Below are 54,428 nucleotides of genomic sequence, written 5' to 3' on the forward strand. Positions count from 1 at the left end.
CTGCTGTCGCGCGCCCAGGTCTACGTGCTCGAACCGCTGTCCGACGACGAGCTGCGCCAGCTGCTGGAGCGGGCCCGGAGCGCCGGGGGGCTCGCGCACCTGGAATTCGACGAGACCGCCGTCGCCACCCTGGTGGGCTACGCCGACGGCGACGCGCGCCGCTTCCTGAACCTGCTGGAGCAATGCGCCACCGCCGCGGGCGCGGCCGGCGCGACGCGCATCGACGCCGATTTCATCCGCACCGCGCTGACCCTCAACGGCCGCCGCTTCGACAAGGGCGGGGACAACTTCTACGACCAGATCTCGGCGCTGCACAAGTCGGTGCGCGGCTCGCATCCGGACGCCGCGCTGTACTGGCTGACGCGCATGCTGGACGGCGGCGCCGATCCGCGCTACCTGGCGCGGCGCATCGTACGCATGGCCTGGGAGGACATCGGCCTGGCCGACCCCAGGGCCATCCAGATCGCCAACGACGCGGCCGCCACCTACGAGCGCCTGGGCTCGCCGGAAGGCGAGCTGGCTCTGGGCCAGGCCGTGATCTACCTGGCGGTCGCCGCCAAGAGCAACGCCGGCTACATGGCCTACAACCAGGCGCGCGCCTTCGTGAAGCAGGACCGCAGCCGCGAGGTGCCGGTGCACCTGCGCAACGCCCCGACCAAGCTGATGAAGGAACTGGGCTACGGCCACGCCTACCGCTACGCCCACGACGAACCCGACGCCTACGCGGCCGGGGAGACCTACCTGCCCGAGGGCATGCCCGAACCGGGCTGGTACCGGCCGGCGCCCCGGGGGCTGGAGCTGAAGATCGGCGAGAAGCTGGCGCAGCTGCGCGCCTGGGACGAGCAGGCGCGCGCAAGAACGCCCGGCGGCAAGCCCTAGATCCGATGGCTCTCCAGCGTCGCGGGGTGGAACAGTTCCTCCGCGTCCACCAGCCGGCTGGAGATGCCCTGAGCGTGGTGATGCCGCAGGAAATGGTCCAGCACGTGCCGGTTCTCGTGCGCTCCGTAGGTCCAGAAATCCGTGCCCATCTGCGACTGCGCCAGCCTGAGCTGCTCCTCGACGAAGGGCAGCGTCACCTTGGTGGCGGACGTGTCCGCCAGCGCCTCCAGGGCCAGCGCCTTGGATTCGTTGAATGCCTTTTGCAGCGCCACCGGCAGCCAGGGGTGCGCCTCGGCCAGCGTGCGGCGCACGCCCAGCAGGTGCATGATGGGGAAGATCTTCGTGCGGCGGTAGTAGTCCAGGGCCGCCTCGGTGGGGTCCTCGAACAGCCAGCGCAGGCGGGGATTGGCGGCCGTGAAGCAGCGCGGTGCCCGCGGGCCGATGTAGGCGTCGATCTCGCCGCTGTCCAGCATCCGGTCCAGGGTCCGGTCGGCGGGGATGTCTTCCATGGACACGCCGGCCGGCAGGTCCGTTTTCAGCTTTTCCACCCGCCCGGGCTCTTCCAGGCCGCCGCGCAGCCAGTGGATGTCCTGGGGCCGCACGCCGAAGTCGTCCTGCAGGAAGGCGCGGGTCCAGACGTTGGCCGTGAGCTGCCATTCCGGCGTCCCCACGCGCTTGCCGGCAAGGTCGGCCGGAACCCGGATGCCGCTGTCCTTGCGCACGATGATGGAGGCATGGCGGAAGGCGCGCGACAGGAACACGGGAACGCCCACATACGGGCTGTCGCCCCGCGCCACGCGCAACGAGAAACTGCTCAGGGACAGTTCGCAGACGTCGAAGGATTCGTGCCGCATCGCGCGGAAGAAGATTTCCTCCGGCGAGAGTTTCATGATGACGGGATCCACTCCGTCGATGGGAACGCGGCCGTCGATGATGGCGCGATTGCGGTCGTAGTCTCCGATGGCGAAGGAGAGTTTCAGCTTGGGCATGACAGGGGGCTCCTGGCGGGTTTATTGGCGGGGCGGGATCTGGATCAGGGTGTCGAACTGCTGCGGCGTGAGCGGTTCGCTGATGGTCTTGAAGGCGATGCCGTCCTTGTTCAGCAGGTCCAGGCCGGCCATCTTGTCCGGATCGATGAGGCTCTTGGGGAAGAATTCGTCGCGCACCTTGCGCGCGGTGGCGACGTCGGTCTTGTTGAACGCGGCGTAGGCCTTGAGCGCGTCGTCGCTGGCATACATCCAGTCGATGGTTTCGCGGTAGGCGGCCATGAAGCGCTTGAGCTGGTCCTGCTTGTGTTCGAGCAGGTTCACGTTGCCGATCAGGGTCCGGATGGATTCGTGCCGGATCTCGTCCAGGTCGTTGGCCTTGGCGACGATGCGGATCTTGCCCTGCGCCAGCGCGTCGAAGCCGAAGGGCGGCGAGGACCAGCCCACGTCGACCTGTTTGGTCATGACCTGGGTGAAGGTCGCCGAGGGGTTCCCGGTGGCGACGAGTTTCGATTTGAGGCCGTAGGCCTTGGCGAAGCCCAGCGCCACGCTGTTGGTCGAGGAACCGTTGGTGGAGTAGGCGATGGTGGTCTGCGGCGTCGCGTCCTTGATGCTGTGCAGCGGGGAATCGGCCCGCACGTACCAGAAGTCCGCGGCGCCCGTGGCCTGGGCGCCGATGATGCGGATCGGCGCGCCCTTCTGGAAGGCCGAGAAGACGCCGATGGTGCCGGCGGCCACGCCGATGTCCACGCTGTTGGAAATCACGGCCTGGAGGGTTTCCCCGCCGCCCTGGGTGTAGAGGATTTCCAGCTCCAGTCCGTGCTTCTTGAAGATGCCGGCATCCTGGCCGAGCTGGGACACGATGGTGTCCCAGTTGCCGCGCTGGCCGACGGCGAGTTTCAGCGTGTCGTCGGCCTGCGCGGGCGCTGCGCAGACGCAGGCCGAGGCGAGGGCGAGGATGCCCAGCAAGGTGCGCGATGTTTTCATGGTCTGTCTCCTGAGTTGTTGTCGCGGGGGTCAACGGTGGTTCGGATCCGCCCAATGGCTGAGCGCCGTGTTGGCGGCCACGGCCAGTCCGAAGATGGCGATGAGCAGGGCGTACATGGCCTGCATGTCGAAATGCTGGTAGTTCTGGATCACCAGGTAGCCCAGGCCCTGGTTGGACAATTTGGTTTCCGCGAGCAGCACGCCGATGACGGCGACGCCGAATCCCATGCGCAGACCGTTGATGACCGGGCCGCGCATGGCGGGCAGGTAGATCTTCAGGGTCTTCTGCAGCGGCGTGGCGCGCAGGCTGGTGCCGACGCACTTCAGGATGAAGGGGATCTCGCGCATGCCGGCGGCCACGGCCAGGGCGACCGGGAAGAAGCACGAGAGGGCGCCCAGCGCGACCTTCGACCCCGGTCCCACGCCGAACCACAGGATCATCAGCGGAAAGAAAATGATCTTGGGCGTGGGGCCGAGATAGTACAGATAGCGCTCGAAGGCGCGCTCCAGGATGCGGCTGCCTCCCAGCACCATGCCGCACACCAGGCCCGTGAGCGACCCGATCGCCGAAGCGGCCAGGATTTCGGCCACCGTGATCCAGAGATTCCGGTAGAAATCGGGGTCCAGCAGGAGACGCGCCATGCCGCGTGCGATGTCGGGCAGCCCCAGGACCACGTCCTGATAGAACAGCCCCGACATGGCCATGGCCTGCCAGATCAGCAGCAGAATGGCGGCGATGAGGATGCGCAGCATCAGGACGCGCCGGGGGGATGCCTGCCGATGGCTCAGCGCTTGCCGGGACGTAGCCATTTTTCCAGTGCCTCCAGAATCAGGAACACGACGATGCTGACCAGAACGACGAAGCCGATGGCCGCGTAGGTGCCGGGCAGGTCGTAGCGTTCCGCCAGTTCATTGATGAGCGGCCCGAGGCCGCCGAAGTTGATGAGGAATTCCACGCCCACCACGTTGATGAGCGCGAAGATGAAACCGATGCGCAGGCCCGAGAAGATGCCGGGCAGGGCGGCGGGGAACATGATTTTCCAGAACAGCGACCAGGCGTTCATGCGCAGGCTCTTGCCGACGTCGATGAGCGCGGGCCGCACCGACTGCAGGCTGTCGGTGGTCATGAGGATCACGGGCGGCAAGCCCGAGAGCACGCTGATCACGATGATGGTGGAGGCGCTGCGCCCGAACATCACCAGGAAGAGCGGATAGGCCAGCACGATGGGGGCGGCCGCCACGGCCGCGATCCAGGAGCCGATCGCCGCACGCAGCAGATGCGCCCGGTGCAGCAGCGCGCCCAGCGGCACGCCGATGCAGGCGACCAGGACGGCCGCCGTCCCGGCTTCGCTGCCGGTGACGAGGAACCGGTGCAGGACGTTCTCCTCGGCGACGATGCGTCCGAAGGCGAGCAGCACGGCCGAGGGCTGCGGCACTAGGAAGGGGTTGAGGAGGGCGGACCGCACGAGCAGCTCCACGATGGCCAGCAGGAGGACGAGCACGGCCAGGCCGCCCAGCTCCGGGCCGAACCGCAGCCGCGTGGCATCAGGACGAGGCATGGTCGGCTCCACGTGCGCTGACGCCTTCGGTTTCCCGCATGCCGCGCCCGGCCTCTTCGCGCAGGTCGGCCCAGATCCGGGCGACGTAGTGGCCGAAGGCGTCGCTGCTCAGCATCTCCGACGTCCTGGGGCGCGGCAGGTCGATGGGCAGGATGCGCTTGTTGCGGCCGGGGCGGTAGCTCATGATCATCACGCGGTCCGAGAGCTGGACGGCTTCGGCGATGTTGTGCGTGATGAGCAGCACGGTCTGGTCCAGCGTGGCCTGGATCTGCGAGACCTTGTCGCCCAGCAGCAGGCGGGTCTGCTCGTCCAGCGCGGCAAAGGGTTCGTCCATCAGCAGGAGCTTGGGCTCGAAGACCAGCGTGCGGGCGATGGAGACCCGCTGCCGCATGCCGCCGGAGAGCTGGGCCGGGTAGCTGCGCTCGAAGCCCGACAGGCCCACCAGATCGATGAAATGCCGCGCCTTTTCCAGGCGTTCGGACCTGGCGACGCCCTGCAGTTCCAGCGGGAAGGCCACGTTGTCGATCACGGTGCGCCACGGAAAGGTGGAGTCCTCCTGGAAGACCATGCCGATGGCGGGGTGCGGGCCGCGGATGGTCTCGTCTTCGATGCGGATGGCGCCGGCGCTTGCCGGAAGCAGGCCGCCGATCATGCTGAACAGCGTGGATTTACCGCATCCCGAGGGCCCGATGATGGAGACGAATTCCCCATGGCTCACCGACAGGGAAATGTCGCTGACCGCGTCCACCCGCCCGTCGGCGGTGTCGAAATGCCGGCTCACGCCGTCCACCGTGAGGATGGGGGGCGCCGTCCGCGCGCGCGCCGCTTCGTCCGCTTGTCTGCTGGCAGTGTTCATGGCTTCAGTCCGCCCCTTGTTCGGTCAGTGCGTTCGTCATGGCGGGCGTGTAGCCCGAGGCGATGCGGGCGTCGATGACGGCCACGCGCCCCTGGTCGAAGTCCCGCAGGGCGCCGGCGCAGGCCTGCGCGAGATCCCGCGGGGTCGCCACCGGGCCGTACGCCGCCGCCCCCTGCGCGCGGGCCAGGCCCGCGATGTCCACGTCGGGGTCGGCGATGCGCTGGCCTATCCACTTGTTGTCCACGGCGCGCCCCCGCATCCGGGCCACGCGCTCCTGGTGCACTTCGTCGTTGAAGAACGACTGGTTGTTGGCCACCACGCAGATCAGCGGGATGCGGTAGTGCACGGCCGTCCACAGCGCCGTCGCCCCCATCAGGAAATCGCCGTCCCCGCAGATCCCGAGCGGGACGCGGGACGAGCCCCGGAGGGCCAGCGCCGCGCCCACGGTCAGCCCGGGGCCGGCGCCCACGCCGCCGCCGCCGTCCGAGCCCAGGAAGTCCAGGGGATGGTGGAAGGGCCACAGGGCGCCATCCCATCCCAGGGGCAGGTGGGTCAGCGAGACCTCGCGGCCGGCGAGGCACTCGCGCAGCCCGTGGGCCAGTTCCGCCATGGACAGCAGGGGGGCTTGTCCGGCGGCCGCCGGGGCCGCCGGGGCCGCCGGGGCCGAGACCGGCGCGTGCGCTTCGCCGGGCCGGGGGGCCAGGCCCAGGGCCTCGTTCAGGTCCGCCACCAGCAGCTCGGGTTCGGCGCGGATGCAGAGGTCCACCGCGGGCAGGGCCTGGTAGTCCATGCTCCAGCCGCGGTGCAGCGCGGCGTCGACGGAAACCTGGACGATGCGCGCGGCGGGCCGGCCGTCCGCGCAGGCCTCGCGCAGCAAGCCGGCCAGATCCACCCAGTCCAGGCTGATGATCAGGTCGGCCTGTTCCAGGGCGCCGAGGGCCGCCGCATCCGCATAGATGCCCGGCGCCCCCGCGTGCAGCGGGTGATCCGTCGGGAATGCGGCGCCGACCTTCAGGTCGGTGAGCACGCGGGCCCCGATGCCTTCGGCCAGGCGCAGGCGCTGCGCCCAGGCCTGCGCGCAGCGCGAGACGCGTCCCATCAGCAGCACGGGCCGCTGCGCCCGGCGGATGAGCGCCGCGAGTGCGGCAATCTGGCGGGCGCTGGCGCCGACGCGGGCTTCGGGCAGGAAATCGGCGGGATTCGCCGGCGGCAAGGGCTCCCGCAGGGCCTGCTCCTGCACGTCCACGTCCAGGTTGACGTACACGGGGGCCTGGGGCGCCGATTCGCTCAGCCATTTGGCCCGGAACAGGGACTCGCGCGCCGCGGCGGGGGAGGCCGGCTGGTCGTCCCATTTGGTGAAATTGCGCACCAGCGCGCCCTGGTCCCGCGCCGTGTGGATCCATTCGATCCAGGGCCGGCGTCGGGCGGCGTCCAGATGGCCGGTCGCGCCCAGCAGCAGCAGCGGCATGCGGTCGCACCAGGCATTGAAGACGGCCATCGTGGCATGCATCAATCCGACGTTGGCGTGCACTGCGGCCGCCATGGCCTTGCCGGTGACTTTGGCATAGCCGTGGGCCAATGCCACGGCGTGTTCTTCGTGCAGACAGAGCAGCATCTGCGGCGTGCGGTTGCCCAGGTGGTTGACCAGGCTGTCGTGCAGGCCCCGGAAGCTCGCGCCCGGATTCAGGGCGATGTAGGGGATGTCCAGGGCCGCCAGGGTTTGCGCGATGGCGTCGCTGCCGAACATGGGCGAAGCGGCGGCTGGCAGGGGCGGGCGTTCCCGGGGGTTCAGGGCTTCGGGGACGGACGGGGCGCGGGGCGTGGGATCGGCGGTCATGTATCGGCGGATGTCGTCGTGAAGGGGGAGTGGATGGGGTCCGGCGGAGCGCTTCAGTAGCGCACGTGGACGTTCTTGGTCTGCGTGAAGGCGAGCAGTTCGTCGAAGCATTCCTCGCGCCCGTTGCCGGATTGCTTGAAACCGCCATAGGGCGCTCCCAGGAAATGGCGGCCGACCTCGTTGATCCAGACGTAGCCCGCCTGCACGCGGGACGAGAATTCCAGCGCCGTCGCCAGGTCGCGGGTCCAGAGCGAGCAGGTCAGGCCGTAGTCCGGCGCGTTGACGGCCGCCAGCATCGCGCCGGCGTCCGTCCAGCGAAAGAGCGACAGCACTGGCCCGAAGATCTCCTCGCGGGCGATGCGCATGGACGGCTGGACGCCGGTGAACAGGGTCGGTTCGATGAAGAAGCCCTGGGCGAGTCCGGGGTCCGCGGGAACCGTTCCGCCGTAGCTCAGCGTGGCGCCCTCGTCCCGGCCGATCCGGATGTAATCCAGGATGCGCCGGTGCTGCTCGGCGCTGACGATGGCCCCCATCGTGGTGTCGGGGTCCTGGGGCAGCCCGGGCTGGAAGGCGGCCAGCCGCTCGCGGACCATGTCCGCGATCCGGTCGTGGATCGATTCGTGCAGGAAGACCCGGCTGGTGGAGCCGCAGGATTGCCCGCACCAGGCGAAGTTCATGCCCTGGACGATGGCATCGGCCAGCGCCGGCAGGTCCGCGTCCGCGAACCCGATCAAGGCGTTCTTGCCGCCCAGCTCCAGCAGCACCGGCTTGAGCGTGTCGGCGGCCGTCCGCATCACCGCGCGGCCGGCCTCGACGCTGCCGATGAGGCCGATCTTGGCGACGGCGGGATGCCGCACCAGCGCCTGGCCGGCCTCCTTGCCCCGGCCGGTCACCACGTTGAAGACCCCGGGGGGAAACAGATCGCCCACCAGCTCCGCCAGCCTCAGCGTGGACAGCGGCGCCTGTTCGGGCGGCTTGATGACCACGGTATTGCCGGCGGCGAGCGGGGCCGCCATCTTGGCCGCGGAGAACATGAAGGGATGGTTGAAGGCGCCGATGCGGCCGACGACGCCCAGGGGCTCGCGCAGCGTGTAGTTGAGGCGCCCGTGACCCATGGGAATGGTTTCTCCCTTGGCTTCGGTGACCAGCCCGGCGAAGAATTCGAGCTGCGTCGCGGCATTTTCCACGTCGCCCTTCATGGGCGTGATGGCATTGCCGCAATCCAGGGCGTCGATGAGCGCGAGATCGCCGCCGTGCTGCCGGATCCTGGCGGCCGCCTGGCGCAGGCGCGCGGCGCGGTCCGAGGGATGCGTGTCGCGCCAGGCCGGAAAGGCGCAGTGCGCCGCCTGGACGGCCGCATCGACGTCGGCGTCGGACGCGTCGGCGCAGATTCCCAGAGAGCTTCCGTTCGTGGGGCTGAAGCACTCCCAGTGCGCGCCGCCGTGGGCGGGATGCCACGCGCCGCCGTAGAACAGTTCGCGGTGCGCGGGCAGCGCCGGATGCGTGGGAGAGGCCGGGGCGGGCGATGTCTTCATTTCCATGGAACCGTCCTTGGGGGGCTTAAAGATTGATTTATGTTAAGAACAGGCATGGCGGGCGTCCAGAACGGCTTTTCTTGCCCTGCTCAAAGAATTTTGTATGGCTCGTGCTATAGTGGCCTCACGCCTTCCTCGGGCCGGCCGTGGCCCTGTGTCCATGTTCTGACATGCTTCGTTCAGGAGGCCGTCATCAACCTGCGCCAGCTTCGCTATTTCACCCGCATCGTGGAGGCCGGCAGCATCACGCGGGCAGCCCGCCAGCTGTACGTGGCGCAGCCGGCCGTGGGCTCGCAGATGCGCCTGCTGGAAGAGGAACTCGGCGTCACGCTGCTGGAACGCCATTCCCGGGGCGTCCGCACCACCCCGGCAGGGGATCTCCTGTACCGGAAGGCGCTGTCCATCCTGCAGGATCTCGAATCCGCCCGCCGGGACGTGATGGCGCTGGCGGACGTGAAGCCCGAAAGCCTGGTGTTCGGCGTCACGCCCAGCATTGCGAACGTGCTCGGCAGCAGCCTGCTGGTGCATGCCCGGGAAACGCTGCCCTCGGTGCACCTGAGCCTGGTGGAGCAGATGAGCTATGCCCTGGCCGGCGCCGTGGAGCGGGGGGACGTCGATCTGGCGCTGGCCTACGACGTCAGCGATTTTCCCGAACTGCGCAGCATCGAGCTGCTTCAGGAGGAACTGGTGTTCGTTGCCTCCCCGCGGACGTCCTCCTGGATGTTCGGCGCCGGCGCGGTATCGATCACCCTGAAGGAAGCCGTCTCCCATCCGCTGGTCCTGGCGGAGGGCCGCGATCCCTTGCGCAAATTGATCGAGGCCCAGGCGCGCCGCCTCGGCTATCCCTTCAACGTGGCCTTCGAGGCCTCGTCCAATTCCATGATGAAGGGCATCATCGCGCACGGCGGGGCGGCGGGCATCCTGCCCCGCGGCTCGGTCATGGCCGAATTGCAGTCGGGGGAATTCGAGATGCGGCGGATCGTCAGCCCCGTGATGTGCCGCGTCATGTACCTGATCGAGCGGGTGGGGCGCCAGCCCTTGCGCACGGAATTCGACATCCGGCAGTTCATCGCCGCCATGGTGGACCGGTTCGTGCTGGAACAGGGCGATCTGATCCACTCCCGGCAGGCGGGAGCGCTCGCCTGAGCCCGAGGCTCGCCCCTTCCGCCGCATGCCGGGCCCGGAAGCGCGCGGCGTGTAGCCCATGCTACTGATTTGAAGGGTTGCAGATGCTAATCTTCATCCAATGACGGAAACATAATTCGTCAATCGTTGGGTGGAGAGAGATGTGGTTTCAAAAATAAAGGATCCTGGGGCATCCATCGATACGCCTTGGCTGGTGTTCGACAACCTGCCCATCTGGGACGAGGTCCTGTACCTGGGGCGCCGCGTCGTGTGGCCGCGCGGGGCGCGCATCCGCGGGCCGGGGGATCCGGCGCACGGCATTTTCCTGATTCGTTCCGGGCTGATCAAGGTCTCCGCGGTCAGCCGCGAGGGCATGCTGCGCACCCTGTGGCTGATGGGAGCCGGCAGCGTGCTGGGCGAGGCCGCCCTGCTGAGCGGCAAGCCTTACCGGCACGAGATCAGCGTCATGGAGCCGGCCGAGGCCCATGAATTCCCCGAGCCGGTGGTCATGCGCGAGCTGCTCGAAAAATACCCGGCCCTGAGCCGGCAGCTGCTGGTCAATATCGCGGCCAAATCCTATATCGGTTCGTCCCAGCTGGAGGACGCCGTATTCCTGAACGGCCCCCAGCGGGTGGCCCGGCTGCTCTACGGCCTGGACCAGGTGCATCGGTCTTCCAGCCTGCCCGTGTCCCACCTGGCGATCGCGGAGATGCTGGGACTGCACCGGGTCACCGTCAGCAATGCCATCGGCCTGCTGCGGCGGGCGGGCTTCCTGGACGAAACGACGCACGGAATCCGGGTCGCCGACCCCGACGGACTGGCGGCCTATGCGCAGGATCCGTCCGGCGGCCATTGAATTTTTTACCGATACCCGACCCTTCAAAGGAGGAAATACCGATGGATACGATTTACGCGGCCGAACCCTACAAGATCAAGGTGGTGGAGCCGATCGCCGTCACGACCCGCGAGCAGCGGGCGCAGTTCATCGCCGAAGCGGGCTACAACACCTTCCTGCTGCGCTCGGACCAGTGCTACATCGATTTGCTGACCGATAGCGGCACGACCGCCATGAGCGACAACCAGTGGGCGGGCATGATGCTGGGGGACGAGGCCTACGCCGGCAGCCGGAACTTCATCCACCTGCAGGAGGTGGTCCGCCGCTACTACGGCTTCAAGCATATCGTGCCGACCCACCAGGGGCGGGGCGCCGAGAACCTGCTGTCCCGCCTGTGCATCAAGCCGGGAGAGTACGTGCCGGGCAATATGTACTTCACCACCACGCGCGCGCACCAGGAACTGAACGGCGCGAAATTCGTCGACATCATCGTCGACGAGGCTCACGATTCGCAGATCGATGTGCCGTTCAAGGGCAATGTCGATCTGGCGAAGCTGCAGCGCCTGATCGACGAGGTCGGCGCCGACCGCATCCCCTACGTCTGCGTGGCGGTGACGGTGAATCTGGCGGGCGGGCAGCCGGTCAGCATGGACAATCTGCGCGCCGTCAAGCGCCTGTGCGAGGCCCATGGCATCCAGGTGATGTTCGACGCCACCCGCTGCGTGGAAAATGCCTATTTCATCAAGGAGCGCGAGCCGGAATACGCCGGGCGCACGATCGCGGAAATCCTCAAGGAAATGATGAGCTACGCCGACGGCTGCACCATGAGCGGCAAGAAGGACTGCCTCGTCAACATCGGCGGCTTCCTGTGCATGAACGACGATCACCTGTATCAGCGGGCGAGCGAACTCGTCGTGCTGTTCGAGGGCATGCCCAGCTACGGCGGCCTGGCCGGGCGCGACATGGAAGCGATGGCCCGGGGCATCGAGGAATCGGTGGACTATCACTACATCCATCACCGGATCGGCCAGTGCCGCTATCTCGCCGACCAGCTGGTCGCGGCCGGCATTCCCATCGTCAGGCCCGTGGGGGGGCATGCCGTGTTCCTGGACGCCCGGGCATTCCTCGACCACCTGCCCCAGGACGAATTCCCGGCGCAGACGCTGGCGGCCCAGCTCTACCTGGAAAGCGGCGTGCGCAGCATGGAGCGGGGCATCGTGTCCGCCGGCCGCAACCAGGAAACGGGCGACCATCACCGGCCCAAGCTGGAACTGGTGCGGCTGACGATCCCCCGCCGCGTGTACACCTATGCGCACCTGGACATCGTGGCCCGGGCCTGCGAAGCGCTCTATCGCCGCCGGCGCGACATCAAGGGCATGAGGATGGTCTACGAGCCCAAGCTGCTGCGCTTCTTCACCAGCCGCTTCGAGCCGCTGGGCTGAGCGCGTCCGCCGCCGCGCCGGAGGGGCGGCGGCGCATCATGCACGATCAATATTCGACACCCTGGTGCGGGGGACGCTGGGGCCGGTGTGGAACGTCGTCAACGGCGTGTCCGTAATCCTGGTGGGCTTCGGCGTGCTGGGCCGGGAGCCGCTGCGCGAGGTGTACGCCCAGGGAGGGAACATCAGCCACTTCCTGGCGGCCGTGGACACGATCATTCCGGGCGCCTGGGTCGGGCATTTCGTGTCGGTCTTCGCTTTCCTCGCCGTGGTGACGTCGTTCCTGGGCGCGGGCCTGGGGCTGTTCGACTACATTGCCGACGTATTCGGGTTCGACGATACGCGGCAGGGCCGGATCAAGACCTCGATCGTCACCTTCGCGCCGCCGGTGCTGGCGGGCGTGATGTTCCCGGATGGGTTCATCATCGCCATCGGCTTCGCCGGCTTTGCCGCCGCCATCTGGTCGGTGATCATCCCCGCCGCCATGGAATGGAAGTTCCTGCGCGGCGGTGCCGGCCGGCCGGCCGCGCCCCGCGGGGAGCGGGCCGGCCCGGGATTGGGGCTGGTCCGGGTCGTCTGGCTCTATGGCGTGGTGACGGCGGCCTTCCACCTGCTGTCGCCCGACGTGCTGGACGTCCTGCCCGTCTACCGCTGAGGGCCAAGGGCCAAGGGCTCAGCCGAACAGCTTGTTGGCGATCTCCGCCGCGTGCCGGCCCTGGAAGCGCGCGCCGTCCAGTTCGTTGGCGGAAGGCTTGCGCGAGCCGTCGCCGCCGGCGATGGTGGAGGCGCCGTAGGGCGCCCCGCCGGTGACTTCGTCCAGGCGCATCTGGCCCTGGAAGCTGTAGGGCAGGCCCACCACCACGAAGCCGAAATGCAGCATGTTGGCGATGATGGAGAACAGCGTCATTTCCTGGCCGCCGTGCTGCGTGGCGGTGCTGGTGAAGGCAGCGCCCACCTTGCCGTTCAGCTGGCCGCTGGCCCACAGGCCGCCCGCCTGGTCGAGGAAGTTCGCCATCTGCGAGCACATGCGCCCGAAGCGGGTGCCGCAGCCGATCAGGATGGCGTCGTAGTCGGCCAGGTCCTGGACCTGGGCCACGGGCGCGGCCTGGTCGAGCTTGTAGCCGGACTTGCGCGCCACGTCCTCGGGGACCAGCTCGGGCACGCGCTTGATGTCGACGGTGGCGCCCGTCGAGCGGGCACCTTCGGCGACGGCCTGGGCCATGGTTTCGATGTGACCGTAGGTCGAGTGGTAGAGCACCAGCACTTTGGACATGGGGAAGACTCCTTTCCTGATGAGGCGATGCCCGCCGCCCCGGACGCCGCGCGGCGCGGCCCCGCCGGGACGGAGGCGGGATTGAATACAATACCCCCTTTCACGAATCTCCGTCACCTCTCGCCATGCTCGACACCAATCTGCTGCGCAAGGACCTGGATCGCGTCGTACGGGCTCTCGCCCGGCGCGGCCTGGCCTTCGATACCGACCGCTACCATGCCCTGGAGGCCCGCCGCAAGGCCGTGCAGGTCCAGACCGAGGAACTGCAGGCGCGGCGCAACGCGCTCGCCAAGCAGATCGGCCAGCTGAAGTCGCGCGGCGAGGACGCCTCGGCCGCGCTGGCCGAATCCCAGGCCATCCCCGACCAGCTCAAGGCTCTGGAGCAGGACCTGGGCGCGGTGCAGCAGGAACTGTCCGCCTGGCTGATGACTCTTCCCAACCTGCCCGACGACAGCGTGCCGGACGGCGCCTCCGAGGCCGACAACGTCGAGGTGCGCCGCTGGCTGCCGGGCGCCGCCGGCGCCGACGGCAATCCCGCCGGCCTGGGCTTCGAGCCGCGCGACCACGTCGCCCTGGCCGAGCCCTTCGGCCTGGATTTCGAGGCGGCCCGGTCGCTGGTGGGCGCGCGCTTCATGATGCTGCGCGGCCCCATCGCCCGCCTGCACCGCGCGCTGGCGCAGTTCATGCTGGACCTGCAGACCGGCGAGCACGGCTACCAGGAATGCTATACGCCCTACATCGTCAACGGCTCCACCCTGTACGGCACCGGCCAGCTGCCCAAGTTCAAGGACGACATGTTCTGGGTGACCAAGGGCGGCCAGGGCAGCACGCCGGACGACGACGGCCCCGCCGAGGACCTGTACCTGATCTCCACCGCCGAGATCCCGCTGACCGGCACGGTGCGCGACCGCATCGTCGAGGCGCGCGACCTCCCGATCCGTCTCACGGCGCACACGCCGTGCTTCCGTTCCGAGGCCGGCAGCGGCGGGCGCGACCTGCGCGGCCTGATCCGCCAGCACCAGTTCGACAAGGTCGAGATGGTGCAGATCGTGCATCCGGACCAGTCCTGGCAGGCCCTGGACGAGATGGTCGGCCACGCCGAGCACGTGCTGCAGGCCCTGGGGCTGCCGTATCGCGTGGTGCTGCTGTGCGCGGGCGACATGGGCTTCGGCTCGGCCAAGACCTACGACCTGGAGGTCTGGCTGCCGGCGCAGGACACCTGGCGGGAAATCTCGTCGGTGTCCAACTGCCTGGACTTCCAGGCGCGGCGCCTGCAGGGGCGTTTCCGCCCCGAAGGCCCCAAGGCCCGGCCGGAATACCTGCACACGCTGAACGGATCCGGGCTGGCCGTGGGCCGCGCCCTGGTGGCCGTGCTGGAAAACTACCAGCAGGCCGACGGCAGCATCGTGATCCCGCCCGTGCTGCGCCCCTACATGGGCGGGCTGGAGGCCATCCGGGCCTGAGCGGCCGGGCGGGGCGCCCGTTCGGCGGATGGGTTCCGGCGCATGGTTGAGGGCCGCCCTGCGCGGCCGGTGCGCCGGAAGCCTTCCGTCGAGCCTAGGTCTTGCGGGCCTTCGGGCCGCGGTAGCGCGGCATGCCGGGCGTGCCCGGGGCCGCCGCCGTGTCGGAGGCGGCCGCATCGGGCGCTTTCCGGTCGGCGCCGATGCGCGTGATCAGGACCAGGCAGCCCACCCAGAACAGCAGGGTCAGGACCGTGGCCAGCAGGCTGTGGAAACTGGCATAGCCGGTCGCGGCCGAGGCCCGGATGCCGAAGGTGTCGGCGATGACGGGGATGTTTCCCAGGCCTTCGACCATCAGGCGGCCGGGCAGGGAAAAAGCCCATTTCAGGGCATCGATGACCTCCCAGCCGGCGACCGAACCGTTGCCGTCGATGTCGAGCACGAAATGCAGGGCTTGGATGTTCATGGCGGACCCCCGGCTGCGTTGATGCCTGAATCCACTATAGGCCAGAAGGCGGGGGGCGGGCAACGGGGCGCGACACGGGGTGCGACGTGCCCGCCGGCATGCGTTGACCCGGCTCAAAGCCCGTGGGCGTGGCGGGCCGGCCCGGAACGATGCGTCTGGATTCATGCTATGATGCGCGACTCGACTCGCAATGCGTCGTACCCGGAGAGGTGGCAGAGTGGTCGAATGTACCTGACTCGAAATCAGGCGTACGGTTTCCCCGTACCGTGGGTTCGAATCCCACCCTCTCCGCCAGAATGCCTTTAAAATCAATAACTTAATATTGATTTAAAAATTAGTCCCACATAAAAGCCCACATAAATCGGACTTCAAACCCCCATCTCCCGGTACGGGTCCAGCAGTCGCCGGTACGTCTCGTTGGTGAAATACTGCTTGTCGCCCCCGGCCTCACGGTTGGCGTACAGGTCGCCCACTTGCAGCAGGATCGCCGCCTCGACGGGTGCCGGTACCGGGTCGGGAATGGCGTCCAGGTTCAGGTAATCCAGCGCCGCTTGTGTCGCCGCGTCGATCATGGACCCGATCAGCGTGTCCTCGTCGTCGCCATCCACGCGAAGATGGTCTTTGGCTTGTTGCAGTGTCGTCATGTCGTCCTCGTCACGATCAGATCAGTATGGATGCGGTCAGCAGGTAGCACGGCCTCGATGTCGTAGTCCTCGCCGCCGATGCGGGCAATCATCCCGGCGTCGATCCCAGGCGTTCGCCGGATGCGCACCGATGCGCGGACCTCGGATGCTGCGATACCGGATTTCACGGTTTCGATGCCCGACAGGAACCGGACGTTGGCCCAGGCCATGCGCACCAGCTCCCAGGTGTCGATAGGCTGGCCGGTTTCGTCCTGGCCCTGTACCCGCTTCCAGATACCGATGCGTCGATCTAGCTGTCCTGCTTGCATGTCAGTCCTTCCGCATTTCAAATGCCGATGGGTCGGTTTCAAATACGGGAAAATCCCGCATTCCCGGTAGTTTGTAGGTGCCGGTCGCGCCTTGAGGAACAAGGCCACCGGCTGACGGGGTTTTCCTGAAACGTGGCACTCACCGTCTAATCCACGGCTGGCCATCCGGCGAACCGGCCCCCCAGCAAGGGTTACTGAACAAGCGGGTTTCCCCACGCGCTCAAATAAAGAAAATCTCATCAGGCACTCGTCACTGCGGATTTCCGCAGTGAGAGACTCCCCTCGCCGGCTTCAAACAAAGAAGATTTCATCAGGCACCGCCTGTACTTGTTCGGTTCGGGTCGCCACACCAAACGCCATCGCCAGCGCCTGAATGCCGTCAATGCGGCCAGTCGGGCGGGATTTGTCCAGCTTGCGATTGCCCGCCGGGTCTTTCGTCACCGTGGCGTTGGCCGCGCACATGGTCAGCACCGGATGATTGCCGTGGGCCAGCTCACCGTTCAGCAGCGCGGCTTCCAGCGCATCCAGGGCCGGGGACATATCCTTGAACCCTTGACCCCACTCAACTAGCGGGAAGTCCAGCCCCAGGCGTTCCAGCTCACGGCGCAGCACGTCGATGCGCCAGCGGTCGAAGCCAATAGCCTGTATCTCCACATCGGACAGGATCGCGGCCATGTCGCTGGCGACCTGTTCATAGTCGATGGCGGCCCCCTCGCAGACGCGCAACAAACCGGCTTGCGCCCACTCAACATAGGGTGCCCGGTCGCGTCGCGCACGATCCTGCAATCCCGCCTTCGGGGTCCAGAAGTGCGGCTGTACGCACCACACGCCATCCACCTGGCCGATCAGCACCAGGGCCGTCAGGTCGGTACGGGCGGACAGGTCCAGGCCAGCGAATACGGGACCGTCGAAGGGCAAGGGGGTCGCAGAACACGACGCCCATACGTCGGGACTGATGAATGGGCTATCCAGGCTCACACGCTGATTCAGCAGCAAGTTGCGGGCCATGCTCGCCATGCTCGGCATCCGGGCGGCTTGCTGCATCTGTTCGCGCAGATCGTCCAGGCTGCGAAACGTGCCCATGGCTGGGTTCGCGGCCTTCCAGGCGGCTTCATCCAGCAGGTCGCAATCCTTCGCAGCCTCGTACACCCGGCACACCGTGCGGGGGTCACGGCTCACCTTCGCATCGTCAATCCAGACGGACAGCAGATCGGCATCGTTGGCGGCTTGCGTCGATATGGCAATAAGCAGCGGGGCTTCGTGCGCTCCCTGGCTGGTCGTGATGGCATCCACGAAGTCGGACTGCGGGCCGCGCACCTGGCCGATTTCGTCCAGGATGGCGAGCACCGGAGAGAGGCCGTGGGCCGTCTTGCCATCGGCGGCGAGCGCCCGGTACTCGACGTTCAGGGGCAGGCCGATCAAGCGTTTGCCGCTGGGGATGATCTTCACCAGGTCGGAGAGCATCGGGGACTGTTGCGCCATCTTGCTGGCCAGCGCGAAGACCAGCGCGGCCTGATCCCGGCTCATGGCACCAGAGACGATCTGGCTGTTCTGGCGGGCTTCCGGCCCCACCAGGTGCGCCAGCAGCAGACCAGCTATTAACCCTGTTTTTCCGTTTTTGCGGGCAATGCTCAGGATCGCGCGTCGGGTGCCTGCCGGGTTGTCGTACACGTCGCAGATGAAACGTTTCTGAAACGTTGCCAGCTTCATGGGGCTGCCCACCAGCGCCCCCTCGGGCACCCGGCAGTACCGCTCGATGAACTTTATGACGGCCTGGCCCCGTGTCACTTGGCAATCCTCAGACGCGGAATCAGGTCATCGTCGGGCTGTTGCCGGGCCTGGCGCTCCAGCCGCGCCGCATCGCCCGTATCGTTGGACCGTCCCACCGTGGCAATGGCGTGAACCTGCAGCACCCGTGTCAGGGCCGTGGCACGCTTGACCAGGGTTTCCAGCATTTGCGCCGCCGGGTTGATCTTGCCGTCCAGGATGTAGCCCTCGGCATCCACCACCGCCTGCAGGGCCTCGATGTCAGCCTGAGCCCGTGCCAGTTGGGCAGCCGTCACCAGATCCACATCGGTCCAGTTGTCGCGGGCCTTGCTGGTGATAATGCGCTCCCAGAAGGGCCGATCACCCGGACGCAGGGAAACACACGCGGGCGGCTCCAGCGGCGGCAGGGCGGCATTTTGGGCGGCCTGTACAGCGGCTTTGGCGGTATCCGTGCGGGCGCGTTTCTCGGTCGTTTTCATGGTCGGATTCAGCAGTCAGCGTTAAAAGAAGGGGGAGCAGACGGTCTATTCCCATCGGCTGCCCGTGATTTCTGGCGTTCAATGGCTTGCTGGCCTGCCAGAACGGCGTCAGAGCGGCGATACCAGGGGTGCGAAGGGTCCAGCGGGCATCCGTTCACATCGCAGCCCATAGCCACGTTCTTGCCGTGGTCGCGTGCAGTCTTGATCGAGTGGCATGAATGGCACAGCGGGCATAGGTTCTCCCGGCTGTTGTCGCTCGGATCGCCCGAGATATGATCCACGTCCGTTGCCGGTTCAGTGATGCCCCTGGCCGCGCAGTGACGGCATAGTGGTTCTTCGGTCAGCACTGCGGCACGCAGCTTGCGCCATGTCACGCTGTTCAGCGGGATAGTGCGCCGGGGATCAGCTTCCCGGCCCGACTTGTTGGCCTTGGTCATTACTCGGCCTCCTTGCTCGGATATGGTGGGGTTGGCGTTGTGGGGGCTTTTCCGTCATTGGCGGTAAAGTCGTCCAGCCCATCTATCGGCGGTAGATTCTCAAGCTCCCTTGCTTCTGAAGGCTTCAGCCAGCCCGCTTGAATGCCGGATGCGTAGAATGCCGCCCGTGTCGTGGAATCCCCTCTCAGCAGCCCTTCAGCCGAATGCTCGACATAGAACGTATTACGTGCGGCCTCTGACAGACACACCGCCTCTATGGCTTGCTCCCACCGGGTCATCCAGGTTCGCAGCGTCGTCACCACGAAGGCGCGGAACATCTCAGACGAATTGCTATACGTGCCATTGCGCAGATCGCCGATAAGGGTCGGCGGGCACCGGAAGATGCGGGCCACTTCCTCGACACTGAATTGGCGCGAAGCCAGCCACTCGGCATCCTGCAAAGACATTGAAATAGGCCGGAATGTCAGGCCAGCTTCCAATACAGCAGTGCGGCCAGCGTTGCCTGTACCGCTGTACTGAGCCTGCCAGCTTTGCTTCAAGCTGTCGCGCTGTTCGGGCTTTAAGGTCGCGGCGGATTCCAGCACACCACTCAGGCGGCCAGCATTGCGGAAGGTGCTCACACCGTGCTGTTGCTCTTCCAGGGCCAGATCAAAGGTGCTGCGGGCTATCTGAATAGGACTCATGCCCAGCACCCCATCGTTGCCCAGGCGACCGCGCAGGTGTAGGCACTCACCTTGCAGCAGACGCACCACACGCCCATTGTCGGAATACTCGTAGGCCAGCTTGCCAGACGGCAGGCGCAGCACAGACACATCACGTATTTGGTGAAGCGCCTTTACTTGGCCGGTATGATCGCGCTCGATGCGGGCAAAGGCGTTACCGCTCAAAAGCACGGCAGCGGTCATGCTCTCGCGGAACTCAAATGCCGTCGTTCCATCGTTCGCCATGCGGTTGAGCACCTTGTGTAGCGGATGCGAGCGCACCTTATCATTGCCTTGGTAGACGGCGAAGGGAAGACTTGCCAGCGTCTCGGAAATGAGACTGACACACGCCCACACTGCGGCCAAGCCTTCGGGGTTTTTGTTGCCGGTACGCAGGGCCGCGAAGTCCTGCCAGTAGCTGTCACCCCCAGGCGCTTGATTCGTGGATCGCGTCTCAGATCGTTTGAAGGGCCAGATCATCGGCACGTCTCCAGCCAGGCCCGCCCGATGATGATCGGATCGCGGATGGCGGCGTAGAAGTGCTGTTCGTCCAGGCTGCGCAGTGCCACCGTGGTATCGGTATAGGCCGGGTCGCTGGTCAGCGTGATTTCGCGCAGGTCCACCCGCAGCAGTTCACGCAGGAACGTGCCAGATCGCTGTTCCCAGCGGTCGCCGCCGTCAGGCACCGTGAACCCGAAGGAACACCCGGCCACGTCGCCGCGCTGGATCAAGACGGCAAGATCGCGGCCATGAGTGGTATCAGGTAGAGCCAGCTCGAACCGTAGACCATGATCGTCCTCACGCAGTTGCAAGGTGCCCGACCGGGTAGATCCCAGCAGCGCATCGCCTTGATGATGGTAGAGCGCCCGGATCGCCTGGCCGGACGCAAGCGAATCCGCGAAGGCACCGGGCCGCACGATCTCATCGAACGCGCCCAGGTGCGCCGCAGAACCAAAGACGGCGGCATAGCCCCGGACACGTCCAGGGCCAGCCAGCGCCAGATCACCGCTTGACCGGATTTCCATCACAGCGCCACGTCGTCAGCCAGAACAAAGGCGTTCGGCTCACGGCACACCATGTCCATCGTGGCCATGATGCGCAGTTGAATATCGCCCTTCTCGTAGTACCCGGCGGCATACGGATTGGCGAGAATCTCGGCGCTGCCCCACTGGCCCACGATCAGTTGCGAGAAGTCGCCCGCGAGAACACGGCCCGTTGCGGGGGTGCCGGTCTTGGCGTCCAGTTGGTTGGTGACGTAAGTGCTGATCCCGGCCACCTTGCCATCCTGCATCAGGTATCCGGGCAGGCCGGTTTCCTTGAGCGTCGTTTGCAGCTTGCTGGCGGCCTTCGGATGCGTCAGGATCGCGTTGGCCGTCACGTTCTTGAGGGCCAGCTTTTCCAGCAGCGCGACGATGGCGTCCCAGTCCAGAGTCGCAAGGCTGCCCGTCTGGATGCCCGACACGTTCAGGATGCCCACCGGCTCATCGTTGGCCGATTGGCCGTGGATCATCGCCTTGTCGATGGCCAGCCCCACGACTTGTACGAAGTCGTCCCGGATCAGTTGTTCGATGCTGGGGTTTGCCTGTTGCAGCAGTTGCCGACTGATTGCCGACAGCGCCCCGACGTGGCGCGGTTGCAGCTTGATCGTGGAGAAGGTCGGCGCGGATTCGGTCAGGGACTCGCCCTCGGAAACCCAGTAGGCCGTAGACGCCCCGGTTTGCTTCGGGATCACGGTATCGCCCCGCAGACCAGTCAGCACACGCGCCCCCAGGCTGCGCATGACCATCGCGTTACGCAGCAGGCCCACAAACTGATCGGGCCGGTAATCGTCGGGGACAATACTGGCCTGGCTGGTCGTGGTTTGCGTTGCTCGTTTCTCAAACACGCTGGTCGGCACCAGGACGCCACCACGGCGGGCCGTCACACCCTGGCGGGCCTGTTCGGCGTTGAACTCGGCCAGTGCGCCCGTCGTCGCCCGATTCTCGACTTGAGCCATGATGGCCTCGGTCAGCGTCACCCGGCTTTCCAGATCCGCCATGCCGCGATCCACCGGCTCACCAGCGGCGCGGCGCTCGGCTTCGTCAATGAAGGCTTGGCGCTGTTCGTCAGCCTCCAGGGCCGTGATTTCAGCCTTCAGTTTGTCGAAGGCGGTTTTCTTCTCGGCGGTCATTTCGCCGTCCAGCAGGGCACGGGCCTCTTGGACTTTGGCGGCGCGGGCTTCGCGGATTTCGTGGAGTTTCATGTGTCTGGTTCCTATAGGAAAAATACCGGGTATTTATCCAGTATTTATCATATTGATTTGCAAAGAAAAAGCCCTTTTTCAGGGCTTGGATGTTGGCGGATTTAGGCGGACTGAACGTGTTGTTTGTTGGCACGCATACCAGACTGAAATACCCGCCACAACGGCAGACCCACAGCGCAGCGGGCCAGATGCGGGTTTTGGCCTGCGGCTATGCAGGTCGCGCACGAAAAATGGTGCAGGTAATACCGGGCGGCCAGTGCGGCGTGATCGGCTAGCAGCAGTTCGATCAGTTCGGCCTTGTGGGTGCGGATCGCATGGCGCATGTCGTCGGACAGGACGCCAGCCGGAACGGCCAGACGGTTTCCGTCCAGCACTTCCGGCTCGATTCCTGCCTGGCGCAAATCATCCAGGATGCGGGCAGCGGATGTCATTAGAAGACCTCCACCGAATGGGATTTGAACGGCTCGATTTCTACTAAGGTGCTCACATCTTCCCTAAGATGCTCACTCCCAGGGTTGAGCGCCTTAGCGGGTTCGTTGAGCATCTTAGGAAATTGCGTACCAGGGCTAAGACGCCAGACCCATCCACTTTTGGCTCCGATTCCGTCGCCCACGCGCTCGGCCTCTACACCGATTTTTTTCTGTGCTCGGCGAATCGTTGCCCAGGAATACCCAGCCCCGTCGGCATCCTGCCTCACCTTCTTGGATGGCACGGGGCCATCGGCCAACAGGTCACGCAGGAAGTCGCAAGCGTCGTCCAGTTCCGTGTGTCCATCGTCCACCCCGTCCACTGCGTTCAGGATTTCGCGGGCACTGCCTTCGATCTTTCCGCCCCACCAGGCGCGGGTCGTTTCGATCCCGCTATCCAGTGTCGCCGGTTGAATGCCGTACTCGATGCCGCCGTCGTCAACGGCGATATTCGATTTTGCGCGGGCCAGCACCCGCATGTCGGAACCTTCCTGCTTGGCTGCTACCAATACCATCCGGGCCAGGGCCGCGAAAGCCTGACTGCCGATCACCCGTTCTTGTGGGTCGCTGCCCTTTGTGCCTTTCGCAAAGTGACTGATACCGATGATGGCTGCACCCTGTTCGGCGGCGAAGTCCACCATGGCTTGCAGGCCCCGGCGCACGTCGTTTGCTTTGTGCATATCTCCCTTGATGGCCGATACGATGGGGTCAATCATCAGCAAGTCCACGCCACCCATGCGGGCGGCTGCGAGCTTCAGTAAGTCCATGTCGCTGGCCGGATCGAACGGCTCCCGTTCGCCTTGATCGCTGATCTTGCCTTGGATGATGTAGACCCGCTCCAGGTCCGCCCCCATCGCCATCAGGCGCGGGATCAGGGTATCCGCAGGGTCATCCTCGGAAGACCAGATAATGACGTTGCCGGTTGTATTGCACGCCTGGCCGTCAGGCCAGATACCCGCACTGGTCAGCGTTGCCGCCAGCCCCAGGGCCAGGGTCGTTTTGCCTGTACCTGCTGCGCCTGCCAGGATGGTCAGTTTGCCGGTCGCCAGCCAGGTGGGCCAAAGCCAGTTGATCGGCTGTGGGGTGATGGTGGCCGCTTGCACCATGTTCGCTTCCCAGGATGCGCCCAGGGAAGCATCAATAGCCATCGTTGCGGCTTCGAGTGCTGTTACCGGCATCCGCACACCTCCAGCGCATGATTGATGCGGGTGGAGGCTTGCAGCAGCCTGGCGCGGTCTTTGTCGCCCAGTGCCACGCCATTGCCCAGGTTGCAGGCAGCAGTGGCTGCCAGCAGCGCCTCGAACGAAATGCACCGCAGCGCGTCCGCATAGGAAAACGGCATCTTGGCCGTGCGCAGGATTTCACGCGGCCCAGGCGACGGCGGGAACAGGTCTTGGACTTGTAGGCCGACGCTAAACAGCACGTCATACACGCTGCATCCGCCGAAGTCATGCACCAGCACCTTGCCATCGTCGGTTTCACGGATCGCAAGGGAAGGGTGCTTGTCCTCGTGGGCGGGGCAGCAGGCAATCCACCGGCCCCGGCCCGTGGGCTTCACCTTATCCAGGCGAGAAAGCAGAATTTGAACGGCGCTCATTGCAGCTCCCCCTTTAGCTGGCCTTGCGGCTGGCGACCTGTTCCAGAATCCAGGCGTCCACCTCGGATTCCAGCCAGGCGACCGCTCGGCCACCGAAATTCACGGGTTGGGGGAAAGCGCCTTCGGCGACCTTGGCATAGACCCAGGAGCGGCCCATGCCGATCTTTGCCATGACTTGATTCAGGCGAATCAGGCGCAGATCATCGGCTGCTTGATTGGCTTGTTGAGGGGAATGAATTTGGGGAACCATGTTTGTATCCTTGTGGATGCTGTTGAACATGGTTTCCCATTATTGGCATATTTCGATACCGGAGTATTCCGGGAGAATTCCGGGAGAATCAGCCCATTCGATGTACCCGTGTTGAGTATCCGGGGTCGGCAATTAACTTGCCCTGTGATTTCGCCCATGCTAGGGCACGCTCTTCGTCCCAGCCGCGAGCTCCAGCCTTTGCGCTGCTCAGGCCATTCTCGGCTGCATGTCGGATATCGCCATCAATAGTTGGCCACCGGGCACCGTGGGTCTCAATTAGCGCCTTTCGGCGCATGACTCTTGATTGGGTCGGCGGTATAGGCTCGACGGCTATTTTTTGTTCTGCGGCCCATTCGTCGATTGCCTGAACCATCTGAGCGTCCAGCCTTGAGAAGTCACCAGTAAACTCGGCCATGCTCCATGCGTCATTGAATTTATAAAGGAGTTGGATTTTCAACGATCCTAATGCTGGCTTGGAGGCGTTTCCAATACCTGAAAGCTCGGCCATGAGGAGATTGAGACGCCAATCACCTTCCAACCTTTTTTGTGCTATTTGCTTGAACCGGCTTTCGATTGCATCGAAATAGTCCATCATTCACCCCTCAGAAAATCAGCCCACGCCTGCATCATGTCACGGCGCTTTTCCAGCGCGTCACCACGACGATATGCTGCCTCAACCCGGTTGGCCAGCGTATGCGCCAGCGCCTGTTCGGCAAGTTCACGCGGGTAGTGGGTACGTTCGCCGCACCAGTCGCGGAAGGTTGAACGGAACCCGTGGGGCACCGCCGCCAGCCCCATCCGGCGCATGACCGCCGTCAGGCTCATGTCTGATAGCTGGCCACTGCGTACAGAATGAAAGACATACGGGCAGCCTTCCAGCCGGGGAACGGCCTTCAGCAGCGCCACAGCGGTATCTGACAGCGGTACTCGATGCTCGGCCCCGGCCTTCATGCGGGATGCGGGAATCGTCCAGGTTTTCGCGTCCAGATCTATTTCATCCCACGTCGCGCCGCGAACCTCACCGGATCGCGCGGCCGTCAGAATGACAAGTTGCAAGGCGCGGGCACCCATGCCGTCCCTACCGGCCAGATCGCGCCAGAATCCCGGCATGTCGTCAATGGGCATCGCTTTGTGATGTTCTACTTTTTGCACCTTGCCCCTGGCGGGCAGGATCGTGTCCAGGTGGCCTTTCCACCGGGCCGGGTTCAGGCCAGTGCGGTATTTGCGCACCGTCGCCCAATCGAGCACTGACTCGATGCGCCCGCGTAGCCGGGACGCGGTTTCCGTCTTGGTCGTCCAGATTGGCTCCAGCACAGCGAGCACATGCGGCAGATCAATATCGGCCACAGCGAGCGAACCCATGACAGGGTAGGCGTACTGGCTCAGGGTGTTTTCCCATTGTTGCCGATGCTTCGGGTTCTTCCATTCCGGCGCTTTGGCCTCGATGTAGGCGGCGGCGCACTCGCTGAATGTCTTGTCGCCTGCCTGTTGCGCCTTGATGGCCTGGCGGACTTCTCGGCGCTTGGCCAGCGGGTCGGCACCGTCGCGGATGCGTTTGTGGATCTCGAAGGCTTCCTGCCGCGCCTGCTCCAGGGTCACGAAAGGGTACGGTCCTATGCCAATGTCGCGGCGCAGGTCACCCACCTTGACGCGCAGCACCCAGGATCGACTGCCAGTTGAAGTGATGCGCAGGTGCAGGCCGTCCACACCGCCCACGGCATAGCGCCCCGGCCCCTTGCGGGATGCCACCCAGCGGTCGGTACGGTATTGTGCTTTTTTGGGCATTTGTAAAATTGTCCGTAGAACTCTACGAAGCCATTATGCCCACATAAAGACGTGGATTGCAATGGATATCTACAAATCCATCATTGTCCGTCTATGCTGATAGTTGCTTTGTAATCAATACGTTAGCGATTCTATACGAACATAGACGGATGATAGAAAGGCGGACACCCTCTCCGCCATTTCTTCTAAAGCCTTGATTTTTCAGGGCTTTTTTCTTTTCAGTTGGTTGAGTAGGTAAAGGCACAGGTAAAAAGTGAGCCTGAACTTACCCATCTACCCCAGACCTGAAACAGGTATCTACTACCTCCACACCAGCCTCAGAGGCAAGCAGGTCAAAAAGTCATTAGGCACCAAGAGCAGAGCTGAGGCTATCATTAGAGCCTTGCCTCTATTCCTTGCCATTGTCCAGCAAAGGCACCATATGACTATCAGGAAATACAACATAGACATCAGCAAAGGCATCTTTCAAGCAGATAGTCTTGAAGATCACAGAATGCTTTTAGAGACCCTACAAGCCTTTAAAACGTCTGAGTATGTAGAAAGGTTAGCAGTAGCACCAAAAAGGTCTCAAAACGCCTCTATTCAAGCCACAGAGCCATCAGGTTTAACAGTTAGGCAAACATTAGATAAGTTTCTGCTATTCAAAAAATTCACACAGGCAACAATTGATAGTTATAAAAACACAATTGAAGACTTTGCCACATACACCAAAAACCCATTGATAACTAAAATAATGGTTAGTGATGTAGTGAATTTTGTTGAGTTTCTACTAACTGAAAAAAACAACAGTCATAGAACAGCACACAATAAAATCACAGTCTTGAAAACCTTCTTCAATTTTGCCATCAGTCACGGATATTATTTTGGTGAAAACCCAACAAAAAACCAAACTATATTAAGCAAAAAGCAACTTGAAAAAAGCAAATATAGTATTTTTTCAGATGATGAGATAATTCAGTTATTCACAAGTGAACAATTCAAAATCAGAACAGAAAAAGATAAAGATTTCTATTATGCTTGTCTGCTTTCTCTAATTACAGGTTTGAGAGTAGGAGAAATTACAGTTCTGAAAAAGCACCATCTAAAAAAGCAGGATGGCATCAACTATATCAAAGTTGTGAAGTCAAAAACATCAGCAGGAATTAGAGATGTGGCTTTGCCTGATTGCCAATTTATAACTGATTTCTTGGATTATGCTAAAAACTCAAAACAACCAGAAAATAAAGTTTTCAGGTATAGAGAAAAGGATGGCAAAGGTGCTGGTAATGCTTTGGGAAAAAAGTTTGCTAGACTGCTACAAGAAACAAACATACATAGGGATAAGTTGGTTTTTCATTCATTGAGAAAATATTTTAATGATTTCATGAAAAGGCATGGAATAGGTTGGGAAATGAGAACCCAGCAATTAGGACATGAGAATGATGACATAAACAACAAGATTTATAGCAATGAATACACAATGGAGCAAATGAAAGAAGCCATTGAGCCACTACAACAAAAAATATTTTTGCTGATTGCTTGAAGTTTATGCCTCTGAAATATGAGGCATTTTTTTATCCAAAAATATCAGACATATCCAATATATTTTTTTGGTTGTGGTTAGTCATCAAGTCATTCAAATAGTTCGTAAACACCAATTTAATATCAGTGTTTTCAGATTTCACATAATCAATAATAAATTGCTTTTGCTGTTTTGAGCATCTGAAACTAATAACTGATTGCCCCTTTTGAACTCTTTTTTTCTTCATATATACCGCCATTATTTTAGTGTATACACAAGCATATACACATAGCCAAAATATACAAAATTTGGTCTATTTCTTCAAATAATCAGCATTATTAAGCAGTGTTTTTTTTGACAATAAGCAGTTAATTTTCCATACTAAATTATCTATTAGATTTATCTAATCCAGCAACCTAATGGGGTTCCCCATTAGTAGCCCTAACAAGTTAGGTCTTTGCTGTTTGGGGTGTCCCCCAAGCCCCATAAATCTAATCACAGATTATTAAAGGAAATTGATTATGAATGATGAGGATAATGACATATTAGACACAATAAAATTATTCGGCATTTTTTGGTTTGCTATTGCTTGCCCTTATTTATTGCCCATAGCAATTTTAATGATGATTATCTACTATGGAGCAAAAGCAATTGCAAAAATTTTCGGTGGAGATATAAAAGATATTGAGACCCCAGAGAAAAAAGACAAAGAGCCAAAAGATAAAGGGGCACCACTAAAAATAAAAAGAAAGGGTAGATTATGAAAACAGCAACAACAAAAAGAACCAGCAGAACAATCAAATTCAATGAAGAAGAAAGAGCACTGATCCAAAAGGAGGCTGATGATAAAGGTTATAAGTTTGGTGTGCTGGTGAGGATGAAAGCACTTAATCAATCACTTATTTTTAAGGAGAGACAAAAGACACTTTCAAATCTCAATCAGGTTTTTGGATTACTCAAAGCAATCTACAAATCAAAAAGACAAGTAGATATCAAAGCAGAACTTCAAGCCATACATCACCAATTAGAAGAATTGAAAAAGGAGATGAGAAAATGGCAATAGTTCAAATCTCAATTAGGCAAAAAGAGAACAAGATTAAATCTTGTAGTGGAGCAGTAAACTATGTTTTGGGAATGATTGATGGCAACAAAGAAGAAAGGAAAGTAGCACCAAAAACAATTTTAGGTGATCCCCAACTTATTAAAGATTATGACAAGCATCCAAATATGGGAGACAAAAACAAATCTACTAGTGGAGTTATTGCTTTCAGAGATAATGAGAAGTTAGACAAGAATCAAGAGAATGAACTAATTGACTTACTTCAAAAAACAGCAATCCCAAAAGAGTATAGAGGCAAGGTTGATATGCTTGTGGTTAAGCATCAGGACAAAGGAAATACTGAATACCACTTTATCATCCCACATTTAACCAATGAGGGAGAGAAGTTTAACCCTTGGCCTGTGATAGGTAGAGATAGAGGAAAAACAGCAATCAAAACAGGGCAAGCAATAACCAGATTAGTGAATGATACTTTTGGCTTTGAGCAGGTATTGAGAACTCGAAACAGCAATGGGCTAACATCAGCAGAAAGAAAAATGCCAGATCTTCAAAAGACAAAAAAAAGCCAATCAAAAATCCCAAGTCATCCACAACATAGTTAGAACTGAAAAAATACAGAACAGAGAGCAGTTGATAGAACACCTTAAAAAAAATGGTATTCAAATTAGCAGAGCAGGGGACAATTACATATCAATTAAACAGCCTGGTGAAGCAAAGGCTATGAGATTATCAGGAGGTATTTTTTCAAAAGATAGCACAGCAGACTATCAAAGAATTAACAGCCAAATAATTGAAAAGCCAACATACACAGCACAAGATAGGCAAGCAGACATTCAACTGATTAAGTCTTTTCATGCTCTTGTAGTTGATAGATTTGAGGGTAAGCAACACAACCAGACTGAACTACTACAAGCATTTAACCAATGTGAAAAACAGGCTAACAAATTAGAGTTGAAGATAGAAACTCCCAAGCCAACAGCCAATAAGGTCGAAAGACAAAGACCCCTTTCCTTGGAGGAAAAAACAAAGAATAGTCCAACCCCTACAACACCAGACCAGCATCAACAGCCACAACAAACAGCAGGACAAGGCTTATCAGGGCAAGCAGTAAGTAGTGGAGTAGGAGAAGCAGAGGCATCTTTACAATCTGCTTTAAGTGAATTATCACAAGCAGAGGGAGCAAAACCAAAAGATATGAATAGAGTTTTAAAGGCTAAAATAGCAGTAGCCCAAGCATTAGCACAAGTTGAACAGGCTAAAAAATTAGAGGCTGAACAACAAGACAACCAAAGAAAGAGATATAGGGTTTAATCATCCTCTATTGCTTTTCCCGAAAAGGGGGATCTTTGCCTTATGGCCCCATCTGCTGTTTGCCTGGAAATTATTAAGGTTAAAAACCCTAATTGCCCTGCTCTCTTGAATAATAAAAAATATTCAGTATAATATCAATGTAGCAATCTGCTATGTTATTATTCATACTATCTTGTGCTAAGTTGATATGAAATAAAGGCCACTGTAAAAAGTGGCTTTTTCTATTTGATTTTCTCAATCAATTTCATATACTAATTACAAGCACAAGGTAATTCAGTATGTATAATAATAATCAAAAAAACCAATTCAAAGAATTCAAAAATAATCTATCAGCAAAACCTTACTGTTCTGATGACCTCAATTATGGGTTGATAATTAGACCAGAAAAACAGGCAAGCACAAAAAGATATATTCAACACAATAGCCCACTTTCCCACAAGTTTTTTGTGTTTGATTGTGATTATAAAAATGCTTTGGAATATGCTGATGATAACAATCTACCACTTCCCAATCTTGTAGCAATCAATAGAGAAAATGGGCATAGTCATCTATTTTATGATCTTGAAGTCCCAGTATTGACTTGTAGCAATGCTAGAAAAAAACCACTTCAATACGCTTCTGCTATTGAGAACACTTTAACCAAAGCATTGAAAGCAGATAAAAATTATTCAGGACTTATTTGTAAAAATCCACTTAATGACTATTGGCTAACTTTTCAAGTAAGAGCAGAGAACTACACTTTACAAGAGTTTGAGGAATACCTTGACATTGAAAGCCAACCAACAAAAAAACAGAACATACAAGAAGCAATAGGGTTAGGAAGAAATTGTGCTGTTTTTGATTTGTTGAGAAGTTGGGCTTATACAAATTTTTGCCATTACTCAACCCAAGACAATTTTTTTCAGGCTTGTATTCAGCAGGCAAGCAGTTATAACCAATTTACTACCCCCTTATCTTTGAATGAGATAAAAGCCATAGCAAAGAGTGTTAGTAAATGGGTTTGGAAAAACTTTGATATTGAGATTAGAGAAAAAAAGTTTATCAGTCTACAATCATATAGAGGAAAGTTAGGAGGTAGACCAAAGACCACAACAAAAGAAGGTAAGCCTTGGGAATTAGCAGGTATTTCAAGAGCAACCTGGTATAGAAAAAAGGCTGCTTAAAAAAATGAGACAAAAGCCAATATCAGATATTAGCCACAGAAAATAGAAACACCTGCTTTTCAATTTCCAGATTAAAACCCTTGCCTTACTAATTAGCCAAAGGCTAATCAGCAAGGATGGAAAAAAGCAGAGGATGAAAAAATTCCTACCTGCTACAATGATAGGTAAAGCAGTAGGTAAAAGATTTTGTTGTTTTTCAACCGCAACGCTTACTTAACTGATTGAAAATAAAGGCATTTTGGCGATTAGGGTTTTTATCCCACCCTCTCCGCCAGTTTCAAAACGACAGGCCCTTGGATTCCCAGGGCCTGTTCGTTTTTTGGGGTTCGCGCAGGGCGCGATGTTGTCGTGGTCGCTTTTGGCGAATCCGTACACGAAAAAGCCGCGCTCCGCTCTGCGATACAGGATGATGGTATCGGAATCATAAGCGCTGGGGCGGCGCCATGTCCGATGCGCTATGGCCTGAACGACACGCCCTCAAGCCGCCGCCAGCCCTATCGCCACGCGCTGGCGCTTGATCAGCAGCGCGATCACGGCGGCGACGAGGCCGGTGGCGCCCGAAAGCACGAAGGCCAGCAGGTAGCTGCCGGACGCCTCGCGGATGAAGCCGCCCATCCAGGCCGCCGTGGCGGCGCCGATCTGGTGGCCGGCGACGATCCAGCCGAAGACCACCGGGGCGTCGCGCTCGCCGAAGACGTCGGTGGCCAGGCGCAGGGTGGGCGGCACGGTGGCGATCCAGTCCAGGCCGTAGAAGATGGCGAAGATGGACAGGCTGTAGAGCGAGAAATCGGTGTAGGGCAGCACCATCAGCGAGACGCCGCGCAGGCCGTAGTAGACGAAGAGCAGCTTGCGCGGATCGTAGCGGTCGGTGAGCCAGCCGGAAGCCGTGGTGCCGACCAGGTCGAACACACCCATCAGCGCGAGCAGGCCCGCGGCCTGGACCGGGAGGATGCCGTGGTCGCCGCACATTGCGATCAGGTGCGTGCCCACCAGGCCGTTGGTGGTGAAGCCGCAGACCCAGAAGGTGGCGAACAGGAACCAGAAGGCGCGGGTGCGGCTGGCGCGCCCGAGCGCGCCGAAGGCGGCGGCGATCAGGCCGGTGCGCGGCGCGGGAGGCGCGGGCGGATCGGCGGGGTCGCTGCCGTAGGGCAGCAGGCCCACGCTGGCGGGACTGTCGGGCACCAGCCGCCAGACCAGCGGCACCATGGCCACCATGGCGATGGCCACGGCCCAGACCGCGCGCGTCCAGTCGCCCGAGGAGGCGAGCGCCGCGAGCAGGGGCAGGAAGACGAGGTTGCCGGTGGCGGTGCTGGCGGTGAGGATGCCCATGGCCAGGCCGCGATGGCGGAGAAACCAGCGGCTGGCGATGGTGGCGCCCAGCACCGTGGCGACGGCGCCCGAGCCGATCCCCGAGAAAACGCCCCACAGGGCGACGAGGTGCCAGGACTGGGTCATGTAGGCGCTGGCGGCCGAGGAGGCCGCCATGACGGCCAGGGCCGCCAGCAGCACGCGGCGCAGGCCGAAACGGTCCATGGCGGCGGCGGCGAAAGGCCCCGCCATGCCGTAGAAGAAGATGCCGAGGGCGGCCGCCAGCGAGATGGTCGCCCGGCTCCAGCCGAAGGCCTGGTGCAGCGGATCCAGCAGCACGCCGGGCGTGGCGCGCAGCCCGGCGGAGAACAGCAGGCAGAAGAAGATGACGCCCACCACCACGAAGGCGTAGCGCTGGCCTAGGCGGGACACGAGGGTGGAGTTCGCGGGACGCGCGGGAGAGGGCATGGTATGTTACTGACCGGTACGTTCTGGACGGGATATAATACGTACCGGTCAGTAACATCGTCAAGCGGAATCAGGCATCAGGAATCAATCGGGCGGAATCGAGCGGAATCATGAAAAAGACAGTGCAGGCCGGACCGCGTCCGGAGGGCCGGGCGTCCGCCGCTCCCAAGGCGGGGTTGCCGCGCGCGGCCGACCGCATCCGCAGCAGCGCGCGCGACCTGTTCTACCATCAGGGGATCCGGGCGGTGGGCGTGGATGCCATCGTGGCCGAGGCGGGCGTGACCAAGCCCAGCCTTTATCGCAGCTTCGCCTCGAAGGACGATCTGGCCGCGGCCTATCTGCGGGATTACGAGCTGGAATTCTGGCGCCGCTTCGATGCGGCGGCCGAGGCCCATCCGGGCGACCCGCGCGCGCAGGTCTTGGCCTATTTCGCCGGGCTGGCCGAACGGACCGGCCTGCCGGGATACCGGGGCTGCGGCCTGACCAACGCCTGCGTCGAATACCCCGAGCCCGATCACCCCGCCCGGCTGGTATCGGTGGCGCACAAGCGGAAGGTGCGCGCGCGCCTGGCCGAGCTGGCGCGGCAGATGGGCGCGCGCGATCCCGGGGCGCTGGGCGACGGCCTGCAGCTCCTGCTGGAAGGCGCCTACGTGTCCAGCCAGATGTTCGGCGCGGACGGTCCGGCGCGGCACCTGGCGGATGCGGCGGCGCGCCTGATCGACGCCAGCCTGGCATAGGATCGCGCGGCGGCGCGCCGCCGGGGCTGCCTCATGGCCGCCTCAGGCGGCGGTCCCGCAGCCTTCCAGCGCCGGATAGTCGGTGTAGCCCTCGGCGCCCGAGGCGTAGAACAGTTCCGGCCGGGGGCCGTTCAGCGGCGCTCCCTGGGCGAAACGGACGGGCAGGTCGGGGTTGGCGATGAACAGCCGGCCGAAGGCGACCGCGTCGGCGCGGCCCCGCGCCAGCCAATCGGCCGCCTTGTCCTGGTCGAAGGCCTCGTTGGCGATGAATCGGCCCGGGAATTTCCCGCGCATCATCGGCGCCAGGCTGTCCGGGCCCTCGTGTTCGCGCAGGCACAGGAAGGCGATGCCGCGCCGGCCCAGCGCCTCGGCCACATAGCCGAAGGTTTCTTCGGGGCGGTCGTCGCCCATGTCGTGGCTGTCGCCCCGGGGCGCGAGGTGGACGCCGACCCGGCCGGGCGACCAGACCTCCAGGATCGCGTCCGTGATCTCCAGCAGCAGGCGGGCGCGGTTCTCGACCGGGCCGCCGTAGGCGTCGGTGCGCCGGTTGCTGCGGCTCTGCAGGAACTGGTCGATCAGGTAGCCGTTGGCGGCATGGATCTCCACGCCGTCGAAGCCCGCCGCGCGCGCGTTTTCCGCGCCTTTCCGGTAGGCCTCGACGATGCCGGGGATCTCGCCGGCGTCCAGGGCGCGGGGCGTGACGTAGGCCTTCTTCGGACGCACCAGGCTGACGGTGCCGGCGGGCTGGAGGGCGCTGGGCGCGACCGGCAGGGCGCCGTCGAGATACAGCGGGTCGGAGATGCGGCCCACGTGCCAGAGCTGCAGGAAGATGCGCCCGCCGGCGGCGTGCACGGCGGCGGTGACTTTCTTCCAGCCTTCGACCTGGGCGTCCGACCAGATGCCCGGCGTGTCCGGATAGCCCACGCCCATCGGCGTGACGGCGGTGGCTTCGCTGATGATCAGGCCGGCGCCGGCGCGCTGGCGATAGTATTCGACCATCAGTTCGCCGGGCACGCGCCCGGGCTCGGCCCGGCAGCGGGTCAGGGGCGCCATGATGATGCGGTTGGGCAGCGACAGGTCGCCGAGCTGGAGCGGATCGAACAGAGTGGGCATGAGGGGCTTCCGCGAGTTGAACGAGGGATACATGGGGCCGGGACGGGGTTTTCCAAGGCCCGCGCGGCCGGCGCGCGGCGGTATGGGGTGCGGCGGTATGGGAATACCACCCGGGCGCCGGCCCGGGGCGCCACAATGGGCGGATGCGGCGTCCGAATGCGCAGACTGCATGCGGCGACATCCGCATGCGAAGCCCGCATGCGGGAGCACGCGGAATTCGGCGGCCGGCATCCACGCGCCGGGCATCGGCCCGGGACTACTTTACAGGAGACGAACGATGGCGAAGAAATTGCTGATGCTGGTGGGCGACTATGTCGAGGACTACGAGGTCATGGTGCCGTTCCAGGCGCTGAAGGCCGTGGGGCACGAGGTCGATGCGGCGTGCCCGGGGAAGAAGGCCGGCGAGTGGGTGGCCACCGCCGTCCACGACTTCGACGGCGCCCAGACCTACAGCGAAAAGCCCGGGCATCGCTTCACCGTCAACCGCGATTTCGACGCGGTGGACGCGGCGGCCTACGACGCGCTGGTGATCCCCGGCGGGCGCGCGCCCGAGTACCTGCGCATGGACGAGCGCGTGCTGGCCATCGTGCGGCACTTCGACGCCGCCGCCAAGCCCATCGCGGCGATCTGCCATGGCGCGCAGCTGCTGGCGGCGGCCGGCGTGCTGCAGGGCCGCACCTGCTCCGCCTATCCGGCCTGCGCGGCCGAGGTCCGCCTCGCGGGCGGCCGGTATGCCGACATCGCGGTGGACCAGGCCCACACGGACGGCAACCTGGTGACCGCGCCGGCCTGGCCCGCGCATCCGGCCTGGATCGCCCAGTTCCTGGCGGTGCTGGGCACGCGCATCCAGCATTGACGCACCCGGGCGCACGCCTCGTCCGGCGCACGCCTCGCCTTTCGGGGCGAGGCCGGGAGGCCGCCTCCCGGGATTTCCCCCCGGGATTTCCCTCTTGCGCGGTCCGGGCGGCCGTCTCTACAGTCACAAGATTCAGTGCCCGTTCCGGAGTCCGCGTCATGTGCGAAATCTTCATCAGGGCCAATCCCCGGTCCTACGACAGCGAATCCCGCTCCCTGCGCCTGCATGGCGTGGCGACCAGCGTGCGCCTGGAGCACCTGTTCTGGCAGGTGCTGGAGGACATCGCGCGGCGCGACGGCATGCGGGTGACCCAGCTGATCGAGCGCCTGTACGACGAACTGCTGGAACACCGCGGCGAGACCGGCAATTTTTCCTCCTTCCTGCGCGTCTGCTGCCTGCGCTACCAGATGCTGCAGGTCGACGGCCGCATTCCGGCGGATGCGGGCGTGCCGCTGCGCTCGCTGGACGCGCGCGCCGTGCTGCGGGGCCTGCCCGAGCTGATGTGCGAGGACGAGGCCGCCTGAGCCGCCGCCCCGGCGGCAGCCGCTGCCACCGCCGCAATTGCCGCCGCTCCCGACGCGGTCCCTGCAGCCGCCGAAACGGATCTCCCGGACCGCGCATCCAATGGCGCGAAACACGGCGATTCCCGCCGCGCATACCGGGAGATTCTCATGTCCTCACGTTCCTTCCTGACGGCGGCCGCGGCCGCCCTGGCGCTCGGCCTGGGCGCGCCCGCGGCCCAGGCGGCCGGCGCATCGGCGCTCAAGGCGCCGCCGGCCGCCCCCTACAAGGCGGTCAGTTCGCTGGTGAAGCTGCCCGACTTCATTCCCGGACTGGGGCAGCTGTTCGTCGATCCCGCCACGCTGCCGGCCGGGCCCTTCCTGGGCTACGACCATGACGGCCGCCTGGTGAACACCACCTACATGATCCCGCTGGCGCTGATGAAGCCCGACATGCACCTGAACGACCTGAAGGTGCCGGCCGGCGCGAAGGTGGATCACGTGGACATCATGTACAACGCGGGGCACCCCGGCGTGGAAGAGCCGCACATCCACATCGTGCTGTGGAACGTGCCGGCGGCGCAGGAAAGCCGCGTGGCGAAATGAACGCGCCCCTGCACGGCCACGCGCTCCCGCACGACCCGCGCCGGCGGCTGCTGCTCGCGGCCGGTGGCGGCCTGCTGCTGGCGGCGGTCCTGCCGCGGCCGGCGGGAGCCGACGAGGCGGTCGAGATCGGCATGTCGGGCACGCCGAGCGGCTCGCAGGTCTGGTTCCGTCCCCGGGGGCTGCTGATCCGGCCGGGCCAGGCCGTCCGCTGGGTCAACCGCGACGCCGGCAACGTCCATACCTCGACGGCCTATCATCCCGCCAACGGCAGGCCGCTGCGCATGCCGGCGGGCGCGAAGCCGTGGAATTCGGACTATCTGCTGCCGGGGCAGTCCTACACCGTGGTGTTCGAGGCGCCCGGCGTCTACGACTATTTCTGCCTGCCGCACGAGCACGCGGGGATGGTCGGCCGGATCGTGGTGGGGGACGTGGATGCCGCGCCGCCCTATGCCGATACGGACGCGCGGCTGCCCCCGGCCGCCGCGGCGGGCTTTCCCGCGGTGGCGGCCATTCTGAAGCAGGGCCGGATCGATTGACCGCGGGGTGCGGGGACGTCGTTGGCGAAGTCCCGATCGTGCCCGCCACCTGATTGGCCGTGCCCCGGCGGCCGTGCCCGAAGGGCGATGCTTCCTTCAGCCGCCCGCGGCCCGCACCCGCGCGAGGACGCCGGCCACGATGCGGTCGCAGCGCTGGCCCGCGAACGAGAAGGCGCCCGCCGCGCGCGGGTCGAAGTCCGGCTGCAGGGCCGCCTGCAGCAGGCGGCGGGCGCGCATGAAGCGCACGCGCACGGTGGCTTCGGGCAGCCCCAGGACGAGCGCGACCTCGGCGGCCGGCATGTCGTCCACGGCGCGCAGCACGAAGACGGTGCGGTAGAGGTCGGGCAGCTCGTCGATGCGCCGCTCCAGGCGGCGCCGCAGTTCGGCGCGCCAGGCCATCTGGTCGGGGCCGGCGGAGGCGGGGGCCTCGGTGTCGGGAGCGTGCGTCGGCATGGGGTCGTGTTCGTGCGGAGACTGGTATGCGGATTGGATGAGCGCCTCGCGCGTTTTGTTTCGCCGCCGCCGCATCAGGGCCTCGTTGATGGCGATGCGCGTCAGCCAGGTGGCGGGCCGGGCTTCCGCACGGAAGTCCCGCAGGTGGCCGTAGGCCTTCCACCAGGCCTCCTGGACGGCGTCCTCGGCTTCGGATTCGTCGCGCAGGATGCTGCGCGCCGCCCGGTAGAGCTGCTGGTTGTGGCGGCGCATCAAGGCCTCGAAGGCCGCCAGGTCGCCGTCCGCCGCGCGCCCGATCAGCGCGAGGTCGTCCGTGGCCGCAGGGTCGTGCTGGAGCTGGATGTCCACGTGAACTCCTGAAAGAATACCGTGGCGATTGGATGAGGCCAGGCCGGGAAACGTTTCACGCCGCGCATCAGGCCTTCTTGCGTTCGGCCAGTTCGTCCAGGGTCTGCAGGGCCAGGGCGGAATGGGCGTAGGCGCCGCCCGCCCGCATCTCGGCCGCCACCCAGATGGCTTCCATGATTTCCGCGCCGGACGCGCCCGCGCGGGACGCGCCTTCGGTGTGGCCCTTGATGCAATAGGGGCACTGGGTGACGTGCGCCACGGCCACGGCGATCAGCTGCTTGGTCTTCGCGTCCAGCGCGCCGGGGGCGAACACGGCCTTGCTGAAGGCCTTGAACGCGGACAGGGCCTCGGGCGCGAGTTCGGCGCGCCGCCGGGCCAGTTCGGGAGTGGGGTGGGGATACATCGGAGAATCCATGATGCGGGCTCCTGGAGGGTGATGGAGAGAGGCTGTGGTGAAAGGGGCTGCGATGAAGATCATCATAGACCCGTACCCCCCGCGCGGCCAGGAAAGCCCCGGCCGGGGCAGGGGATCGGTCCCCGCGCCCGCGGCGACGCGCGGAGGCGCCGGCCCCGCGCTCTCACGCTGTGGGCTGGACGGCTGGCGTGCGTTCCATCCGGTTCCGGCGGGCGGGAGACCTACAATGGCGGTTTTCCATTTCCGGATGACCCCTATGGAATCCCGCCGGCCCATGGACGGCCTGGCCTCCGGCCTGATGCTGGTGCTGTGCCTGGTCTGGGCGCTGCAGCAGATCGTGCTCAAGGCCACCGCCCCCGACTTCTCCCCGGTGTTCCAGATCGCCGTGCGCAGCGCCGTGGGCGGAATGCTGGTGGGCCTGTTCATGGCCTGGCGCGGCGAGCGCCTGGACGGCGCCCTGGCCTTGTGGCGCCCGGGGCTGTTCGCCGGAATCCTGTATGCCGTGGAGTTCCTGCTGGTGGGCGAAAGCCTGCGCCACACCTCGGCCAGCCACGTCGTGGTGCTGCTGTATACGGCGCCAATCTTCGCGGCGCTGGGGTTGCACTGGAAGCTGCCCGACGAGCGCCTGGCCGCCGCGCAGTGGCTGGGCGTGGCGCTCGCCTTCGGCGGGGTGGCGCTGGCGTTCCTGTGGCGCGACGAGGGCGTGCGGGCGGCGGGCGCCGCCATGCTGTGGGGCGATCTGCTGGCCCTGCTGGGCGGGGCCGCCTGGGGCGCGACCACCGTGGTGGTGCGGGTGACGCGGCTGGCCGCGCTGCCCGCCAGCCAGACCCTGATGTACCAGTTGGCGGCGGGCGCCGTGTGCCTGCTGGCGGCCGCGTTCCTGATGGGGCAGACGGAATTCCGCATGACGCCGATGGTCTGGGCCAGTCTGGCCTTCCAGGCGGTGTTCGTCGCGCTCCTCAGCTATCTGGCCTGGTTCTGGCTGCTGCGCAAGTACCTGGCGTCCCGCCTGGGCGTGTTTTCCTTCCTCACGCCGCTGTTCGGCGTGGCCCTGGGCGCCTGGCTGCTGGACGAGCCGGTGGGGGCGGGCTTCCTGGGGGGAACGCTGCTGGTGGTGTCCGGGGTCGTGCTGCTGAGCGGCTATGGCTGGTACCGCCAGTGACGGGGGCGGCGGGACGAGTCCGGACACTGATCGGTCCCTGCGGACTGATCGGTGCCTGACGGGACATTACGGCGCGACCGAGGCGCCCCGGATGCCGTGGCGCGCCAGCGCCCGGGCCACGAAGCCGGACGCCTTGCAGCGTTCGACGAAGTCGGCCAGCGCGGCGGCGGCCTGCGCCGGGCGCGATTTCGGCAGACCCATGGCCTGCTCGATCACCATGAACCGGCCGGGCAGCAGACGCACGCCGCCCACCCGGTCGGCGTCGGCCTGGAGCTGCTGGCGCACGCCCGCGGCGACTTCCTGGCCGCCGGCCAGGAAGACGTCCACCACGCGCTGGGAATTTTCCGCGCGCACGATTTCGGCCTGCTGCAGGTGGCGGCTGAGGTACAGGTCGTAGGCGCTGCCCTGGCCCACCACGACGCGGTGGCCGGGCCGGTCGACCTCGGCGTTGTCGCGCAGCGGGGAATCCTGGTGCACCAGGTAGGCGCCTTCGATAAGGACGTAGGGCGCGGTGAAGGCGATGCCTTCGCCGCGCTTGGGATCGATGGCGAAGAAGCCGATGTCCGCGGCCTGGCCGGCGACGGCCTCCACCGACTGGGCGGCCTTGTCGAACACCGCCAGCTCCAGGGGCACGCCGAGTTCGCGCGCCAGTTCCCCGGCCAGGTCCACGGACACCCCGGAGACTTCGCCGGTGCCGGCGTCGCGCCGGGCCAGCAGGGGATTGCCCAGATTGATGGAGGCGCGCAGGGCGCCGGTGGGAGCGAGGGCGGCGGACAGGGACATGGCGGGCTCGGCGAGGTGATCGATGGTGCGATTGTATAAGGGAGAAGGATCGGTGTACCGTAGACCGTTTCTCGTATCCCGGAGCCTTTCATGCCGCATGCCCCCGCCTCGATCTCCGTCGCTTCGCCGGAGACGGCGCGCGCCGTCGTTTCCTTCTGGCGCGAGGCAGGCCCCGCCCGGTGGTTCGCCAAGGACGCCGCCTTCGACGTCGAGTTCCGCGAGCGGTTCCGCGCCGCCCACTTCGCCGCCGCCCGGCGGGAGCTGGAAGACTGGCTGGAACATGCCGAGCCGGCCCTGGCGCTGATCCTGCTGCTGGACCAGTATCCCCGCAACGCCTTCCGCGGCACGGGCCACATGTACGCCACGGACGGCCTGGCGCTGGCCTATGCGCGCCGCTCGCTCTGCTTTCTGGAGCGGATCGAGCCCGCCTTGCGCGGCTTCGTCTGCCTGCCCTTCATGCATGCCGAGGACCTCGCCGTCCAGGAGGAATCCGTGGCCCTGTACGCGCGCGAGGTGCCCGCTTCGCTGCACTGGGCGGTGGAACACCGCGACATCATCCGGCGGTTCGGCCGGTTCCCGCACCGCAACGGCGCGCTCGGGCGCACCAGCACCTCGGAGGAGGAGCGGTTCCTGGACGAAGGAGGATTCGGGGGATGAGGCAGGACACAGAGCAGTCCCTGCGGACTGCTCTGTGCCTGACGAATCCGACCGGCCTGCAGGCCGGGAGGTGGAGGGATGCGACAGCTGTAAAAGAGCAGTCCCTGCGGACTGCTCTGTGCCTGACGAATCCGACCGGCCTGCAGGCCGGGAGGTGGGGGGATGCGGCAACGGTAAAATGGTCCCAGCCTGACGAATCCGAACCGATTACTCCGCGCCCCATGTCCGAATCCCGTCCCGACCCCCTGATCATCGAACCGTCCGCGGGCGCGCCCGCGCAGCTCTTCGTCGTGCTGCACGGCGAATCGGCCGCGCCGGAGCAGGTGCTGGAGCTGGTGGCGGCGATTAGGCAGGCCTTTCCCCAGGCGCTGATCGTCCAGCCGCACGGGCCCTTCGGCGCGGGCGCGGCGCGGCGCTGGATCGCCCGGGCGCACCCGGATGCCGAGGCCTATGTCGGCCTGGTGGCCGATGCAGGGGCCGCCCTGGCGGGCGAGGTCCGGGCCTGGCAGCGCAGCCGCGGCCTGAGCGGGGAGCAGACGGCCCTGGCAGGGTTTTCCGAAGGCGCCGCCGTGGCGCTGGAGGCCGCCTGCGCCGACACCGGGCTGGCCGGCCGGGCGCTGCTGTTTTCCACGCGCTTCGCCACGCTGCCGCAGGCCGCGCCCATGCTGACCACCCTGCACCTGCTGCACGGCGCGGCGGATCGCGTCGCGCCCGTGGACCAGGCGCGCCGGGTCCACGGCCATCTGGCCGAGCTGGGCGGCGACGCGACCCTGGACATGGCTTCGGGCGTCGGGCACGAACTGCATCATGCCCTGATCCGCCAGGCCATCGCGCGCCTGCAGGGCTACCTGCCGCAGCGCACCTGGGAGGCGGTGATGGGCGCGCCGGACCTCCGGGTCGACGAGTACGACGCCGACGATGGCGCGTCCGACGGGCCGGCCGGAGATGGCGAGACCCGGCACTAGAACCCGGCACTAGAACCCGGCACCGGAACCCGGCACCGGACCCGTCCCTGGGACCGGCAGCGGGACTCCGCCAGCGGAGGCATCGGATGCGCGGGCGCGCCCGCCTCGCGTCCTACAGCCCCTGGCGCCGCCGGAAGGCGCGGCCCGCGGCCTGGGCGCACAGCACCAGCACCGTGGACAGCACGATCATGAACAGGCCCAGGGCCGACAGCTTGCCCCAGAGGCCGTCGTCGGCGTAGCTCAGGATCTGGATGGCCAGGACCTCCGTGCCGGGGCGCGACAGCACCACGGACACCGTCAGCTCGCGCAGGAACATGGTCGCCATGAGGATCCAGGCGGACACGATCCCGGGGACCAGCAGCGGGATCACGATGCGCCGCAGGGTGGTCAGGCGCCCGGCCCCGCAGACCAGCGAGGATTCCTCCAGGTGGCCGTGGATCTGCACGAAGGCGCTCGCCAGCGGCCGCACCCCGTAGGGCAGGTAGGCCGCCACGTAGGCCAGCAGCAGCGCCGCCAGGGTGGAATACAGCGGCGTCTGCACGAAGAACCACATGAAGCCGATGCCGATGACGATGCCGGGAAAGGAGAACGACAGGAAGCTGAGCGTCTCCAGCAGTGTCGCCAGCGGGCCGCGCGTCTTGACGACGACGTAGGCCACGCCCAGGGACAGCGCCACCCCCAGGGTGGCGCCCACGACCGCCAGAAACAGGCTGTTGCGCAGCGCCAGCAGGGCGCCGGGTTCGTGGAAGACGGCGCTCCAGTGGCGCAGGTCCATGGCGGCGAAGGCCTGCGGGCCGGGCGGCATGACGTAGGGCACCAGCGACGTGTACAGCAGCACCAGCACCGGCAGCACGATCATCAGCAGGCACAGCAGCCCGACGGCCAGACCCAGCGGGCCTCGCAGGGGGCCGAGCTCGACCACGCCGGGACGGAAGCCGCGCGCCGAGACCGTGACGTACTTTTCGCCCTCGGCCGTCAGGGCGCGGTAGAGCACGATCAGGGCGATGGAGGCCGACAGCACGCTCATGCCGACGGCGGCCGCCTGGCCGTAGTCCGGCGCGAAGCCGGTGGAGATCATGTCGTACAGGTAGGTGGCCAGCACGTCCACGCGGCCGGGCGTGCCCAGGACGCGGGGCACGGCGTAGGACGCCAGGCTGCGCACGATGCCCAGGACGACGGCCGCCAGGATGGCGGGCCGCAGCACCGGCAGGGTGACCCGCAGCAGGGTGCGCGTCCAGCCCGACCCCGACACGCGCGCGGCCTCCTCCAGCGAGGGATCGAAGGCGGCCATGGCCGGGGCGATGATGAGGTAGGCGACGGGCATGTTCAGCAGCCCCTCGACCAGGGTCATGCCCCACAGCGAATAGACGTCGAAGGGCGCCGATTCCAGGCCGAACAGCCCCTGCAGCGCCTGGTTCAGCAGGCCGTTGCTGGGATTCAGCAGCAGCGCCCAGCTGGCCGAGAACAGCAGGTGCGGGATCATCATCGGGACGATGGACAGCACCGTGAAGAGCGGCTTGGCGGGGATGTCGGTGCGGGTGTTCAGGTAGGCCAGGAACAGCGCCAGCAGCGTGGCCAGCAGCGACGAGCCGAGCACGAACACCGCCGTGTTCAGGGTCACGTCCCACAGGTACGGATCGGTGTAGGCGCGGACGTATTTCGACAGGGTGAACTGGCCGAAGGCGGTCAGCCCCTGGGACAGGCTGCCCAGCAGCAGCATCAGCACCGGGCATAGGGTCAGGAAGCCGACCAGGATGATCAGGGTCCAGCTCAGGGGGCGCGACGACTGGGAGCGGGACGCAAAGCGGGCCATGGCGGCTTCAGGCGCTCAGCAGCAGGCAGTGGGCCGGGTCCAGGCGGAGCTCGACGCGCTCGCCCGGCACGGCCTGCACGTCCGGGTCGATGCGCGCCAGCAGCCGCTCGTCGTTGACGCGGATCTCGGCCTCGTAGACCTCGCCGACGAATTCCATGGATTCGATCGTGCCCTCGATCACGTTGAAGCCCGGGCCGACCTCGTTGCGCGTGACGCGGATGAATTCCGGGCGGATGCACAGCGTGGCCTCGGCACCCTCGGGCAGGTCGCGGGCCTGGCAGTGGATCGTGCCCAGGCCGCAGCGCGCCAGGGTGTAGTCGTTTTCCCGGTTGCGGACGATGGCGGGGAACTGGTTGGCCCGGCCGATGAAATCCGCCACGTAGCGGTGGCGCGCGTCGAAGTACATGTGCTGCGGGGTGCCGGTCTCGATCACGCGCCCGGCCTGCATCACGGCGATGGTGTGCGACAGGGCCAGGGCCTCGACCCGGTCGTGGGTGACGTACAGCGCGGTGATGCCGAGTTCGCCGAGGAAGCGGCGCAGCAGCTTGCGGGTTTCCTCGCGCAGCTTGGCGTCCAGGTTGGACAGCGGCTCGTCGAACAGGATCACGCGCGGTTCGGCCACCAGGGCGCGGGCCAGGGCCACGCGCTGCTGCTGGCCGCCGGACAGGCGCGTGGCGGGCTGCCGCTCGACGCCGCGCAGCTGGACGAATTCCAGCGCCCGCGCGACCTTCTCGCGGATCCGCGCCCGGGGCGCGCCGCGCACCTGCAGGGGATAGGCGATGTTGTCGAAGACCGACATGTGCGGCCAGATGGCGTAGGTCTGGAACACCATGCCCAGGCCGCGCTTTTCGGTGGGTACGGCGATGCGGCGCTCGGACGACCAGACGACGTCGTCGCCGATGCGGATCTCGCCGGCGTCCGGGGTCTCCAGGCCGACGATGCAGCGCAGCAGCGTCGTCTTGCCGCAGCCGCTGGGCCCCAGCAGGGTGAAGATCTCGTTGGCCGGGATGGTGAGGTCCACGTGGTCCAGGGCGGCGACGGTGCGGCCTTCGGACCGGTAGGTCTTGCACAGGCCTTCGATGCGGATTTCCATGGTGGGCGGAATTCAGCGGGCGCCGAAGATCTTGCCGAACTCGCGTCCCCAGCGCTGCAGTTCCTGGTCGGACAGGTCGCGCACGGCCTTGACCTGGACCTGGTCGATGCCCGGGATCGGCGGATGCACGCCCGGGGCCAGCACGTATTCGCCCACGTCCCTGGCCAGCAGCGACATGGCTTCGCGGCCCAGCCAGTAGTCCACGAAGGCGCGCGCGGCGGCCGGGTGCGGCGCCTTGGCCGTGACGGCGATGGCGCGGGCCGAGCCCAGCAGCGGGCCGGACGGCGGCCCCCAGGCCAGCGGCGCGGGCGCCTTGGTGACGATGTACTTGGGCATGGAAATGGCGATGCGCTTCTCGCCGCTTTCGATGGGCGCCGGCGTCGGGCCGAACGAGGCCACGAACATGGGCTGGTTGGCCGCCAGCGCCTTGACGAACTGCATCCATTCGTCTTCCGAGGCGAAGACCTGTTCCTTGAGCCCGACCAGCCAGGAGATCGTCGAGGCGTGGTTGGCGGGGTTGGCCATCACGATCTGGCCGCGCCATTTCGGGTCGCCCAGGTCCTGGTAGCGCCGGGGCGCGTCGGCGACCTGCACGTGCTGGGTGTTGTACAGGTAGGAGACGTATTCCACTCCGAACAGGGTGATGTGCTCGTCCTTGGTGGCCCAGTCGGGATAGCCCTGGGCGGCCGGCGACCGGTAGGGTGCGAGGATGCCCTGTTCCTTCAGGAGTTCCAGCATCGGCAGGGGGGCCTGCACCACGTCGGCCGTGAGCTTGCCGGCGGCGGCCTCGGTCAGCAGGGTGGGGATGAACTTGGAGCTGGAGATCCGCGAATATTCGCCCTGGATGCCGGTCGCCTCGTGGAAGGCGTCCATGATGGGCTGCACGGCGGTGATGTTGGCGAAGAACGTCGCCTTGCCTTCGGCGACGGCGGCGGCGTCGACGGCGTCGGCGGCGCGGGCCCAGGCCGGCAGGCCGGGCAGCGCGGCGGCGCCCGCGAGTTTCAGGAAATCCCTGCGGGCAAGGAAGGGCTGCTTCATGGTTGACTCCTGAACGATGTCTTGGGCGTTTCTCGCATGGTAGTGTGCGGGGCAGCCGCCGGCAAGCGCGAGGGAAGCGCGCCGCCGGGCGCCTCGGGGCGCCGGCCGGGGCTGGCCTTCCCGCCGGCGGGGGCGTCTGCCGGCCGGGCCGCCGCCTACAGCAGCGCCTTGCGCAGGGCCTCGGGCGACTGGGGCGAGAGCAGGCCGGGGGCCACGTCGAACACGGTGCGCGCGCCGGTTTCCCCCGCGGACCTCATCCGCCAGGCGGCGCGCGCGTAGGCCACCAGCACGCTGGACGTGAAGGCCGGGTTGCTGTCGAGCTTCAGCGAAAATTCCATCACCTGGTTCTCGGCGGTGCCCGTCCGGCCGCTGCGGATCACGAAGCCGCCGTGCGGCATGCCGGCGTGCTCGCGGGCCAGCGTCGCCGCGTCGATGAAGTGCACCGTGGTGTCGTAGTCGGCGAAGTAGTCGGGCATGGCGACGATGGCCTGCTCGACCTGGCGGGGATCGGCGCCCGGCTCCAGCACCACGTGGCATTCGCGCCGGTGCTTTTCGCGGGTCGAGAGCGCGGGCTGTTCGCCCGCGCGCACGCGCGCGACCGCCTCGGGGACGGGGATCGTGTACTGCACCCCGGCGCGCACGCCCGGTACGCGTCGGATGGCGTCCGAATGCCCCTGGCTCAGGCCCTTGCCCCAGAACGTGTAGGTGGCGCCGTCCGGCAGGATGGCCTCGCCCATCAGGCGGTTGATCGAGAACAGGCCCGGATCCCAGCCCACCGCGATGATGGAGAGGGTGCCGTGCGCGCGGGCGGCGGCGTCCACGGCCTCGAAGTATTGGGGAATCCGCGCGTGGGTGTCGTAGCTGTCCACCGTGGTGAACCATTGGGCCAGCGCGGGGCCCTGGACGGGCAGGTCGTCCTTGGAGCCGCCGCACAGGATCATGACGTCGATCTCGCCGCGATGCGCGGCGGCGTCGTCCAGGGAGTACACCGGTGTCGAGGGGTCGGGCAGGCGCAACGAGGCCGGATCGCGGCGCGTGAACACCCCGGCCAGGCGCATGTCGGGACAGCGCGCCAGGGCCGCCAGGGCGCCGCGCCCCAGGTTGCCGTAGCCTGCGACGCCGACGCGGATCGTGTGTGATGCCATGGAATTCCTTCGGAGAACGTGAGGTGGGCATGCCGCGTGCCCGCCGTCCCGCGCGGGCGCGGCGCGTGCGGCGCGGCAAGTCTCGATTGTATCGGCTCGCCGGGGCGGCGCAGCCGCGACCACGGTGCAGGGCCGCCGTGCCCGGCCGCGGCGCAGGATCGCGGCGTAGGGCCGCCATGCCGGGCCGCGGTGCTAGAATGGCGCCCGTTCGCGGGTTCCGGAGGCCCGCCGCGCGCGCCGGCCCGACCGGGGCCGTGCGCGCAGGCCCGCCTCCGCGCGCCGGAAAATCCCTTCCCGGAGTCCATCATCCCCATGACGTCCCACGTCCTGAAATCCTTTCCCCTGTTCCAGTTCGTGCGCAACGGCAGCCTGGTGACGCAGATCATGATCGGCCTGGCCGCCGGCGCGATCCTGGCGCTCCTTTCGCCCGAAGCGGCCCGCGCCGCCGGCCTGCTGGGCGGCCTGTTCGTCACCGCGCTGAAATCCATCGCCCCGATCCTCGTCTTCGTGCTGGTGGCCGCCTCCATCGCCAACCACCAGCAGGGCTCGCAGGCGCGGCTGGGGCCGATCCTGGCCCTGTACCTGATCGGCACCTTCGCGGCGGCGGTGGTCGCCGTGGCGGCCAGCTTCATGTTCCCCCTGACCATCCGCCTGCAGCTGGGCGAGGCCGCGCTCAGCCCGCCCGGCGGCGTGGTCGAGGTGCTGCGCAACCTGCTCCTGAGCGTGGTGGACAATCCCGTGCGCGCCCTGGCCGAGGCCAACTACATCGGCATCCTGGCCTGGGCCATCGGCCTGGGCATCGCGCTGCGCCATGCCAACGCCTCCACCAAGGCCGTCATGGCGGACCTGTCGGCGGGCGTGTCGTACATCGTCAAGGTGGTCATCCGCACCGCGCCGGTCGGGATCTTCGGCCTGGTCGCCTCGACCATGGCCGAGACCGGCTTCGGCGCGCTGCTGGACTACGCCCGCCTGCTGGCGGTGCTGCTGGGCTGCATGCTGTTCGTGGCGCTGGTGGTCAACCCGCTCATCGTGTTCCTGCGGCTGCGGACCAATCCCTATCCGCTGGTGTTCACCTGCCTGCGCGAATCGGGCGTCACGGCTTTCTTCACGCGCAGTTCGGCGGCGAACATCCCGGTCAACATGGCCCTGTGCCGCAAGCTGGGCCTGGAGGAGGACACCTATTCCGTGTCCATCCCCCTGGGGGCCACCATCAACATGGCGGGGGCCGCCGTCACCATCACGGTGCTCACGCTGGCGGCGGTCCATACCCTGGGGATGACGGTGGACCTGCCCACGGCGCTGCTGCTCAGCCTGGTGGCCGCGGTCTGCGCCTGCGGGGCCTCCGGCGTGGCCGGCGGATCGCTGCTGCTGATTCCGGTGGCCTGCAGCCTGTTCGGCATTTCCAACGACCTGGCGATGCAGGTCGTCGGGGTGGGCTTCATCATCGGCGTGCTGCAGGATTCCGCCGAGACGGCGCTGAATTCCTCGACCGACGTGCTGTTCACGGCCGCCGGTTCAGGCCTCCCCCGGCCCAGCGCTCGATGAGGGGCCAGAGCGCGTCCGGAGCGTCGGCGATGGCGTCGGCGCCCCAGCGGGCCGGGTCGTCCGAGCAATAGCCGTAGGCCGCGGCCACGGTGACCATGCCGGCCGCCTGGCCGGCCACGATGTCGCGCTCGTCGTCGCCGATGTAGATGCAGTGTTCGGGCGCGATGCCGGCCTGGCGGGCGGCGTGCAGCAGGGGCTCGGGATGCGGCTTGGTGTGGGGGGTGGTGTCGCCGCCCACCGTCACCAGGCAGCGGTCCTGCAGGCCCAGATGGCGCACGATGGGCAGGGCGAGCGATTCGACCTTGTTGGTCACGATGCCCCAGCCGTAGGACGGGCCGCCCAATAGGTCCAGCAGTTCGGCAATGCCGGGAAACAGGCGGGTGCGCACCACCATGGCCTCGGCGTAGTCGCGCAGGAAGCGCTGCCGGGCGGCTTCGTATTCCCCCGATCCGGCGTCCAGGCCCAGGGCGGCCTTCAGCAGGCCGCGCGCCCCGTGCGAGGCGTACGGCCGCAGGGCCTCGTAGGGCAGGGGAGGCAGTCCCCGGTAGTGGCGCTGGCGGTTGGCCGCGGCGGCCAGGTCCGGCGCCGTGTCGGCCAGGGTGCCGTCGAAATCGAACAGGACGAGGCGGTGCGGCATGGTCATTCGGGGCGCCGCGCGGCCATCAGGTAGTTGACGCCGGTGTCCGGCGTCAGGCTGTAGCGCCGGGTGAGGGGCTGGTAGCCCATGCCCGACAGCGCCACGACCTCCAGTCCGGCCGCGCGCGCGGCGGCGGCCAGTTCGCTGGGGGTGATGAAGTGTTCGTAGCTGTGCGTGCCCCGGGGCAGCATGCGCATCACGTATTCCGCCGCCACGATGGCCAGCAGGAAGGATTTCGGGTTGCGGTTCAGGGTGGAGAAGCACACCAGCCCGCCCGGGCGGACCAGCCGGGCGCAGGCGCCGACGACCGAGGCCGGATCGGGCACGTGTTCCAGCAGTTCCATGCAGGTGACGAGGTCGAACCGGCCGGCCTGCCGCTGCGCGTAGTCTTCCGCGCTGGCGCATTCGTACTGCACCTGGATGCCCGATTCGTGGCCGTGCAGCCGCGCGATCTGCAGCGACTGCTTGGCCAGGTCGATGCCCGTGACCCGGGCGCCCTCGGCCGCCATGGCCTCGGCCAGCAGGCCGCCGCCGCAGCCGACGTCCAGCACCCGCTGGCCCTCCAGCGCGCCGGCCTGGGCGCGGATCCAGTCCAGCCGCAGGGGATTGATGTCGTGCAGGGTCTTCAGTTCGCCCTGGGGATCCCACCAGCTGGAGGCGAGGGCGCTGAATTTGTCGAGTTCCGCCGGATCGGCGTTGGCTGCGTGCATGGGCAGGCTCCAGAAGGCTCCAGAAATGAATAGGGCTCCGTCGAACGGAGCCCTATTGTATCCGCCGCGCGCGGGGCGCGGCGGCTTCGTGCGGCCAGCGGAATTACTTGCGGGTACCGACGATTTCGATTTCCACGCGGCGGTTCTGCGCGCGGCCTTCGCGGGTCTTGTTGGACGCGACGGGTTGCAGTTCGCCCTTGCCTTCGGCGTAGATGCGGTCGGCCGGCACGCCCTTGCTGATCAGGTATTGCTTGACCGAGTTGGCGCGGCGTTCGGACAGCTTCTGGTTGTAGGCTTCGGTGCCGATGGAGTCGGTGTGGCCGGTGGCGATGACCGTTTCCAGGTTGATCGAGCCGGCTTGCTGGGCGACCTGATCCAGGACCTGCTTGCCTTCGGGCTTCAGGGTGGACTTGTCGAAGTCGAAGAAGGTGTCGGCGTTCAGGACGACCTTGCTGGCGGTCGGGGCGACGACGGGCGCTTCGGCGACGGGCTTGCCGCAGCCTTCGGCGGCGGTGGCCGGCGTCCAGAAAGCATCACGCCAGCAGTTCTGGCCGCTCGCGTCCTTCCAGACATGGCCGTCCACGTTCGTCCAGTTGTCGGAGGCCGAGGCGGTGCCGACGGCAGACATGGCAGCAATGGCGAGTCCAATAGCGATTTTGGAGGGTTTGTTCATGTTTCTCCTCGTTTGAGCATGATGCTTGAAAGTGACCGCAGCGAACCCCCGCCGCATATCGAAGAACGCTTCCAGTATAGCAATGTCGAGTTGGAGTGCTCAGAAGTTGCGCTGGGTTTCATGCGTGTTAGGCGAAATCTTAAGGCATTTTCCCCCGCCGGGTTAAGTACAAATCCCTTCCCGCGCCCTCTTGGAGTGTTTTACGCGGATGGACGCGGCCGGGTGTCGGCTTTTAGCAACACCCGGACCGGCGGACCGGCCCGGATGCCGGCCGCGGGGGCCGGCGCGGTCCGCCGGGACCGGCCCGCCTGGAGCAGGGAGGCTGAATGATAGAATCATCGATTGGCCCGGGCTCCGTTCGGTCCAGTCATTCAAGCCTGAAGGTTTTTCGGATACGCCATGGATTCTTTCGCCAAAGAGACGCTGCCCATTTCGCTCGAAGACGAAATGCGGCGCAGCTACCTGGATTACGCGATGAGCGTGATCGTGGGGCGCGCCCTGCCGGACGTGCGCGACGGGCTCAAGCCCGTGCACCGGCGGGTACTGTTCGCCATGCACGAACTGAACAACGACTGGAACCGGGCCTACAAGAAATCCGCGCGCATCGTCGGGGACGTGATCGGTAAATATCACCCCCATGGCGATTCCGCGGTCTACGACACCATCGTGCGCATGGCCCAGGATTTCTCGCTGCGCTACATGCTGGTCGACGGCCAGGGCAACTTCGGCTCGATCGACGGCGACAACGCGGCGGCCATGCGCTACACCGAAGTCCGCCTGTCGAAGATCGCCCACGAGCTGCTGGCCGACATCGACCAGGAAACCGTGGACTTCGGCCCCAACTACGACGGCAGCGAACAGGAACCCCTGCTGCTGCCCTCGCGCCTGCCCAACCTGCTGGTCAACGGCAGCGCCGGGATCGCGGTGGGCATGGCGACCAACATCCCGCCGCACAACCTGTCCGAGGTCGTCGAGGGCTGCCTGTACTGCCTGCGCAACCCCGACTGCAGCATCGACGAGCTGATCGAACGCATCCCCGCGCCGGATTTCCCCACCGGCGGCATCATCTACGGCATGGCCGGCGTGCGCGAGGGCTACCGCACCGGGCGCGGGCGGGTGATCATGCGCGCCAAGGTCCACTTCGAGGACATGGAGCGCGGCAACCGCCAGGCCATCGTGGTCGACGCCATCCCCTATCAGGTGAACAAGAAGTCCCTGCAGGAGCGCATCGCCGAGCTGGTCAACGAAAAGAAGATCGACGGCATCTCCGACATCCGCGACGAATCGGACAAGGACGGCATGCGTCTGGTCATCGAGCTCAAGCGCGGCGAGGTCCCCGAGGTCGTCCTGAACAACCTCTACAAGAACACCCAGCTGCAGGAAACCTTCGGCATGAACATGGTGGCGCTGGTCGACGGCCAGCCGCGCCTGCTGAACCTGAAGCAGATGGTGCAGTACTTCCTCCAGCACCGCAGGGAAGTCGTCACCCGCCGCACCATCTTCCAGCTGCGCAAGGCGCGCGAGCGCGGCCACGTGCTGGAAGGCCTGGCGGTGGCCCTGGCCAACATCGACGACTTCATCGCCATCATCAAGGCGGCGCCCACGCCGCCGGTGGCGCGCCAGGCCCTGATGGACCGCAGCTGGGATTCGTCGCTGGTGCGCGAGATGCTCGAACGCGCCGACGCCAACGCCGCCTCGGGCGGGCGCGCGGCCTACCGCCCGGAAGGCCTGGACGCGCAATACGGCCTGCAGGCCGACGGCCAGTACCGCCTGTCCGAAGTCCAGGCCCAGGAAATCCTGAACATGCGGCTGCAGCGCCTGACCGGCCTGGAGCAGGACAAGATCGTCGGCGAATACCGTGAGATCATGGACACCATCGCCGACCTGCTGGACATCCTGGCCCGTCCGGAACGGGTCACCGCCATCATCGGCGACGAACTGCAGGCGATCCGCGCCGAATTCTCCAACGCTAGCAACGACCGGCGCCGCTCGGAAATCGAATACAACGCCACGGAGCTCGAAACCGAGGACCTCATCACCCCCATGGACATGGTGGTGACGCTGTCGCGCAGCGGCTACATCAAGAGCCAGCCGCTGTCCGAATACCGGGCGCAGAAGCGCGGCGGCCGCGGCAAGCAGGCCACCGCCACCAAGGAAGACGACTGGATCGACCAGCTCTTCATCGCCAACACGCACGACTACCTGCTGTGCTTCTCCGACCGGGGCCGCGTCTACTGGCTCAAGGTCTGGGAAGTGCCGCAGGGCTCGCGCAATTCGCGCGGCCGGCCCATCGTCAACATGTTCCCGCTGGTCGATGGCGAGACCATCACGGTGGTGCTGTCGGTCAAGGCCTTCAGCGACGACCATTACGTCTTCATGGCCACCTCGCGCGGGACGGTCAAGAAGACCCCGCTGTCGGATTTCTCCAACCCGCGCAAGGCCGGCATCATCGCCGTCGGCCTGGACGAGGGCGACTTCCTGATCGGCGCCGAGCTGACCGACGGCCAGCACGACGTGATGCTGTTCTCCGACGCCGGCAAGGCCGTGCGCTTCGACGAGAACGACGTGCGCCCGATGGGCCGCACGGCGCGCGGCGTGCGCGGCATGTCGCTGGAGGACGGCCAGTCCGTGATCGCCCTGCTGGTGGCGGAAGACGAGACCCAGAGCGTGCTGACGGCCACCGAGAACGGCTACGGCAAGCGCACGCCCATCGTCGAATACACGCGCCATGGGCGCGGCACCAAGGGCATGATCGCCATCCAGACCTCGGCGCGCAACGGCAAGGTCGTCGGCGCCGTGCTGGTGCAGCCCGAGGACGAGATCATGCTGATCACCACCGGCGGCGTGCTGGTGCGCACGCGGGTTTCCGAGATCCGCGAGATGGGCCGCGCCACCCAGGGGGTCACGCTGATCAACGTGGACGAGAACAGCCTGCTGTCGGGCGTGCGCCGCGTGGTCGAGAGCGACGCCGACGAGGACGAGGACACCGAGACCGCCGGCGCGGGCCCGGAATCGCCGGGCGGCGGCGCCCCGGCGGCCGAAGGCCCGGCCGAACCCCAACCCGACGAGGATCAGGAATCATGAACCGCCCCTGGAATTTTGCCGCAGGCCCTTCCACCCTGCCGCTCGAAGTCCTGCAGCAGGCCGCCGCCGAAATGTGCGACTGGCACGGCAGCGGTACCTCGGTCATGGAAATGAGCCACCGCGGCAAGCACTACAGCCGCATCCGCGACGAGGCCGAGGCCGACCTGCGCGCCCTGCTGGCGGTGCCGGACGACTTCGAGGTGCTGTTCATGCAGGGCGGCGCCTCGGCGCAGAACGCCATCGTGCCGCTGAACCTGATCGGCCGCGCCGGCCTGGGCCGGGCGGACTACGTGCTGAGCGGCCACTGGGCGCGCAAGTCCTTCAACGAGGCCGCGCGCTACGGCGACATCGCGGTGGCCGCCACGGCCGAATCCGAGACCGTCGTGGACGGCCGGCGCTACGGCCCCTGGTGCTGGCTGCCCGATCACGCCCGGTGGCGGGTCCGCCCCGACGCGGCCTATCTGCACCTGTGCGCCAACGAGACCATCGGCGGGATCGAACAGCCCGTCATGCCCGACATGGCCGCCCTGGGCGCGCCCGACGTGCCGCTGGTGGCCGACATGTCGTCCAACATCCTGTCGCGGCCCATCGACTTCTCGCGGCTGGGCATGGTCTACGCCGGGGCGCAGAAGAACGCCGGCCCGGCCGGGGTCACACTGACTTTCGTGCGCAAGGACCTGATCGGCCATGCGCTGCCGCAGTGCCCTTCGGTGTTCGACTACGCCAACGTGGCCGGCGCCCAGTCCATGTTCAACACGCCGCCCACCTATGCCATCTACGTGGCGGGCCTGGTCTTCAAGTGGCTGCTGCGCCAGGGCGGAGTGGCGGCGATGG

59 protein-coding genes and 1 tRNA gene (2 of these 60 running past the window's edge) are annotated in these 54,428 nt (G+C 64.6%); 24 read left to right on the forward strand and 36 right to left on the reverse strand.

Annotation, left to right across the window (positions count from 1 at the left end; all coding sequences use genetic code 11):
* Positions 1–879: the 3' portion of a replication-associated recombination protein A gene (locus BN940_RS06605; RefSeq protein WP_084330548.1), read on the forward strand. Its footprint begins 534 nt before the window's first position; the window shows 879 of its 1,413 coding nt (coding positions 535–1,413); the start codon falls outside the window, past its left edge; its stop codon occupies positions 877–879.
* Here BN940_RS06605 and BN940_RS06610 read toward each other — a convergent pair.
* The 7 genes from BN940_RS06610 to BN940_RS06640 are packed head-to-tail and all read right to left on the reverse strand — an operon-like array spanning position 876 to position 8,645.
* Positions 876–1,868, reverse strand: coding sequence for a 4,5-dihydroxyphthalate decarboxylase (locus BN940_RS06610; protein ID WP_043681349.1), 993 nt, complete (start codon positions 1,866–1,868; stop codon positions 876–878). The two genes, BN940_RS06605 and BN940_RS06610, sit on opposite strands and share 4 nt — an antisense overlap.
* A gap of 21 nt (positions 1,869–1,889) precedes the next feature.
* On the reverse strand, positions 1,890–2,852 hold the full coding sequence (locus BN940_RS06615; RefSeq protein ID WP_043681352.1) for an ABC transporter substrate-binding protein: 963 nt from the start codon (positions 2,850–2,852) through the stop codon (positions 1,890–1,892).
* Between the two features lie 30 nt (positions 2,853–2,882).
* Positions 2,883–3,662 (reverse strand): ABC transporter permease, encoded by a 780-nt coding sequence (locus BN940_RS06620; RefSeq protein ID WP_043681355.1) that lies wholly within the window; start codon positions 3,660–3,662, stop codon positions 2,883–2,885.
* On the reverse strand, positions 3,638–4,411 hold the full coding sequence (locus BN940_RS06625) for an ABC transporter permease (RefSeq protein ID WP_043681358.1): 774 nt from the start codon (positions 4,409–4,411) through the stop codon (positions 3,638–3,640). The genes BN940_RS06620 and BN940_RS06625 overlap by 25 nt, the downstream gene beginning before the upstream one ends.
* Positions 4,398–5,267 (reverse strand): ABC transporter ATP-binding protein, encoded by an 870-nt coding sequence (locus BN940_RS06630; RefSeq protein ID WP_043681363.1) that lies wholly within the window; start codon positions 5,265–5,267, stop codon positions 4,398–4,400. The genes BN940_RS06625 and BN940_RS06630 overlap by 14 nt, the downstream gene beginning before the upstream one ends.
* 4 nt (positions 5,268–5,271) lie before the next feature.
* Positions 5,272–7,104, reverse strand: a complete 1,833-nt coding sequence (locus tag BN940_RS06635) for a thiamine pyrophosphate-binding protein (RefSeq protein WP_198408293.1) — start codon at positions 7,102–7,104, stop codon at positions 5,272–5,274.
* Positions 7,105–7,157: 53 nt separating this feature from the next.
* The gene (locus BN940_RS06640) at positions 7,158–8,645 is read right to left on the reverse strand and encodes an aldehyde dehydrogenase family protein (protein ID WP_242404280.1); all 1,488 of its coding nucleotides are present in this window, start codon (positions 8,643–8,645) and stop codon (positions 7,158–7,160) included.
* Positions 8,646–8,693: 48 nt separating this feature from the next.
* Here BN940_RS06640 and BN940_RS06645 point away from each other — a divergent pair, with 48 nt between their 5' ends.
* From BN940_RS06645 to BN940_RS06660, 4 genes are all read left to right on the forward strand, one after another.
* Complete coding sequence (locus tag BN940_RS06645; protein WP_170288442.1) at positions 8,694–9,785, forward strand: LysR family transcriptional regulator; 1,092 nt, start codon at positions 8,694–8,696, stop codon at positions 9,783–9,785.
* Between the two features lie 142 nt (positions 9,786–9,927).
* Positions 9,928–10,620 (forward strand): Crp/Fnr family transcriptional regulator, encoded by a 693-nt coding sequence (locus BN940_RS06650; RefSeq protein ID WP_158386245.1) that lies wholly within the window; start codon positions 9,928–9,930, stop codon positions 10,618–10,620.
* A 41-nt stretch (positions 10,621–10,661) separates the two neighbouring features.
* Positions 10,662–12,041 (forward strand): tyrosine phenol-lyase, encoded by a 1,380-nt coding sequence (locus BN940_RS06655; RefSeq protein ID WP_043681369.1) that lies wholly within the window; start codon positions 10,662–10,664, stop codon positions 12,039–12,041.
* A 64-nt stretch (positions 12,042–12,105) separates the two neighbouring features.
* The gene (locus tag BN940_RS06660; protein WP_052355656.1) at positions 12,106–12,693 is read left to right on the forward strand and encodes an aromatic amino acid transport family protein; all 588 of its coding nucleotides are present in this window, start codon (positions 12,106–12,108) and stop codon (positions 12,691–12,693) included.
* 18 nt (positions 12,694–12,711) lie between these two features.
* Here the strand turns inward: BN940_RS06660 and wrbA are convergent, their stop codons facing one another.
* Positions 12,712–13,311: an NAD(P)H:quinone oxidoreductase gene (gene wrbA / locus BN940_RS06665; protein WP_043681372.1), complete on the reverse strand. Its 600-nt coding sequence runs from the start codon at positions 13,309–13,311 to the stop codon at positions 12,712–12,714.
* A 125-nt stretch (positions 13,312–13,436) separates the two neighbouring features.
* Between wrbA and serS the strand changes: the two genes are divergently transcribed.
* Positions 13,437–14,774 (forward strand): serine--tRNA ligase, encoded by a 1,338-nt coding sequence (gene serS, locus BN940_RS06670; protein WP_043681375.1) that lies wholly within the window; start codon positions 13,437–13,439, stop codon positions 14,772–14,774.
* A 94-nt stretch (positions 14,775–14,868) separates the two neighbouring features.
* On the opposite strand, the gene BN940_RS06675 is transcribed toward serS, so the two are convergent.
* Positions 14,869–15,237, reverse strand: coding sequence for a hypothetical protein (locus BN940_RS06675; protein WP_052355657.1), 369 nt, complete (start codon positions 15,235–15,237; stop codon positions 14,869–14,871).
* A gap of 203 nt (positions 15,238–15,440) precedes the next feature.
* On the opposite strand from BN940_RS06675, the gene BN940_RS06680 reads away from it, so the two are divergent.
* A tRNA-Ser gene (locus BN940_RS06680) sits at positions 15,441–15,531 on the forward strand.
* 74 nt (positions 15,532–15,605) lie between these two features.
* Here BN940_RS06680 and BN940_RS06685 read toward each other — a convergent pair.
* The 14 genes from BN940_RS06685 to BN940_RS06745 all read right to left on the reverse strand — a co-directional run bounded on the left by BN940_RS06685 (position 15,606) and on the right by BN940_RS06745 (position 25,914).
* Positions 15,606–15,881 carry a head-tail connector protein gene (locus BN940_RS06685; protein WP_043681378.1) on the reverse strand — a complete coding sequence of 92 codons (276 nt, stop codon included), beginning with the start codon at positions 15,879–15,881 and terminating at the stop codon, positions 15,606–15,608.
* Positions 15,878–16,189 carry a phage head closure protein gene (locus BN940_RS06690; RefSeq protein ID WP_043681381.1) on the reverse strand — a complete coding sequence of 104 codons (312 nt, stop codon included), beginning with the start codon at positions 16,187–16,189 and terminating at the stop codon, positions 15,878–15,880. Before BN940_RS06690 ends, BN940_RS06685 begins: the two co-directional genes overlap by 4 nt.
* Positions 16,190–16,480: 291 nt before the next feature.
* Positions 16,481–17,977, reverse strand: coding sequence for a terminase large subunit (locus BN940_RS06695; RefSeq protein WP_043681385.1), 1,497 nt, complete (start codon positions 17,975–17,977; stop codon positions 16,481–16,483).
* Positions 17,974–18,435, reverse strand: coding sequence for a hypothetical protein (locus tag BN940_RS06700; protein WP_043681388.1), 462 nt, complete (start codon positions 18,433–18,435; stop codon positions 17,974–17,976). Before BN940_RS06700 ends, BN940_RS06695 begins: the two co-directional genes overlap by 4 nt.
* 8 nt (positions 18,436–18,443) lie before the next feature.
* A complete protein-coding gene (locus BN940_RS18390) occupies positions 18,444–18,872 on the reverse strand; it encodes an HNH endonuclease (protein ID WP_173424578.1) in 429 nt (142 codons plus the stop codon).
* Positions 18,872–20,053, reverse strand: coding sequence for a phage portal protein (locus BN940_RS06710; RefSeq protein ID WP_043681391.1), 1,182 nt, complete (start codon positions 20,051–20,053; stop codon positions 18,872–18,874). The genes BN940_RS18390 and BN940_RS06710 overlap by 1 nt, the downstream gene beginning before the upstream one ends.
* Complete coding sequence (locus BN940_RS06715) at positions 20,050–20,598, reverse strand: HK97 family phage prohead protease (RefSeq protein WP_043681394.1); 549 nt, start codon at positions 20,596–20,598, stop codon at positions 20,050–20,052. Before BN940_RS06715 ends, BN940_RS06710 begins: the two co-directional genes overlap by 4 nt.
* Positions 20,598–21,815, reverse strand: a complete 1,218-nt coding sequence (locus BN940_RS06720; RefSeq protein WP_043681397.1) for a phage major capsid protein — start codon at positions 21,813–21,815, stop codon at positions 20,598–20,600. The genes BN940_RS06715 and BN940_RS06720 overlap by 1 nt, the downstream gene beginning before the upstream one ends.
* A 101-nt stretch (positions 21,816–21,916) precedes the next feature.
* On the reverse strand, positions 21,917–22,246 hold the full coding sequence (locus BN940_RS06725; protein ID WP_043681400.1) for a TubC N-terminal docking domain-related protein: 330 nt from the start codon (positions 22,244–22,246) through the stop codon (positions 21,917–21,919).
* Positions 22,246–23,460 carry an AAA family ATPase gene (locus BN940_RS06730; protein ID WP_084330552.1) on the reverse strand — a complete coding sequence of 405 codons (1,215 nt, stop codon included), beginning with the start codon at positions 23,458–23,460 and terminating at the stop codon, positions 22,246–22,248. Before BN940_RS06730 ends, BN940_RS06725 begins: the two co-directional genes overlap by 1 nt.
* On the reverse strand, positions 23,451–23,879 hold the full coding sequence (locus BN940_RS06735; protein WP_043681403.1) for a DNA primase: 429 nt from the start codon (positions 23,877–23,879) through the stop codon (positions 23,451–23,453). The genes BN940_RS06730 and BN940_RS06735 overlap by 10 nt, the downstream gene beginning before the upstream one ends.
* Positions 23,880–23,892: 13 nt before the next feature.
* Complete coding sequence (locus BN940_RS06740) at positions 23,893–24,159, reverse strand: helix-turn-helix transcriptional regulator (RefSeq protein ID WP_242404281.1); 267 nt, start codon at positions 24,157–24,159, stop codon at positions 23,893–23,895.
* A gap of 58 nt (positions 24,160–24,217) precedes the next feature.
* Positions 24,218–24,724, reverse strand: a complete 507-nt coding sequence (locus BN940_RS18855; RefSeq protein ID WP_148304900.1) for a hypothetical protein — start codon at positions 24,722–24,724, stop codon at positions 24,218–24,220.
* Complete coding sequence (locus BN940_RS06745) at positions 24,721–25,914, reverse strand: tyrosine-type recombinase/integrase (protein ID WP_052355659.1); 1,194 nt, start codon at positions 25,912–25,914, stop codon at positions 24,721–24,723. Before BN940_RS06745 ends, BN940_RS18855 begins: the two co-directional genes overlap by 4 nt.
* Positions 25,915–26,167: 253 nt before the next feature.
* Here BN940_RS06745 and BN940_RS18860 point away from each other — a divergent pair, with 253 nt between their 5' ends.
* The 6 genes from BN940_RS18860 to BN940_RS18885 all read left to right on the forward strand — a co-directional run bounded on the left by BN940_RS18860 (position 26,168) and on the right by BN940_RS18885 (position 30,949).
* Positions 26,168–27,436, forward strand: coding sequence for a tyrosine-type recombinase/integrase (locus BN940_RS18860; protein ID WP_148304901.1), 1,269 nt, complete (start codon positions 26,168–26,170; stop codon positions 27,434–27,436).
* Positions 27,437–27,936: 500 nt separating this feature from the next.
* Positions 27,937–28,179: a hypothetical protein gene (locus BN940_RS18865; protein ID WP_148304902.1), complete on the forward strand. Its 243-nt coding sequence runs from the start codon at positions 27,937–27,939 to the stop codon at positions 28,177–28,179.
* On the forward strand, positions 28,176–28,478 hold the full coding sequence (locus BN940_RS18870) for a plasmid mobilization protein (protein ID WP_148304903.1): 303 nt from the start codon (positions 28,176–28,178) through the stop codon (positions 28,476–28,478). Before BN940_RS18865 ends, BN940_RS18870 begins: the two co-directional genes overlap by 4 nt.
* Positions 28,469–29,077 carry a relaxase/mobilization nuclease domain-containing protein gene (locus tag BN940_RS18875; protein WP_148304904.1) on the forward strand — a complete coding sequence of 203 codons (609 nt, stop codon included), beginning with the start codon at positions 28,469–28,471 and terminating at the stop codon, positions 29,075–29,077. Before BN940_RS18870 ends, BN940_RS18875 begins: the two co-directional genes overlap by 10 nt.
* A gap of 28 nt (positions 29,078–29,105) precedes the next feature.
* A complete protein-coding gene (locus BN940_RS18880) occupies positions 29,106–29,786 on the forward strand; it encodes a hypothetical protein (RefSeq protein ID WP_148304905.1) in 681 nt (226 codons plus the stop codon).
* 278 nt (positions 29,787–30,064) lie between these two features.
* Positions 30,065–30,949, forward strand: a complete 885-nt coding sequence (locus BN940_RS18885; protein ID WP_052356050.1) for a replication initiation protein — start codon at positions 30,065–30,067, stop codon at positions 30,947–30,949.
* A 213-nt stretch (positions 30,950–31,162) separates the two neighbouring features.
* Here the strand turns inward: BN940_RS18885 and BN940_RS20230 are convergent, their stop codons facing one another.
* Together BN940_RS20230 and BN940_RS06750 are read right to left on the reverse strand one after the other, a co-directional pair.
* Positions 31,163–31,408: a type II toxin-antitoxin system RelE/ParE family toxin gene (locus BN940_RS20230; RefSeq protein ID WP_338075612.1), complete on the reverse strand. Its 246-nt coding sequence runs from the start codon at positions 31,406–31,408 to the stop codon at positions 31,163–31,165.
* A gap of 18 nt (positions 31,409–31,426) precedes the next feature.
* A complete protein-coding gene (locus BN940_RS06750; RefSeq protein ID WP_084330553.1) occupies positions 31,427–32,725 on the reverse strand; it encodes an MFS transporter in 1,299 nt (432 codons plus the stop codon).
* 110 nt (positions 32,726–32,835) lie between these two features.
* Here BN940_RS06750 and BN940_RS06755 point away from each other — a divergent pair, with 110 nt between their 5' ends.
* Complete coding sequence (locus BN940_RS06755; protein WP_052355660.1) at positions 32,836–33,462, forward strand: TetR/AcrR family transcriptional regulator; 627 nt, start codon at positions 32,836–32,838, stop codon at positions 33,460–33,462.
* 42 nt (positions 33,463–33,504) lie between these two features.
* On the opposite strand, the gene BN940_RS06760 is transcribed toward BN940_RS06755, so the two are convergent.
* Positions 33,505–34,575 (reverse strand): alkene reductase, encoded by a 1,071-nt coding sequence (locus BN940_RS06760; protein WP_043686151.1) that lies wholly within the window; start codon positions 34,573–34,575, stop codon positions 33,505–33,507.
* Positions 34,576–34,852: 277 nt separating this feature from the next.
* On the opposite strand from BN940_RS06760, the gene BN940_RS06765 reads away from it, so the two are divergent.
* The 4 genes from BN940_RS06765 to BN940_RS06780 all read left to right on the forward strand — a co-directional run bounded on the left by BN940_RS06765 (position 34,853) and on the right by BN940_RS06780 (position 37,073).
* Positions 34,853–35,431: a DJ-1/PfpI family protein gene (locus BN940_RS06765; protein ID WP_043681406.1), complete on the forward strand. Its 579-nt coding sequence runs from the start codon at positions 34,853–34,855 to the stop codon at positions 35,429–35,431.
* 158 nt (positions 35,432–35,589) lie between these two features.
* Entirely contained in the window at positions 35,590–35,955 is a 366-nt protein-coding gene (locus BN940_RS06770) for a ribbon-helix-helix domain-containing protein (RefSeq protein WP_043681408.1), read from the forward strand.
* Between the two features lie 147 nt (positions 35,956–36,102).
* Complete coding sequence (locus BN940_RS06775) at positions 36,103–36,537, forward strand: DUF5602 domain-containing protein (RefSeq protein WP_052355661.1); 435 nt, start codon at positions 36,103–36,105, stop codon at positions 36,535–36,537.
* On the forward strand, positions 36,534–37,073 hold the full coding sequence (locus tag BN940_RS06780; protein WP_052355662.1) for a plastocyanin/azurin family copper-binding protein: 540 nt from the start codon (positions 36,534–36,536) through the stop codon (positions 37,071–37,073). Before BN940_RS06775 ends, BN940_RS06780 begins: the two co-directional genes overlap by 4 nt.
* A gap of 96 nt (positions 37,074–37,169) precedes the next feature.
* On the opposite strand, the gene BN940_RS06785 is transcribed toward BN940_RS06780, so the two are convergent.
* Both BN940_RS06785 and BN940_RS06790 read right to left on the reverse strand, forming a co-directional pair.
* Positions 37,170–37,874, reverse strand: coding sequence for an RNA polymerase sigma factor (locus tag BN940_RS06785; RefSeq protein ID WP_043681410.1), 705 nt, complete (start codon positions 37,872–37,874; stop codon positions 37,170–37,172).
* 67 nt (positions 37,875–37,941) lie between these two features.
* Positions 37,942–38,289, reverse strand: a complete 348-nt coding sequence (locus tag BN940_RS06790) for a carboxymuconolactone decarboxylase family protein (RefSeq protein WP_043681413.1) — start codon at positions 38,287–38,289, stop codon at positions 37,942–37,944.
* Positions 38,290–38,545: 256 nt separating this feature from the next.
* On the opposite strand from BN940_RS06790, the gene BN940_RS06795 reads away from it, so the two are divergent.
* Positions 38,546–39,451, forward strand: a complete 906-nt coding sequence (locus BN940_RS06795) for a DMT family transporter (RefSeq protein ID WP_043681416.1) — start codon at positions 38,546–38,548, stop codon at positions 39,449–39,451.
* A 66-nt stretch (positions 39,452–39,517) separates the two neighbouring features.
* On the opposite strand, the gene BN940_RS06800 is transcribed toward BN940_RS06795, so the two are convergent.
* Positions 39,518–40,234, reverse strand: a complete 717-nt coding sequence (locus BN940_RS06800) for an ABC transporter substrate-binding protein (protein WP_043681418.1) — start codon at positions 40,232–40,234, stop codon at positions 39,518–39,520.
* A gap of 90 nt (positions 40,235–40,324) precedes the next feature.
* On the opposite strand from BN940_RS06800, the gene BN940_RS06805 reads away from it, so the two are divergent.
* Together BN940_RS06805 and ypfH are read left to right on the forward strand one after the other, a co-directional pair.
* Entirely contained in the window at positions 40,325–40,891 is a 567-nt protein-coding gene (locus tag BN940_RS06805) for a DUF924 family protein (protein ID WP_052355663.1), read from the forward strand.
* 221 nt (positions 40,892–41,112) lie between these two features.
* A complete protein-coding gene (ypfH, locus tag BN940_RS06810; protein ID WP_084330554.1) occupies positions 41,113–41,856 on the forward strand; it encodes an esterase in 744 nt (247 codons plus the stop codon).
* Between the two features lie 112 nt (positions 41,857–41,968).
* Here the strand turns inward: ypfH and BN940_RS06815 are convergent, their stop codons facing one another.
* From BN940_RS06815 to BN940_RS06830, 4 genes are all read right to left on the reverse strand, one after another.
* The gene (locus tag BN940_RS06815) at positions 41,969–43,669 is read right to left on the reverse strand and encodes an ABC transporter permease (protein WP_043681419.1); all 1,701 of its coding nucleotides are present in this window, start codon (positions 43,667–43,669) and stop codon (positions 41,969–41,971) included.
* Positions 43,670–43,676: 7 nt separating this feature from the next.
* On the reverse strand, positions 43,677–44,762 hold the full coding sequence (locus BN940_RS06820) for an ABC transporter ATP-binding protein (protein ID WP_043681422.1): 1,086 nt from the start codon (positions 44,760–44,762) through the stop codon (positions 43,677–43,679).
* Positions 44,763–44,774: 12 nt separating this feature from the next.
* The gene (locus BN940_RS06825) at positions 44,775–45,800 is read right to left on the reverse strand and encodes an ABC transporter substrate-binding protein (protein ID WP_043681424.1); all 1,026 of its coding nucleotides are present in this window, start codon (positions 45,798–45,800) and stop codon (positions 44,775–44,777) included.
* Between the two features lie 155 nt (positions 45,801–45,955).
* Entirely contained in the window at positions 45,956–46,945 is a 990-nt protein-coding gene (locus BN940_RS06830; RefSeq protein ID WP_043681426.1) for a diaminopimelate dehydrogenase, read from the reverse strand.
* A gap of 312 nt (positions 46,946–47,257) precedes the next feature.
* Between BN940_RS06830 and sstT the strand changes: the two genes are divergently transcribed.
* Positions 47,258–48,490 carry a serine/threonine transporter SstT gene (sstT, locus tag BN940_RS06835; protein ID WP_052355664.1) on the forward strand — a complete coding sequence of 411 codons (1,233 nt, stop codon included), beginning with the start codon at positions 47,258–47,260 and terminating at the stop codon, positions 48,488–48,490.
* Here sstT and BN940_RS06840 read toward each other — a convergent pair.
* The 3 genes from BN940_RS06840 to ompA form a co-directional block, all read right to left on the reverse strand.
* Complete coding sequence (locus tag BN940_RS06840) at positions 48,447–49,133, reverse strand: HAD-IA family hydrolase (RefSeq protein WP_242404282.1); 687 nt, start codon at positions 49,131–49,133, stop codon at positions 48,447–48,449. The genes sstT and BN940_RS06840 overlap by 44 nt on opposite strands.
* On the reverse strand, positions 49,130–49,837 hold the full coding sequence (ubiG, locus tag BN940_RS06845; RefSeq protein WP_043681437.1) for a bifunctional 2-polyprenyl-6-hydroxyphenol methylase/3-demethylubiquinol 3-O-methyltransferase UbiG: 708 nt from the start codon (positions 49,835–49,837) through the stop codon (positions 49,130–49,132). Before ubiG ends, BN940_RS06840 begins: the two co-directional genes overlap by 4 nt.
* A gap of 103 nt (positions 49,838–49,940) precedes the next feature.
* Complete coding sequence (gene ompA / locus BN940_RS06850; RefSeq protein WP_043681441.1) at positions 49,941–50,510, reverse strand: outer membrane protein OmpA; 570 nt, start codon at positions 50,508–50,510, stop codon at positions 49,941–49,943.
* Between the two features lie 399 nt (positions 50,511–50,909).
* Between ompA and gyrA the strand changes: the two genes are divergently transcribed.
* Together gyrA and serC are read left to right on the forward strand one after the other, a co-directional pair.
* Positions 50,910–53,594, forward strand: coding sequence for a DNA gyrase subunit A (gene gyrA, locus BN940_RS06855; RefSeq protein WP_043681444.1), 2,685 nt, complete (start codon positions 50,910–50,912; stop codon positions 53,592–53,594).
* On the forward strand, positions 53,591–54,428 hold the 5' portion of the coding sequence (gene serC / locus BN940_RS06860) for a 3-phosphoserine/phosphohydroxythreonine transaminase (protein WP_043681447.1). Its footprint extends 296 nt past the window's final position; 838 of the gene's 1,134 nt are visible here — the first part of the coding sequence; the start codon lies at positions 53,591–53,593; its stop codon lies beyond the right edge, outside the window. Before gyrA ends, serC begins: the two co-directional genes overlap by 4 nt.

Source organism: Castellaniella defragrans 65Phen (assembly GCF_000612685.1).
GTDB lineage: Bacteria > Pseudomonadota > Gammaproteobacteria > Burkholderiales > Burkholderiaceae_B > Castellaniella > Castellaniella defragrans.

Coding starts and splice junctions, on each gene's coding strand:
- BN940_RS06750 (WP_084330553.1), bottom strand. CDS start 32,725: ATGCCCTCTCCCGCGCGTCCCGCGAACTCCACCCTCGTGTCCCGCCTA.
- BN940_RS06840 (WP_242404282.1), bottom strand. CDS start 49,133: ATGACCATGCCGCACCGCCTCGTCCTGTTCGATTTCGACGGCACCCTG.
- BN940_RS06755 (WP_052355660.1), top strand. CDS start 32,836: ATGAAAAAGACAGTGCAGGCCGGACCGCGTCCGGAGGGCCGGGCGTCC.
- BN940_RS06745 (WP_052355659.1), bottom strand. CDS start 25,914: ATGCCCAAAAAAGCACAATACCGTACCGACCGCTGGGTGGCATCCCGC.
- BN940_RS06740 (WP_242404281.1), bottom strand. CDS start 24,159: ATGTTCAACAGCATCCACAAGGATACAAACATGGTTCCCCAAATTCAT.
- BN940_RS06675 (WP_052355657.1), bottom strand. CDS start 15,237: ATGAACATCCAAGCCCTGCATTTCGTGCTCGACATCGACGGCAACGGT.
- gyrA (WP_043681444.1), top strand. CDS start 50,910: ATGGATTCTTTCGCCAAAGAGACGCTGCCCATTTCGCTCGAAGACGAA.
- BN940_RS06710 (WP_043681391.1), bottom strand. CDS start 20,053: ATGATCTGGCCCTTCAAACGATCTGAGACGCGATCCACGAATCAAGCG.
- BN940_RS06815 (WP_043681419.1), bottom strand. CDS start 43,669: ATGGCCCGCTTTGCGTCCCGCTCCCAGTCGTCGCGCCCCCTGAGCTGG.
- ypfH (WP_084330554.1), top strand. CDS start 41,113: ATGTCCGAATCCCGTCCCGACCCCCTGATCATCGAACCGTCCGCGGGC.
- BN940_RS06615 (WP_043681352.1), bottom strand. CDS start 2,852: ATGAAAACATCGCGCACCTTGCTGGGCATCCTCGCCCTCGCCTCGGCC.
- BN940_RS06830 (WP_043681426.1), bottom strand. CDS start 46,945: ATGGCATCACACACGATCCGCGTCGGCGTCGCAGGCTACGGCAACCTG.
- BN940_RS06795 (WP_043681416.1), top strand. CDS start 38,546: ATGGAATCCCGCCGGCCCATGGACGGCCTGGCCTCCGGCCTGATGCTG.
- ompA (WP_043681441.1), bottom strand. CDS start 50,510: ATGAACAAACCCTCCAAAATCGCTATTGGACTCGCCATTGCTGCCATG.
- BN940_RS06780 (WP_052355662.1), top strand. CDS start 36,534: ATGAACGCGCCCCTGCACGGCCACGCGCTCCCGCACGACCCGCGCCGG.
- BN940_RS06715 (WP_043681394.1), bottom strand. CDS start 20,598: ATGGAAATCCGGTCAAGCGGTGATCTGGCGCTGGCTGGCCCTGGACGT.
- BN940_RS06720 (WP_043681397.1), bottom strand. CDS start 21,815: ATGAAACTCCACGAAATCCGCGAAGCCCGCGCCGCCAAAGTCCAAGAG.
- BN940_RS06765 (WP_043681406.1), top strand. CDS start 34,853: ATGGCGAAGAAATTGCTGATGCTGGTGGGCGACTATGTCGAGGACTAC.
- BN940_RS06800 (WP_043681418.1), bottom strand. CDS start 40,234: ATGTCCCTGTCCGCCGCCCTCGCTCCCACCGGCGCCCTGCGCGCCTCC.
- BN940_RS06645 (WP_170288442.1), top strand. CDS start 8,694: ATGGCGGGCGTCCAGAACGGCTTTTCTTGCCCTGCTCAAAGAATTTTG.
- sstT (WP_052355664.1), top strand. CDS start 47,258: ATGACGTCCCACGTCCTGAAATCCTTTCCCCTGTTCCAGTTCGTGCGC.
- BN940_RS06825 (WP_043681424.1), bottom strand. CDS start 45,800: ATGAAGCAGCCCTTCCTTGCCCGCAGGGATTTCCTGAAACTCGCGGGC.
- BN940_RS18855 (WP_148304900.1), bottom strand. CDS start 24,724: ATGATGGACTATTTCGATGCAATCGAAAGCCGGTTCAAGCAAATAGCA.
- BN940_RS18870 (WP_148304903.1), top strand. CDS start 28,176: ATGAAAACAGCAACAACAAAAAGAACCAGCAGAACAATCAAATTCAAT.
- BN940_RS06735 (WP_043681403.1), bottom strand. CDS start 23,879: ATGAGCGCCGTTCAAATTCTGCTTTCTCGCCTGGATAAGGTGAAGCCC.
- wrbA (WP_043681372.1), bottom strand. CDS start 13,311: ATGTCCAAAGTGCTGGTGCTCTACCACTCGACCTACGGTCACATCGAA.
- BN940_RS06730 (WP_084330552.1), bottom strand. CDS start 23,460: ATGCCGGTAACAGCACTCGAAGCCGCAACGATGGCTATTGATGCTTCC.
- BN940_RS06690 (WP_043681381.1), bottom strand. CDS start 16,189: ATGCAAGCAGGACAGCTAGATCGACGCATCGGTATCTGGAAGCGGGTA.
- BN940_RS06770 (WP_043681408.1), top strand. CDS start 35,590: ATGTGCGAAATCTTCATCAGGGCCAATCCCCGGTCCTACGACAGCGAA.
- BN940_RS06655 (WP_043681369.1), top strand. CDS start 10,662: ATGGATACGATTTACGCGGCCGAACCCTACAAGATCAAGGTGGTGGAG.
- BN940_RS06700 (WP_043681388.1), bottom strand. CDS start 18,435: ATGAAAACGACCGAGAAACGCGCCCGCACGGATACCGCCAAAGCCGCT.
- BN940_RS06790 (WP_043681413.1), bottom strand. CDS start 38,289: ATGGATTCTCCGATGTATCCCCACCCCACTCCCGAACTGGCCCGGCGG.
- BN940_RS06760 (WP_043686151.1), bottom strand. CDS start 34,575: ATGCCCACTCTGTTCGATCCGCTCCAGCTCGGCGACCTGTCGCTGCCC.
- BN940_RS06640 (WP_242404280.1), bottom strand. CDS start 8,645: ATGGAAATGAAGACATCGCCCGCCCCGGCCTCTCCCACGCATCCGGCG.
- BN940_RS18885 (WP_052356050.1), top strand. CDS start 30,065: ATGTATAATAATAATCAAAAAAACCAATTCAAAGAATTCAAAAATAAT.
- BN940_RS06820 (WP_043681422.1), bottom strand. CDS start 44,762: ATGGAAATCCGCATCGAAGGCCTGTGCAAGACCTACCGGTCCGAAGGC.
- ubiG (WP_043681437.1), bottom strand. CDS start 49,837: ATGCACGCAGCCAACGCCGATCCGGCGGAACTCGACAAATTCAGCGCC.
- BN940_RS06625 (WP_043681358.1), bottom strand. CDS start 4,411: ATGCCTCGTCCTGATGCCACGCGGCTGCGGTTCGGCCCGGAGCTGGGC.
- BN940_RS06620 (WP_043681355.1), bottom strand. CDS start 3,662: ATGGCTACGTCCCGGCAAGCGCTGAGCCATCGGCAGGCATCCCCCCGG.
- BN940_RS06610 (WP_043681349.1), bottom strand. CDS start 1,868: ATGCCCAAGCTGAAACTCTCCTTCGCCATCGGAGACTACGACCGCAAT.
- BN940_RS18875 (WP_148304904.1), top strand. CDS start 28,469: ATGGCAATAGTTCAAATCTCAATTAGGCAAAAAGAGAACAAGATTAAA.
- BN940_RS06635 (WP_198408293.1), bottom strand. CDS start 7,104: ATGACCGCCGATCCCACGCCCCGCGCCCCGTCCGTCCCCGAAGCCCTG.
- serS (WP_043681375.1), top strand. CDS start 13,437: ATGCTCGACACCAATCTGCTGCGCAAGGACCTGGATCGCGTCGTACGG.
- BN940_RS06725 (WP_043681400.1), bottom strand. CDS start 22,246: ATGACATCCGCTGCCCGCATCCTGGATGATTTGCGCCAGGCAGGAATC.
- BN940_RS18865 (WP_148304902.1), top strand. CDS start 27,937: ATGAATGATGAGGATAATGACATATTAGACACAATAAAATTATTCGGC.
- BN940_RS18390 (WP_173424578.1), bottom strand. CDS start 18,872: ATGACCAAGGCCAACAAGTCGGGCCGGGAAGCTGATCCCCGGCGCACT.
- BN940_RS06775 (WP_052355661.1), top strand. CDS start 36,103: ATGTCCTCACGTTCCTTCCTGACGGCGGCCGCGGCCGCCCTGGCGCTC.
- BN940_RS06685 (WP_043681378.1), bottom strand. CDS start 15,881: ATGACGACACTGCAACAAGCCAAAGACCATCTTCGCGTGGATGGCGAC.
- BN940_RS06805 (WP_052355663.1), top strand. CDS start 40,325: ATGCCGCATGCCCCCGCCTCGATCTCCGTCGCTTCGCCGGAGACGGCG.
- BN940_RS06630 (WP_043681363.1), bottom strand. CDS start 5,267: ATGAACACTGCCAGCAGACAAGCGGACGAAGCGGCGCGCGCGCGGACG.